Here is a 57671-nt window from a genome sequence, read left to right as displayed (position 1 = left end):
TATCTGAAGTTGCTACAGAACATAATTACTATGAAGTCTCCTCTGATGAAAGTGTCTATGGAAAAGGTGCCAAAATTACTATACCAGAAGAAAAAGTCCTAACGTATGACCATATTGCCAGAAAAATAAAAGCAATCCGTGTCTTAAGCAAACAATTGGGAGATAACTTAGAAGAAAATGAACAGACTAAGTTATTTAATGAAATGGAATTGCCTTTGTCATTTGTTCTAGCTGAAATGGAACTGACTGGCATAAAGGTGAATGATAAACGTTTAATGGAAATGAGAGAAGAATTTGCTGTTCGACTAAATGATATTGAACAACGAGTCTATGAATTGGCTGGTGAAAAGTTTAATCTAAATTCACCAAAACAATTAGGTGTGATTTTATTTGAAAAAATGGGGTATCCGGTCATAAAGAAAACAAAGACTGGCTATTCAACTGCAGTTGATGTTTTAGAGCAATTAAGAGAGCAAGCACCTATCGTAGAGCATATTTTAGATTATCGCCAAATCGCGAAAATTCAGTCTACTTATATAGAAGGATTACTCAAAGTAATTGATAAAAAAACAGGTAAGATTCATACTCGCTATATGCAGACAGTCGCACAAACTGGACGTTTAAGCTCGGTTGACCCTAACTTGCAAAATATACCGATTCGATTAGAAGAAGGCAGAAAAATTAGGCAAGCTTTCGTTCCTAGTCATGAGGGTTGGAAAATCTTTGCATCCGATTATTCTCAAATTGAATTGCGTGTATTGGGACATGTTTCAGGTGATACCTTACTAAAAGAGGCCTTTATTGAAGGTCAAGATATCCACTCAAGTACGGCTATGCGTGTTTTTGGCATTGCTTCTCCAGAAGATGTTTCGCCTGAGATGCGACGCAGAGCTAAAGCCGTTAACTTTGGAATTGTCTATGGCATAAGCGATTATGGCTTGTCACAAAACTTAGGGATCAGTCGAAAAGAAGCACAACAATTTATTGATACGTATTTTGAAAAGTATCCAGGCGTAAAAACGTATATGGAAGATATTGTGAGAGAGGCAAAAGATAAAGGTTTTGTTGAAACACTTTTCCAACGCCGTCGCTATTTACCAGAAATCAATTCTCGAAATTACAATTTGCGTTCATTTGCTGAAAGAATTGCTATTAATACACCTATTCAAGGTAGTGCAGCAGACATTTTAAAAATTGCTATGATCAAAATGGATAAAAAATTAAAAGAATTAAAGATGAAAGCAACCATGTTGTTGCAGGTTCATGATGAACTTATCTTTGAAGTTCCTGAAGATGAGATAGAACAACTAGAAGCATTAGTTATCGAAGTTATGGAAGGGGCAGTAGAATTAGCTGTTCCATTAAAAGTTGATAGCAATAGTGGGAAAAGTTGGTACGAAGCTAAATAATAAAGAAAGTGTTTTTGCTATTTTCGTTGATAGCAAGGACACTTTCCTTATGTAGAAAGGAAGTAGAATTTTGCCAGAGTTACCAGAAGTTGAAACAGTTAGAAAAGGGTTAGAAAAACTTGTGTTAGGAGCAAGTATAACGTCCGTTGATGTATACTGGGATCGGATTATTTCCGGTTCTATCGAAAGCAATGAATTTAAGCAACTTTTAGCAGGTGAGGAAATTATTGGATTTGATCGCCGTGGCAAATATATCATCTTTCATTTCAAGCAGTGGACAATGGTTTCACATCTGCGGATGGAAGGTAAATATGAAGTGGAAGAATCATCAAAGCCACTTAAAAAGCATACACACGTGGTTTTTCACTTAGCGGATGGGAGAGATTTACGATATTTGGATGTACGCAAATTTGGACGAATGACCCTAGTACCCTTAGGGAAAGAATGCAGTATGACGGGCATAAAGTTACTTGGCCCAGAGCCCACTGAAAAAGATTTTGATGAAACAACTTTTTATAATGCTCTGCAAACTAAAAAAAGAGCCATTAAACCACTTTTACTGGACCAAAAAATTGTAGCTGGTTTAGGGAATATTTATGTAGATGAGGTACTTTTTTTAGCCAAAATACATCCACTGAGAATCGCAAATAACTTGAATAAAAGTGAAGTTTCTCAATTACACAAATCAATCATCAAGGTACTTGGTGACGCAGTCAAAGCGGGCGGAACAACTATTCGGACTTATCAAAATGCGTTAGGAGAAGCAGGAACATTTCAAATGAAATTAGCTGTTTATGGAAAAAAAGGTATTCCATGTATTCGTTGCGGTACACCAATAGAAAAAATAAAAGTTGCGCAAAGAGGCACTCATTTTTGTTCTAATTGTCAAAAACTAACAGCTGATCAGTAATAAAGGAGGGTTAGGATGACTGTAATTCTAGGGTTAACAGGGGGAATCTCTACAGGTAAATCGACTGTAAGCAAAATATTTAAGGAACAAGGCTACCCAGTAGTGGATGCAGATGTTGGAGCAAGAGAAGTAGTAAAACCAGGAACAGCTGGATTAAATAAAATAAGAAAAGAATTTGGGAATAAAATTATTCAAGCAGATGGGACATTAGATCGTGCTGCATTAGGTGAAATCGTTTTTAAGGATAAGAAAAAAAGAGAGTTGCTGAACGAAATTTTGTCTCAGTATATACATCAATGGCTCATATCTAAAATGAATGATTACTTAAAGCAAAGTCCAGCAATCATTGTTATGGATATTCCACTTTTATTTGAAGTGGAATATGAAAAATATGTAGATCAAGTTATGGTGGTAGCCACATCAGAAGAGATTCAGCTAAATCGATTAATGAAGAGAGACAATCTTGGGAAAAAAGAAGCAATTCAAAGAATCGATTCCCAGCTGCCTATCTCAAAAAAAGTCATTCTTGGAGATATTATTATTGATAATAACGGAACGATCGAGAATACGAAAAAACAAGTTTTAGACTGGATAACTAAAACAAAAACCAATTAGAGCATAAAGAATAAGGCGAAAAGAACAATCATTTATGGGTTGTTTTTTTTTGCTACAATCGAAGCATTCCCTGATTTTCAAACGGTTTAATCTCTGGTTGTTGTATGGTATAATGGAGTAAATATTTTCGTGCGCGATTCATGTAGATACGAAGAACACTTAAGATAGGGATGATAAATATGCAATGTCCACGCTGTCAAAATAATAATTCTAAAGTTGTAGATAGTCGTCCAGCAGATGATGGACGCGCTATTCGTAGAAGAAGAGAATGTGAAGCTTGCAAGTTCCGTTTTACTACATTTGAACGAGTCGAAAAGACACCCCTTTTGGTCATTAAAAAAAATGGTACTCGAGAAGAATTTAACCGCGAGAAAATTTTAAGAGGTCTGATACGTTCTTGTGAGAAACGACCAGTAGCTATGGAGCAAGTTGAAAAAATAGTAGATGAAGTAGAAAATCAAATCAGAGGCCTAGGTGAAAATGAAATTTCCTCTGCTATTATCGGGGAATACATCATGGAAAAATTGGCTGATATTGATGAAATAGCCTATATCCGTTTTGCTAGCGTATACCGTCAGTTTAAAGATATGAGTGTCTTTTTAAAAGAGTTACAAGAATTTGAAAGAAAAAAAGCTGAAAAAAATAATTGAGATAGAAAGGTATGAGTCATTTTGGGGTATCCATGGAAAAACTTAAGTCCTAAAGATGGTTTTTTAGTAAAACAACAAGCTTTACTTTCGGATATCGATCAAAAAATCCTTACTTTTTTGTATCAACCTTTAATAGGAACCGCAGCATATAGTCTTTATATGACACTATGGACTGAGATTGAAGAAGAGGCGTACTGGAGTGGAGGGATTTTACATTCCGAGCTGTTGGCATTACTAAATATCGGTATTCCTGAGTTGTATCAAGCCCGGATCAAGCTGGAAGCAATTGGATTGCTCAAAACTTATCTTCAAACAGCCCCAACTAAACTACTAATATACGAATTGCAAGCTCCTCAAATGAGTGATGTTTTTTTTAAAGATGATTTATTAAGTCTTTTATTACTAGAAAAAGTTGGAGAACGAAAATTTAAAAAATTAAGAAATCGATTTGTTGTAGAAAGTATAGACAAGAAGAAATTTCAGGAAGTCACGAAGTCCTTTTTAGATGTCTTTCAATTTGATGCTGAATTATTAAAAAGAGAAAAAGAACTATTGAAAGAACCTGTTTCATATATAGGGAAAACGAGTTCTTCAAATCCAAAAATCGATTCAAAAACATTTGATTTGAATTTTTTCTATGCAGGATTGAATCAACAATATATCAATCGCTCTTCTATTACCAAAGAAATTGAAGAGGCAATATTGGTATTGCACACATTATATGGATTAGATGAATTAGCGTTACAGCAATTTGTGCTTAATGCTTCAGATATTGAGACGGGCCAAATTGATGAGAAAAAAATGAAAAAGCTAGCATATGATGATTACCATAATAAAAACCAACAAAATATTTCTTTGAAAGATGTTGTAGAAAAAGACATACAAGTTGATTCTAATCAACAAAAAATGCGTGAAAATGAATTAACGCAAAAAGGATTAACAAAAGAGGATATTGCGGTTATTGAAGTCAGTGAGCAAATAAGTCCAGTTGATTTTATGAACTCTATTAAAGATCAAAAAAACGGTTTTGTTACAAAATATGAAGAATGGACTTTAGAAGAGATTGTAAAAAAAGCTAACATACCGACTTCTGTTATTAATATTCTGATTCATTATATTTTAGTTGTAAGGAATAATCCAACTCTTGACCAAAAGTTAGCATACAAAATTGCTAATGATTGGGCGCAAGAAAAAGTAGTCGCACCTGAGGAAGCAATTCAAAAGGTGAAAAAAATGTATTTAGATAATTCTGAAAAAAGACAACAACAAGAGAATCGTAGTAAAACATATACTCAAAATAGAAGCAAAGGCAATTATAGTAAGCAACCGACGATTAGAAAAGAAACACTTCCGGATTGGGCTAAAGCAGAAAATAGCCAACCAGAAGAAACGCCAATGAGTGAAGAAGAAAAGCAATCGTTTATGGAACGTTTGAAACGAATTCAAAATTTTGGCAAAGAAGGTGACTAACAATGGAGGATATTGGAGAAAGTCTGACACGAATGATCAAGGAACGAAATTTGAATCATAAGTACGAAGAATTGATTCAAGAAGTGCTAGATGATTTAGATGTAAAGCAATTTATTGCAGAGAATCGTCAAAAACTTAATGATGAAGCAATTATCAAAAGTTATGCTAAGTTATATGAATATGTTCAAGAGAAAAAGAAATTCAATTTAAAAAAAGGAATGATGGCTCCAGGCTACCATCCTAAATTAGTTTTGAACTATCATTATATTGATGTAACTTACGTGCCTTCTGCGGAATTGATTGCTAAACAAAAAGAATTAGAAATTAAAAATCGGATTTATTCGATGGATATGCCTAAAGATGTTCGTAATGCAAAGTTAGCTGATTTTGAAATGACTGATGAACGAAGACTAGCTGTTTCTGAAGTATATAATTTCATTCATGATTATTTGACTAATCCAAAAGCATTTCATAAAGGATTGTATTTACAAGGATCATTTGGTGTTGGCAAAACCTATTTGTTAGGGGCGTTAGCACACGAACTAGCAGAAAAGGGCTTTTCTACTACCTTGATGCACTTTCCCTCTTTTGCAGTAGAAATGAAACAGTCTATTGGTAAGAATAACACAGGAGAGAAGTTAGAGTTCGTTAAGAAAGCGCCAATCTTAATGCTTGACGATATTGGTGCTGATTCAATGTCTAGTTGGATTCGTGATGATGTATTAGGAGTGATTTTGCAGTACCGGATGCAAGAACAATTGCCAACTTTCTTCTCTTCTAATTTTGACATGAAGCAACTTGAAGAAGAACATCTAAGAGTGACTCAAAGAGGCGAAGATGAACCGTTAAAAGCTAAAAGAATTATGGAGCGAGTGCGCTATTTAGCTAAAGAGGTTAACATGACTGGTTCTAATCGACGCCATCTTCAATAAAAAACAAAATAATATACATTCTCCCCTTGAAATTAGAATTAAAAAGTGCTTTAATAATAAGTATAAAAGAAATCATTGAGAAAGACACCTAAACTCGGTTGCGATTTTTTAGAGAAGAAAACATTTGCTGAGAGTTTTCTAATTTCGTTCTTGTTTTGACCCCTTTCGAGTGCCGCTGTGAACCTTTTTCATATTAGCAGTTGGTCGTTTAGCTAGCGTTAACAGCTTAGAGTGAGTTTAGTGTGTTTGCTAAATTCTGAATCTGGGTGGAACCACGTAATGAACGTCCCGTTTATAGTATTTAATATACTATAGATGGGATTTTTTTTTTTTGCTGAATAAGGATTGTATTTTAAATTAGATTATGGAGGAATGTATTGTGTCAGAAATTAAGATTACTTTTCCAGATGGAGTAGTAAAAGCTTTTCCTGCTGGTTCGTCTACAAAAGATATTGCTGAAAGCATCAGCAAAGGATTAGCTAAAAAAGCATTAGCTGGTAAATTTAACGGGGAATTAGTCGATTTAGTACGCCCGCTAGAGGTAGATGGAAAAATTGAAATCGTTACACCGGAGCATGAAGATGCCTTACAGATCATTCGTCATTCATCAGCTCATTTAATGGCAAATGCCTTACGTCGTTTATACCCAGATATAAAATTTGGTGTAGGTCCTGGAATTTCAACTGGATTCTACTATGACACAGATACTGAAACACCGATTACTGAAGAGGATATTCCAAAAATTGAAGCTGAGATGATGTCAATTGTAAAAGAGAACAATCCAATTGTCCGCAAAGAAGTTTCTAGAGAAGAAGCTTTAGAAATTTTTAAAGATGATCCTTATAAAGTCGAATTGATTACTGACCTTCCAAAATCAGAAACCATTACGGTTTATGATCAAGGAGATTTTGTAGATTTATGTCGTGGAGTCCATGTTCCTTCAACAGGTCGCATTCAAGTATTCAAATTATTATCTCTTGCTGGTGCTTACTGGAGAGGGAATTCGAATAATAAAATGATGCAACGTGTTTATGGAACGGCCTTTTTCGATAAAAAAGATTTAAAAGAGTTTATCCAAATGCGTGAAGAAGCTAAATTACGTGATCACCGTAAATTAGGAAAAGAATTAGACTTATTTATGATTTCTCCAGAAGTAGGTTCAGGTTTGCCCTTCTGGTTGCCAAAAGGAGCTACGATTCGCCGTACGATCGAAAGATACATTATCGACCGTGAAATCAGTCTGGGCTATCAGCATGTCTACACACCCATTATGGCGGATGTAAATTTATATAAAACATCGGGTCACTGGGATCACTATCAAGAAGACATGTTCCCACCTATGGATATGGGTGATGGTGAAATGCTTGTTTTGCGTCCGATGAACTGTCCTCATCACATGATGGTGTACAAAAACGATGTGCATAGCTACCGTGAATTGCCGATTCGAATTGCTGAACTAGGTCAAATGCACCGCTATGAAAAGAGTGGAGCTTTATCTGGATTGCAACGTGTTCGTGAAATGACACTTAATGATGGTCATACATTTGTACGTCCAGATCAAATTGAAGATGAATTTAAACGGACATTAGAATTAATGTTAGCTGTATATGAAGACTTTAATATCAATGATTATCGTTTCCGTCTAAGCTACCGCGATCCTAATAATACAGAAAAATATTTTGATGATGATGACATGTGGGAAAAAGCTCAAACAATGCTAAAAGCAGCAATGGATGATATGAAATTAGACTACTTTGAAGCAGAAGGAGAAGCGGCTTTTTATGGTCCTAAACTTGATGTCTTAGTAAAAACAGCTATTGGAATTGAAGAAACTCTTTCAACGATCCAACTAGACTTCTTGCTTCCAGAACGATTTGACCTGACATATGTAGGAGAAGATGGTGAAAATTCTCACCGTCCAGTTGTTATTCATCGTGGCATCATTTCGACTATGGAACGCTTTGTAGCTTACTTGATTGAAGAATACAAAGGGGCTTTTCCTACTTGGTTATCCCCAGTACAAGCTACGATTATTCCTGTCAATTTAGATATGCATACAGATTATGCCTATGAAATTAAAAAACAAATGGATAGCATAGGTATGCGTGTGGAAGTTGACGAACGGAATGAAAAAATGGGGTATAAAATACGTGCCTCTCAAACACAGAAAATACCTTATCAAATAGTTGTTGGAGACAGCGAAGTTCAAGATAACACAGTTGCGGTACGTAAGTATGGCGAAAAGACTACTGAAACGATTGCGCTAACTGATTATTTAGAAAAAATTTCAGCAGAAATCAAAAACTTCAGTAAATAAGTGATATTAATGATAAATAGCTAGTAAATGAACTATGAGATTATGATCAATCCTAGAAGATAGTATGCAATGAGATTATTTTTGAGCTGGGATTTATTTCGTTATTTTTGCAAATACCATTTAAATTTTTTCTTTTGCCTACGAGATAATTGTTGTGATCAACTTGATTTTCAATTTTTGGCAAGCATAGCTGCATTGTGTAAGAGCATCCTTCCTTTTGGAAGGATGCTCTTCTTTTTTTAGGTTAAAAAGATTCATGTGGGTAACCTTTCAAATTTGTTCGTCACTTTATAATAGGCACTTAAGTTTTCTAATGAGTCAAGCTGCTTCAAAAAAATGTTTTTTTGAGATGACTCAAATCACTACAATCTTTATATGGTAGAGTGATGTGTTAGAGAGACAATTATATTATTTGATGACGTTATTTAAAATTAATCAGTATATTTTGCAATAATTCTAATGGTGACTTATGATTGCAGTATAAGGAGTTAAGTAAATAGTTTAGTAATCTTGAGTGAAGCTAAAGCATTGTATTTATAGGTTTGATTAATAAATATGACAGTAATGAAATAGCATATTCGAGGGTTAAAAGGAGGTATATTTAGATATGGAATCTCTTAATAAAAGTCTATCGGAATATGGAGAAATTTTGAAAGGAACTAATGTACAAGAAGCATATAAAGGTTTAATACAATAAATTAAATTATTGCGTAAACACTTTAAAGAAAAATATCCAGAGTATGACGTTTCAGCAAATTTTTATCAAGGGTACATGGACTTGACCTTCTTCACCCTTACCTCTAAGTTGACAAAGCAAAAAGATTTGAAATATATAGTTGTTTTTAAACATGATAAAATGAGATTTGATGTTTGGCTTTCTGGAAAAAATAGAAATATTATGTCGGGCTACCATAATAAATTCAGCAACTATCAATTGAAAAACTATATCTTAACCGCTGATGAAAAAGGGATGTCATCTATTATTGAAGCCACATTGGTCAATGATCCTAATTTTGACAATTTACCTGAATTAACAAAACAAATTGATACTGGTGTAATAAATTTTATACAAGAAATTGAAACCCAGTTTTTGACTAGCAATCAATCCATGTACTGAGTTGTTTAGTTTAAAATAAATGTAAATTTATATAAGATCCTACTGTAGCTATGAATTTAGCAGTACAGTCAAGGTGAAATTGAGCTATGAGTATATTACGATAGAACGGCGGATAAAAATTAAAGAGAAAGAGCTTATAAAGTAAAAAGTAATGGACCTTAAACGGTCTAAAAAGAGTAAAAAGATGAAAGAGAGAATGAGAGTAGCTCTTATTGGTGGAGCTTTATTAGGGATTGTTTGCGTCATAGGAGCATATTTACGATCTGGTTTTTCAGCTTCTCCTGCTTTTGTATTTTCACTATGGTATAACCGAATTATTATTGGTCTGGTCGTTGGAGCTCCATGGGGGAAGACGGTTAGAAGTAAAGCATTACTTCGTGGAGGTCTGTTAGGCCTTTTAATTTCCTTTGCATTCTACAGTTCGACAGAATTTCAAGATTCCATCAGTTTTGTGGCTGGGATTTTATATGGTGTATTATTAGAAGGATGGCTCAGTCGAAAAGAAAATAGAAAGACTTTTTAGCTTTAATGAAAGTTAAGTATGAGGAGAGTAGGCGACTGATATATGAATAAAAATTATGATGTACTCAAGAAAGGAATACTTGTTACAATAGGTAGTTTTATTACATTGGCAGCAACTTTTATCTTGTATTTTCTTATTTTTATGGTTTTTGAAAATATGGCAAGTCAAGAGAGCCCATATAACTTTGTTTCATTCTTGAGAGTTGGATATGGGATCATATGGCTGCTTCTATGTTTGATAATATATCGTACCAAGACACTCGACTGGCTTAAAGCTAGTGTGCTTACTAGTTCACTTGCTACCTTTGTGATTGGGATTGGAGTACAGTTATTTGAAAAACCGATTATAGTCGGTTTGATCATGTTTGCAGTTGCTGCAATAAGTGTATTTTTGCTACATAAAATGAAGACGCAATGGTATCATTACTACTCTATTGTAATTTCTATAATCGCTACATTATTTTACTTATAATCTATTGCCGAAACTATTGAAAAAATAGGATGTTCGACCTCTTTTTGAATACGATATGAAAGAAATCAGTGCATAAATGAAGACTGAGTTGGATTGCAACAAATCATCGTTTAAATATAGGTTTTGCTTTGATTATACCTTTAATATTTCAATATAATAAAGTGTTTGAGAAACCAAACAAAGGCACTCCATGATGATTAATCTCATCTTAGAGTGCCCTCTCTGTTTTGAACCTTATCTATTTGTAGGTACTATTAGTTATTATAATGAAGAAATAGTTTGGCGTGACGGGGCACAGACTGTTTTTAATTAAGTGATAAATAAGTATGAAGTCTAAATTTTTTTAATGTCATATGTATACTCTCTCTCTAATATATATATAATTCATTTGACATTTCTCTTAAATCTATGTAAAATATTAATTGCCTACCAAACGGAAGGTAGGGAAGGAGTGAGATCATTCTGGAAACAAAACAAAAAATTATAGATGCAACATTCGGACTATTTGCTGAAAAAGGTATGGAGTTTTCTTTGAATGAAGTTGCTAATATCGTAGGGATAAAAAAGGCTTCTATTTATGCACATTTTCCAAGTAAAGAAGAGTTGTTATATCAATTATTTAATAAAGAGATTGATGAATACTTTACCGTCGTTGAATCTCAATCAAAGAATCTAAAAGAATTTTTTTTAGGAATTCTAAACTATTACAACAGTTCGCGTAAAAAACTTTTGTTTTGGAAAAGATTGCTTTTGTTTCCACCTGATACGATGGATAGTGAAATAAGTCAAAAAATAATAGATTTGTCGGGGCAACGCTATAAAAAAGTAAAAGAGCTTATAAGTAGTAGTTCGCTTTCGAATAATAATAAAGAAGAAGATAATGATTTGTTGACGGTTATGTTTTTGTCTGTTATTCACGGATTATTATCGAGTGAGATTATTTATTCAAAACTAAACATAGAAAGCGGTTATGAACAAGAGTGGAAAATATTAGAAAATATGTTAAAGAAGGAAGAATGACATGCTAAAGCCAAAATTTTTTTCAATCATAAAAAACAGAAAGAAAGAATTACCTAAAAATCAATTAAAAGATGATATAATTGCTGGTATTATTGTTGCGATTATAGCATTACCTTTATCAGTTGCACTAGCAATTGCTTCAGGAGTCGCACCTGAAAAAGGTCTTATAACAGCTATTATTGGTGGGTTTTTAATTTCCTTCTTAGGAGGAAGTCGAGTTCAGATTGGCGGACCAACTGGGGCGTTTGTCGTTATTGTATATGGAATTATTGCGCAGTATGGTTTAGATGGTTTGCTAATTGCGACAATTCTAGCTGGTATATTCATGATTATTATGGGCGTAGTTAAGTTGGGTAGTGTAATCAAGTACATACCTTATCCAACGACGACTGGGTTTACAAGTGGAATTGCAATTGTATTATTATCAACTCAAATTCAAGATTTTTTTGGACTTCAGATTGATGAAGTTCCCTCTGAATTTATAGAAAAATGGGAAGTTTATATTCAAAATTTTAATACAATAGATTTATCAACAACTTTAGTTGGATTAATTTCACTTTTAATTATCATATTTTGGCCGAAAATCAATAAAAAAATTCCTGGATCATTAATAGCATTAGTATTAGTTACTTTCTTTGTTAAAGTATTTAATATTCCTGTTGAAACTATTGGAAGTAGATTTGGAAATATATCCAATTCTATTCAGTTGATTGACTTTTCAGCAATCGATATATCGTTACCAATTATTAAAGAACTGATTAGACCCGCATTGACAATTGCATTCTTAGCAAGTATTGAATCATTGTTATCTGCAGTTGTATCTGATGGAATGATTGGGAAAAAACATAATTCAAATATGGAACTTGTTGCACTTGGTGTAGCTAATATTTCATCAGCGCTATTTGGTGGTATTCCAGCAACAGGAGCAATAGCACGGACTGCTGCAAATGTGAAAAATGGTGGACGAACACCGGTAGCTGGAATAGTTCATGCTTTAACCTTGTTATTGATCATGTTAGTTTTCATGCCACTAGCGAAACTAATTCCAATGGCTACATTAGCAGCAATTTTAGTTATTGTTGCATATAACATGAGCGAGTGGAGATCGTTTAAAGGGATTTTTTATTCAACTAAAAGCGATGTAGCTGTGTTGCTAGTTACTTTTGTGTTAACTTTGTTATTCGACTTAGTTGTCGCAATAGAAGTTGGAATGGTCATAGCAATGTTCTTATTTGTAAAAAGGATGTCAGAAAATAAACTGATAGAGAACGTAAGCCACGAGCTTGGAATTTTTACAGATGAAGAAGAAGACGAATCTGATGTTTTGGATGAATCATTAAGAGAACATTTAGATAGCAAAATTGCAATCTATGAAGTGAATGGTCCGCTATTTTATGGGGTCGTTAATACATTCCTAGACATGCTTAATGAGATGAAGAGTACAACAGAGGTAATGATATTAAGAATGAAGAATGTTAATAGTATGGATGCAACAGCTTTGAATGCCGTAAAACAGTTAGAGAAAAGATGTAAAGCGCAAAACATACTAATTTTATATTCTGAAACGAATACTCAACCCATGAATGTTTTAGGAAAAAGTGGGTTTGTTGAAAAAATTGGAGAAGATCGTTTCTTTGATGCAACTAAAGATGCAATCAAGGTAGCAAGCGAAATGGTGAAAGCAGATCGCAAATCTGATTTATAAAATCTTATACAAATTAACGACAATAAGCTTTTAATATTTATTCTAAAAAACTATCATAATCTTGAACCAATGCTTCCGTCAGCTTATTTAGACGGTTAAAGCATTGGTTCTTTTTTTATGAATTTTTAAATGTTCAGCTCGTTATACGTGAAGTGCAGTATAGCAATGATGAAATTGGTTAAATAGTAATAAAAATTTTACAAGGGACAGCTTTCCATTATTTTTAGTGTTAAGGGATTCTTCAGTCTAGAAAGAGCTCATCTTGGATTAAATAACAAATGGATACTATCATTACTTATTTCTAAAGTGTTTTACAAAAGTAAATTCAGCTAACGATAGTGAATTTTTGATTTATTTACTGTGTAGTGTTTTTTTACTTAAAGTTTTATAAAGCAGCTATTCGTATTGTGAACGATTTCTATAATAGTTTGGTACAATGGTATTAACAAGAAACAAAGATGGGGTGTCTTTATGACAACAGACGTATCAGAAAATAAACTAGTATCTATTGAAGAAATTAAAGAGGTGTGGTCAAAAACCTATAGCGGAGAAGGAAAACCAGACTGGTCACATATTTTTCCGTTTTATCATGAACATATCATTTTTCAAGATTCAATCCAGAGCATAGAAGGTAAAGTTAAGTTTGAAGCAATGTGTAATCGTTTGGCTAAACGCTGCAAAAGTTTAGAAATGGATATCTATCATATTATTAAAAATGATAATGTTGTAATGATGGACTGGAAGATGACAATGTCCTTCCGATTTTTTCCAGCGAAACCGATTTATGGTTCTACAAGATTAATTTTTGATAGCAAGGGTCTAATTATTGAACAAAGAGATTATTACGATCTTTGGGGTGATATTTATGATGAGATTCCTATTATCAGATCAATTTATCGTTGGTTTATGAGAGCATTTTTTGGATAAGGAGATGCAAAGTGATAAATAAATTTCCAGAACAATTGCTGTTCATCAAAAATAGTAGAACTGTTCAAAAAAAGAGTGATGAATCGATGGATGGAAAAATTTGTGTCGTATCTGGGGCAACTTCCGGTGTAGGTTATGAAGCTGTAAAAAAATTAGCTGCCGGCAAAGCGGATATTGTGATGTTGGTTAGGAACGAAAAAAAAGCTAAGGCTGTCAAAAAAGAGCTTGAAAAAAAATATTCTATTTTTGTCGATTATTTTATTGCCGATTTTTCTGATTTGAAACAAGTTGAAAAAGCTGTTAAGGCAATCTTAGATAAATATCCAAGAGTGGATGTATTGATCAATAGTGCTGGCATCCATTCAACTAAAAAAATATTAAATAAAGATGGTTATGAAATGGTTTTTTGTATCAATCATTTGGCGTCTTTTTTGATTACTAATCTGTTATTGAATAGACTGATTGAATCTTCGCCATCAAGAATTATCCAAATTAATTCTGAAGGACATCGCTTTAACGGATTGAAAACAAATGATTTAAATTGGGAAAAGCGTATTTATACTGGCTTGAGAAGTTACGGGGCTTCTAAGACGGCACAATTATTGACTGTTAGGCAGTTAGCGGAAAATCTAAAAGGTACCGGTGTTACAATCAATGCAATGCACCCGGGTGGAGTGAAAACTAACATTGGTAATAACAACGGTAGATTATACCGGTGGTTTTTACACCATGTAACTTGGCATTTTTTAAAAGATCCGGAAATATCTGGGGAGGCAATTTATTATTTAGCTTCAGCTAGTGAATTAAGCAATGTTAGTGGTACGTTTTTCAATCTAACAATCGAAGAGAAACCAGCAAAACATGCTTTAGATTCGAAAAAACAAGAAGAAATATGGAATCTGAGTTTGAAAATGACCGGTTTAATACAAAAAGGTGGGTGATAGAATGAGATATGATGCAGTTATTGTTGGTGGGGGAATCGCCGGATTGACAAGTGCAGCTTTTCTATCAAAAAACGGCTATAAAATACTGCTATGCGAAAAAGAAGATAAAGTTGGTGGTTTAGCGAGCTCATTCTATTATGACGGTTTTTTGTTTGATTCGGGTGCCAGAGGAATCATTGATTCCGGAATTGTTAAGCCTATGTTAAAGCAGCTCAATATAAATGTTGAATTTGTCAAGAGTGTTGTAACAATCGGGATTGAAAAGGAAGTGATACGAGTTGAAACAATTGACAGTCTAAATGATTATCGAGAAATGCTTGTAAAACTTTATCCTGATAGTGAAAATGATATTGATGTCATACTTCATGAGATAAAAAAAGTTATGGATTATATGGATATTCTATATGGAATTGAGAACCCTCTATTCAAAGATTTAAAGAAAGATAAGAACTATCTTTTTAAAGTATTATTTCCTTGGCTATTCAAATTTTTGGCAAAATCAGGTAAAATTAAAAATTTCAATTTACCCGTTTATGACTATCTGAGTCAGTTAACTGATAATCAATCATTGATTGATATAATAAGCCAACATTTTTTCCAAAAAACTCCTGCTTCTTTTGCATTAAGTTATTTCAGTTTGTACTTGGATTATGAGTATCCACTTAAAGGAACCCTTAATTTAGCTGAAAAGCTAAAAGAGTATATCATTAAAACAGAAGGCGTTATAAAAACAGGTACAGAAATAAAAAAAATTGACCCTTTTAATAAAACCCTTCTTGATCAGAATGACCAGTATCACGAATATAATCAGTTGATTTGGGCAGCGGATACGAATCAGCTATACAAATCGATCGATATAGAAACGATCGATGATAATAAAATCAAGAAAGGAATAGAGAAGCAGAAAAAACTGCTCAAAGGAAAAAGAGCAGGGGATTCAATTTATTCTTTGTATCTAGCTGTTGACTTGGACAATCAGTACTTCCAAAAAAAATCAAGTGGTCATTTTTTCTATACACCTGATAAAACAGGTCAATCTACCACCTTTGAGAAACTGAAAACGGTAAGTAAAGCAACTGAAAAAAAAGAAATTTTTGATTGGATGAGTGAGTATCTGGACTATACTACTTATGAAATTGCCATCCCTGCATTGCGGAATGAAAAACTTGCTCCAAAAGGAAAGACTGGATTGATGGTCAGTGTTCTAATGGATTATGATTTTATCAGTAATATTAAAGCCTTAGGTTTTTATGAAGAATTTAAGTGTTTTGCTGAAGATAAGATGATTAGTGTCCTTGATGACAGTATTTATGGAGAAATAAAGCAAAAAGTGATCCATCAATTTAGTTCTTCGCCACTCACCATTGAAAGACTAAGCGGTAATCTCGAAGGTGGAATAACCGGCTGGGCTTTTACAAATGATAGTATACCAACTATAACCAAGATGACTAAAATCAAAAAAACGTGTAACACGCCAATTCCAGATACATTGCAAGCTGGCCAGTGGACTTTCAGTCCTTCAGGTTTACCAATCAGTATCTTAACCGGAAAGATTGCAGCTGATAAAGCAATTAAGACTTTGCGGAAAGGAAAAAGACAATGAAAAATATTGTTCTATATAAAAGCAAATATGGAAATACTTTTCAGTATGCAACTTGGATCGCGGAAGAATTAGATTGGGAAATAAGAGATTTTTCAAAATTTAAAAAATCAGAAATAAAGAACTATAACACTATTATTTTTGGTAGTGGTGTATATATCGGCAGAATGAATAATATCAGAAAAGTTCTTGAGTGGTTCAAAGAAAAACCAATCATTATTTTTGCCTGTGCAGGTAATAATAATGTTGAGAAAGATATCACAGATATTAAAACCAATAATTTTAATAAAGATCAGTTAGCATTCCATACATTCTTCTATTTGCCTGGAGGCATTGATTTTTCTAAGGTGAAAGGAATTGTTAAATTAATGATCAATATATTTATAAAAATTATAGAAAAGAAGAAGAATAAAAAGGAAGATGAAGAGGCAATCCTTGAAAGTTATTATCATCCGACAAGTTATGTAGATAAAAAGCATATTCAAGCGATTGTTTCTTATACTAAAAAGATTTAAGATGGACTTAGAGATTTATCTTTTATGTCAGTTTGTTTGTCAAATTGGACTATAGATCTTTATTTGTTAAAAGCTAACAGGTCAGAAAAATCACAGTATTGTTTTAAAGGCTAAAACATAAATTTTATAGTGCTGTGGAATGTCAGAAAAATTATAAAAGGAGTAGGAAAATGAAACAAAAAACAAAAACATATATCAATGCAATTTTATTAGTTATCACATTAATTATTAATGGTATGGGTGCTTTTGGTTTAATTAATGGTCTTTCGCAAAAAGAAGTATCAGATATGTACCCAACTTTAATTACACCAGCACCCTCAACTTTTAGCATTTGGAGCGTTATTTACACATTTTTGATTATTTCGATAATTGTCATGATTATTAAAAATAAAGAATCATACTATGGACGTGCTGTTGATGAAATCAGCTTTCTCTTTTGGGTATCATGTGCTTTAAATATTGTGTGGATAATAAGTTTTTCTTATAACTTGATTGGTTTATCAACAATCTTTATTTTTAGTTTTCTAATCATCATGATTCTAATTGTAAAAAAAATCGGAAAAATCCAAACGCGAAAACGCTGGTTGCTGCCAATTACTTTTGGTTTATATTCAGGATGGCTTTTTATAGCAACGGTAGTAAATATAGCCGCTTGGCTTGTTAAAATTGAATGGGATAGATTTGGAATATCCGCTGAGACTTGGAGTGCGATTATTCTTCTAGTTGCAGTAGGATTGACTTTGATAGTCTTATTAAGCACTAAAAACGCAATATTCCCAATTCCTATCGCTTGGGCATATTTTGGAATCTATAATTATTTATTAGCGCCTGAAGGATTTCAAGGACAGTATACCTTTTTGCAAAACGTTGCTCTGATAGGAATAGTAATTTTGGTTGGGATTTCAGCAATCCAATTTTATAAAAACCGATATAGTATCATGCCAGATAATTCAGTGAGCAAAAAACAATACTCAGGTAAACCGTTGATTTGAATTAAATGAATTTTGGGAGGCTTTTTTCTCAAATGAAGTATTAAGACAGTCTCAGCTGATAAACAACACTAAAGTGAAAAGCTAGCAAAATATGATTGACAATTTTGATTCAGTGAAGTATAATAAATAAGTTGAGAAAATCAAGCAGAAGCACCCGCTTCTCGCCTAAGTTGACGAAAGTGTCTCTGGGCTAGATATAAACGATGATAACTTGCATTCGGTGTGAGTTAGAAATTATTTATAGGCGGGTTCGTAATGAACTTGCCTATTTTTCTGCTGTTCTTTCTCTCAAATCTAATGGAGGTGTATGACCATAGCAAAAGATATGATGGTAAATGACGGCATTCGTGCACGTGAATTACGCGTTATTGGTAGTGACAGCGAACAACTTGGTGTAATTACCAAAAGTGAAGCGTTAAAACTTGCAGAAGAAGCAAACTTAGACTTAGTACTAGTAGCTCCAAAAGCAAAACCACCTGTAGCACGTATTATGGATTACGGTAAATTCCGTTTTGAGCAACAGAAAAAAGAGCGCGAAGCTCGTAAAAATCAAAAAGTCATTAATCTCAAAGAAGTTAGGTTAAGTCCTACAATTGATTTGAATGATTTCAATACTAAATTACGTAATGCACGTAAGTTCCTTGAAAATGGAGACAAAGTGAAAGCTTCAATCCGATTCAAAGGTCGTGCTATTACCCATAAAAGTATTGGTAAAGATGTGTTAGATCGTCTAGCTAAAGAAACAGCTGATATTTCAACTATTGAATCAGCTGCTAAAATGGATGGTCGCAGTATGTTCTTAATTTTAGCACCAAAGAGTGAAAAGTAAGAGTATTTTGAGGAGGAAATAACAAATGCCAAAACAAAAAACACACCGTGGTTCAGCAAAACGGTTTAAAAGAACAGGTAACGGCGGATTAAAACGTCACCATGCTAAAACAAGCCATATGTTTGCAAACAAATCACAAAAACAAAAACGTAAATTACGCAAATCAACAATGGTATCTTCTAGCGATATGAAACGTATCCGTCAACAATTAGCTAAATGGTAATCAGTTACTTTTAGCATAATCAGTTCATTGTGAAATGAGCAAATGTAATTTAAATTAGTCAAAAGAGTTTTCTTGTAGAGAAAACATCTTAGAGGAGGAAATTAATATGCCACGTGTAAAAGGTGGAACGGTTACTCGTAAACGTCGTAAAAAAATATTAAAATTAGCAAAAGGATACTATGGTTCAAAACATGTTTTATTCAAAACAGCTAAGCAACAAGTAATGAAATCTTATACTTATGCTTATAGAGACCGTCGTCAAAAGAAACGTGATTTCCGTAAATTATGGATCGCTCGTATTAATGCAGCTGCTCGTCTAAATAACATGAGCTACAGCACTTTTATGCATGGTCTTAAATTAGCAGAAATTGAAGTTAACCGTAAAATGTTAGCTGATATCGCTGTAACAGATGCTGCTGCATTCACAGCATTAGCTGAACAAGCTAAAACTGCATTAAACAACAAATAAATTTTTTGAGCTTAAAAGCTGCTTCGTTTTAATACGAAGCAGCTTTTTTGTGTATAAAAAATGGTCGTATAATTTTTGGTTTGGATAAATCAATTAATTAAATGGCCCGTCCAAAAATTCTGTAGGAATAGAGTTACTTGTAGCCTTGCATTGAATTCAATGGGAATTACAAAACGTTGGCGCTTTAGCACGATTACGGATTTTTGAAGCTTGAAAAGGCTATAATACCAAAGGCTTACAGTCTATATCATGGCTCCACAAGCAAATCTGTAAATTTCAGAAAAAATTTTATCTTGAAGTATCCACACCATTTGATTTAGAACCAATAAATAAAAAAGGCTAATACTTAATAAAAAACTCACAGAAAAAGAGAATAAAATAACAAGAAACAGCTTTATAGGGCGTTTCTGTTTCTTTTAAATGAATTTTCAGTTAAAAATAATGTTAAATATTACATTATTTTAATAATTTGAGTTGAAATTGTGATAATAAGATGATAATATAATTTGAGTAAACTAATATTGAAATTAAGTAAACGATTACTTGATGAGTTTTTTAGGAATAGCGATAAAAAAATTAGGGGGAACCGATATGAAAAGGAATAAATTACTTAGTTTATTAGGTTTAACAGCAACATCTGCACTGGTTTTAGCAGCTTGCGGGAGTGACGATGGAGAAACAGCGAATTCTGGAAATCAAACATCTGGTTCAGGTGAAGAACAAGTACTTAATCTTATCGAAAGTGCTGAATTGCCAAATATGGATTCTGCAAAATCAACAGATACAGTAAGTGGTACTGTTTTGAACAATGTAAATGAAGGATTGTATCGTCAAAATCCTGAGAACAAACTTGAGTTGGGAATGGCTGCAGAAGAACCAGAAGTCAGTGAAGATGGTTTAACATTTACATTTAAAATTAGAGAAGATGCAGTTTGGTCTAATGGAGATCCTGTAACTGCTAACGATTTTGTATTTGCATGGCAACGTCTAGCAGATCCAGAAACAGCTGCTGAATATTCATACATGATTGATGGAGTAGTTAAAAATGCTTCTGCAATTTTAACTGGAGAAATGGAACCTTCTGAATTAGGTGCTACAGCTGTTGATGATAAAACGTTAGAAGTACAATTAGAAACTGCTAAACCTTACTTCAAAGATTTATTGACATTGCCGATGTTCTTACCGCAAAATGAAGCATTTGTAACTGAACAAGGTGGAGATTATGCTACAAATAGTGATACTGTGCTTTATAACGGTCCTTTCGTATTAGATGAATGGGATGGAACCGGCTTAAGTTGGGTATTAAATAAAAATGAAGAGTATTGGGATACAGAAGCTGTAGCACTAGAAACAATTAATGTTGATGTAGTTAAAGAAACGTCAACTGCAATTAACTTGTACGATACTGGAGCAGTAGACCGTATTACTTTATCAGGTGAATATGTCCAAACAAAACAAGGGGATTCTGATTTGAAAACTCAGCCTACGTCATCTGTATTTTATTTTAAATTTAATCAAGAACGTGATGGAGCAGAAACACCTTTAGCAAATGAGAATATTCGTAAAGCAATCGCAATGGCGTTTGATAAACAAGCCTTTGCAGATACTGTTCTTCAAAATGGTTCTATTCCAGCGAATGGTTTAGTTCCAGAGGCATTGGCTGCTGATCCAGCTTCAGGAGAAGATTTCCGTGCACAAAGTGGAGATTTATTAACGTATAATGTGGAAGAAGCTCAAAAATATTTTGAAGAAGGTTTGAATGAATTGGGCGTGGATTCACTTACTTTAGAAATTTTAGGTGATGATACTGAAAATGCTAAGAGATCTTTAGAATTTATGCAAGCACAATTAACTACAAATCTTCCAGGATTGGAAATCAATCTAAGAAATGTTCCATTTAAGATTCGTTTAGATGCAGATACAAATCAAGATTACGATATCGAAATGGCCGGTTGGGGAGCTGACTATGCAGATCCTATCAACTTCTTAGAATTATTCCATTCAGAAAATGGGAACAACAAATCTAGCTACGCTAATTCTGAATATGATGCTTTGGTTGAAAGTGCTCAAACAAACGTATCTGATTTAGAGGGTCGTTGGGAAGATATGTTAGAAGCTGAAAAAATCTTGATGGAAACAGGCGGGATTGCACCAATTTATCAACGTGCATACTCTGTTCTAGAAAAAGACTATGTTAAGGATTTAACATCTCACTTAACAGGTGCAGAATATTCTTATAAATGGGCTTCAATTGAAGGAAAAGAATAATTTTATAAAAAAGGAGCGAATTTTATTCGCTCCTTTTTTGTGTTTACTATGTGAAAAAACTAAGATTCCTATGAGAGTAATTCGATACTCGTTTCTCTCCCTATAAAATGATGATAAAATGATGAAGTTATGAATTATTTGTGATTAAATTTATTATGATTTATTAGGAGGAAGAACATTGGAAAAGAAAAAATATCTTCAGTTAATGGGATTATCACTTGCTTCTATTAGTCTATTAGCAGCATGTGGAGGAGAATCAGAAGAATCTGCAACTAATAAAGAGGGTAACGATAAGCAAGTATTGAACTTAGTTGAGACAGCTGAGCTTCCAACAATGAATTCCATATTAGCAACAGACTCTGTTAGTTTTAACGTAATGAACAATGTTAATGAAGGTTTATTCCGTCAAGGACCAGATGGCGAACTTGTGTTAGGAATGGCTGCCGAAGAACCGCTTGTTAGCGAAGATGGATTGACTTATACATTTAAGATCAGAGAAGATGCTATATGGTCAAATGGTGACCCTGTGACAGCAAACGACTTTGTCTTTGCATGGACAAGTTTAGCAACACCTGAAACGGCTGCAGAATACTCTTATATGATTGATGGAGTAGTTGCCAACGCAACAGCTATTTTAAAGGGTGAAATGGAACCATCTGAACTTGGAGTGACAGCTGTTGATGATAAAACGTTAGAAATCCAATTAGAAAAAGCAGTTCCTTATTTTGAAAATTTGACAACATTGTCAATGTTCTTCCCTCAAAATGAAGCTTACGTTACAGAACAGGGTGATGCTTATGCATCAAATAGTGATCACGTTCTTTATAACGGACCTTTTGTACTAGATGAATGGGACGGAACTGGCTTAAGCTGGGTATTAAACAAGAACAAAGATTATTGGGATGCAGAAACTGTTGAATTAGATGCAGCTAATATTGATGTTATCAAAGAAACGTCAACTGCTTTGAATTTATATGATACTGGATCAATTGACCGTATGATTTTATCAGGCGATTACGTACAAACTCAACAAGGTAATCCAGACTTGCAAACTCAACCAACATCTACTGTAGCATACCTTAAATTCAATCAAGAACGTGATGGAGAAGAAACAGCTTTAGCAAATGAGAATATTCGCAAAGCTATTGCCATGGCTTTTGATAAACAAGCATATGTTGATACAGTTCTTCAAAATGGTTCTATTCCAGCTAACGGACTTGTTCCACAAGCTTTAGCTGTTGATCCATCAACGGGAGAAGACTACCGTGATCAAAACGGTGATTTATCGACATTTGATCTTGAACAAGCTCAAGAATATTGGGAAAAGGGATTACAAGAATTAGGGGTAGATTCTTTATCATTAGAAATTTTAAGTGATGATACTGAAAATGCTAAAAAATCAATTGAGTTTTTACAAGGACAATTAACACAAAACTTACCGGGATTGGATATCTCATTAAGAAATGTACCATTTAAAGTACGTCTAGATGCTAACAGCAATCAAGATTATGACATTCAATTAGCATTATGGGGAGCAGATTATGCTGACCCAATCAATTTCTTAGAATTATTCCAATCAGAAAACGGGAATAATAAATCTGGCTATAGCAGCGCTGATTACGATGCACTAATTGAAAGTGCTCAAACAAATGTGACAGATTTAGAATCACGTTGGCAAGATATGCTTGATGCAGAAAAAGTATTAATGGATGAAGCTGGTATTGCACCAATTTATCAACGTGCTTATGCAGTATTAGAAAAGGACTATGTTCAAGATTTTACAACATATTTAGTTGGAGCAGAATGGTCGCTTAAATGGACATCTGTTACAAAATAATTTAAGTTGAAAATTATTATATCAATGATAAAGAAAGAGACTGGACTTTTGTTCATGGCTCTTTCTTTGTTTTTATTACTGGAAAATACTACAATATAAAAAGTTATTTTAAAAATCTATTTTTTATAAACAATGTTATAATTAAACGTATAAAATTATATTGGAGGCGTATATTATGAAAGAAACAGAACTAAAGATGTTAAAAGAATTAACAGATGCAAAGGGAATTGCAGGGAATGAAGGCCAAGTAAGAGATGTTTTTGTGAAGTATGCAAAAACAAATGCAGATAGCATTAGCTATGACGGATTAGGCAGTGTAATCGCAAAAAGTGTTGGTGATGAAAGTGGTCCTAAAGTATTATTTGCTGGACACTTAGATGAAGTTGGTTTTATGGTAACAAAAATTACAGCAGAAGGTTTTATTAAATTTCAAACGATTGGTGGCTGGTGGGCACAAGTTATGCTAGCTCAACAAGTTGAAATTACAGTAGCGAAAAACAAAGTGATTCATGGTGTTATTGGGTGTAAACCACCACATGTCTTAACTGACGAAATACGTAATAAAGCTTATGATATTCAAGAAATGTTTATTGATATAGGAGCCTCTTCTGAAGCGGAAGCAATAGAATGGGGAATCAAACCAGGTAATATGGTAACGCCCTATACCGAATTTAGACGCTTAAATGGATCGAAATTTATGCTAGCTAAAGCATGGGACAACCGTATTGGAATAGCTGTAACTTTAAAAGTATTAGAAAATTTAAAAGCTGTGGGGCATCCTAATAAAGCATTCGCAGTTGGAAATGTGCAAGAAGAAGTTGGGTTAAGAGGAGCAAAAACAGCAACTCATTTAGTAGATCCTGATATTGCCTTTGCACTTGATACTGGTACAGCTGGAGATACCCCGGGTATGACTGAAAAGGAAGCAGATTCAAAACTAGGAAAAGGACCTCAAATCATCATTTATGATGCTTCTATGGTAGCACATAAAGGGTTGCGCGATTTTGTGGTCAATATTGCAGAGGAATTAAATATTCCTTTCCAATATACAGTAATTGCGGGTGGAGGAACGGATGCAGGAAGTCAGCATGTAAGTAAAAACGGTATACCAGCATTAGCGATTACTGTAGCAACACGTTATTTACATTCTCATACTTCAGTTATTCATGAAGATGACTACTTAAATACGGTGAAATTAGTTACAGAAGTTATTAAACGATTAGATACTACAGCAGTTGAGAAAATTAAGTACAATAGTTAAGAAATTAAAAATAGAGATAAGCTGAGTTGTATAAAGAAAATTTATACAACTCAGCTTATTTTTTATAACAAGTTTTCTTTATGAAAACCAATGCATTTTCTAATCTTTTTATATATAAATTAAAATAACATTTCTTTTTATTGAAATACCAAGTAAAATAAATATAATTGATTCAATAAGAAAGGGGGGAATAGATGAAGAGGGCTAAAAAAAGAATTGCAGTAATAGGTGGAGGAATAACAGGATTAGTTACAGCTTATCGAATCAAACAGCAAATCATAGAAGAAAAGCTACCTTTTGAACTTATTTTGCTAGAGTCTTCTATAAAGTTGGGCGGTAAAATCTATACAATTAAGTCGGGAGATAATTACTTTGATTTAGGAGCTGAATCTATTGATATCCGTTATCCAGAAGCAATGGATCTTATGAAAGAATTGGGTCTAATGGATCAATTAATTTATAGCGAAGGAAATAAACCAGATATCTTTTTTTATAATAAATTATATAGTCTTGATTATCCAACTTACAAAGGAATTCCAGTAAGGAAAATGGATATTTGGAAGAATAATTTATTAACTTTTCATGGTAAGATAGCTAGCTTTAAAGATACTCTATTCCCCATCAAACCATTAGAAAAAGATGTTGAGATGAGCGTATACTTAAAAAAAAGATTTGGAGAAGAGCTAGTCGAGCATATTGTTGAACCTTTTTTTTCCAAAATTTATGCTAGTGATTTAGATGAAATGGGAATCAAATCTTCTAAAGAAGTTATTTATTCTTTAGAGCAAAAGTATGGAAGACTTTCAAAAGGACTCAAATCTCATCCTGAACTATTAGATGGTTCTGGTAATTATGTTACTTTTCAAAAAGGGTTAGCCACTTTAACGGATAAACTAACTGAAATTTTAAAACCAAATATTCAAACAAGTAAAAAAGTTTTTGAAATTAACCAGGGTATTGAAGGTACTTATGTTATAGATGTCAATCAAACAGAACAAGTGCGTGTTGGCGCAATTTGTATCGCGACACCAGTAACTGAATATTCAAGATTAATAAAAAATGAGACATTTGGGCAAATCTTTGATCAAGTAGAAACTGCATCTATCGGATATATCTTGTTTAAGTTTAAAAAAAAAGCTATAAAAAATGAGCCCAAAGGTTTTGGCGTAGTTACTCCTAGACGAAGTGATTCTTTTGTAACGTCAATTGTTTTTTTAAATAAAAAGTGGTCATTTCTTAAAGATGAAGAAGATGTGTTTATTGGGGTGAGTTTTGGTCGAAAAGGAGAAGATATCCTAGTTTCTTTGAGTAATAAAGAAATAGAAGAGTCCATACTAAAAGACTTAGAAATGATACTTGGAATTACAGAAAAACCTATAAATCGCATTGTAAAACGTTGGCCCGATGCTATACCTCAGTACACTGTGACACAAGAAGAAAAAACGAAAGAAATGATTGAATTATTGACACATGAATATCCAGGCATATATATTTCTGGAATTGGTCTAGAAGGTTTTGGAATCAATCAATGTATTAGTCAAGCTAATAAAACAAGTAAAAAAATAGTTGAATATGTAAAAGAACAAAATTGTATTTATAGTAAATAGAATAGCTTATAAAAAAATGAAAAGACACTTTTTAGTATTAAAAAGGTCTTTTTTATTTTAAACTTTGTTTTCTTGGTGTAAGGTAATATATAGAAGAGATAAAAAAAATAGAAGAGAGGAAAGAAAATGAAATTAACTATATTAGGTTTTTGGGGCGGGTACCCAACAAAAAATTCAGGTACAAGTTCTTATTTATTAGAAACGGAAGATTATCATTTATTGATCGATGTAGGAAGTGCTTCATTGATTGCTCTAGAAAATCATGTAGATCCTTTATTACTTGATGGAGTTATTTTATCTCATTATCATTATGATCATATAGCTGATTTAGGTGTTTTACAATTCACACGTCAATTAAAAAGAATGAAAAACAACCTTGAAAGAGCTCCTATGCTTCCTATTTACGGGCACCAAGGAGATAATGAAAATTTTAAAAGATTAACTATGGACATTGTAAGTGAAGGTATAGCTTATCACGAACAGGAAAAAACATATATTGGTCCATTCGAAATACAATTTATGAAAACTCTGCATCCAGTGGAATGTTATGCTATGAGAATTACTGAAACGAAAACAGGTAAAATACTAATCTATACAGCAGATTCAGGTTATTTACCCGATTTTATCCCCTTTAGTAAAGATGCGGATGTATTATTGGCTGATACAAATCTCTTTAATGGAATGGAGAATCATCGTGTTCATATGACAGCTTCTGAAGTAGGTAAGATTGCAAAAGAAGCGGATGTAAAAAAAGTTATTCTAACACATCTACCTCAAGTTGGAGACCTAGAGCTATTAAAAGCCCAAGCTATTAATGAAACACCCACAACGGAAATTATATTGGCTGAAAAAGATTTAATAATCGAAATTTAACGAGGGCTGTAAAAATGTAACAGCTAGAAACGGGGAAACAACTAATGTATTATGTAAAAAATGCTCGCGATGGTAAAGAAATAACGGATCCCGCAATTAATTTAGCAATTGAGTACCACCTATTAAATAATGTCATTTTAGATGAACCAATATTGCTTTTTTATATCAACGAGCCGTCTATCATAATTGGAAGAAATCAAAATACGATTGAAGAAATCAATACAGAATATGTAGAGAAAAAAAATATTCACATCGTTCGTCGCTTTTCAGGTGGTGGAGCTGTCTATCATGATTTTGGAGTCTTTTGTTTTTGTTTTATTACCCAAGATGATGGAAATTCATTCCGAGATTTTGGTAAATTTACAGAGCCAATTATAGATTCATTACACAAAATGGGTGTCGAAGGTGCTAAGCTTGAAGGCAGAAACGACTTGCTGATTAACGGGCAAAAATTCTCTGGTAATGCAATGTACTCAAAAAATGGCCGAATGACAGCACACGGTACAATCATGTTTGATAGTGACATCGAAGAAGTCGTAAATGCACTCAAAGTCAGGAAAGATAAAATTGAATCAAAAGGAATCAAATCAATAAGAAGCCGTGTAACAAATATCAAGCCTTATTTATCTGATGATTATCAATTCTTAAATACTAAGGAATTTAGAGATCGGTTATTATTAAATATATTTGATGTAACTAAAGCTGAAGACGTTAAAGAGTACAAACTGACAGATCATGATTGGAAGCAAATAGAAGAACTTTCTAAAAAATATTTTAGTAATTGGGATTGGAATTACGGGAAATCACCAAAATTTGAATTGGTTCGTCGTCATCGTTTTTCAATTGGTTCGGTTGAATTTAAAATGGATGTCGATAAAGGTTTTATCCAAGATATTCGTATTTTTGGAGATTTTTTTGGATTAGGAGATATCGCAGATGTCGAAGAAAAATTAGCCGGTATTAAGTATGATTCTCTATCTATAAATGAAGCTTTAAATGATATCAATATTAAAAAATATTTCGGAAATATCACCAAAGAAGAACTACTGCATTTAATATACTAAAAATAAAGGTGCCATCTTTTGTTCAAAACTATATTTCCATAAAATCAAACTCGTTTATTCCAGAAGAAATTTCTTTTGAAAAGGCAGCAATATCAGTTGAATAAAAAGAAGCTGAAGCAGTCAGATGAATTCTGACTGCTTCAGCTTCTTTTTATCTAATTTTTCGTCCTAAACCAATAGCATTTTTCATTTTTAAAAGTGTTTTATTTGCTACAGTTTGAGCTTTAATGGCACCTTCATCTAAAATTAAGTTTAATTCATCTGAGTTGATTAATTCATTGTGTCTGATCTGAATAGGTTCCAGCACAGCAACAATAGCTTCGCCTAGATCTTCCTTGAATTGGCCATAGCCACTATTTTGATAGCGAGCTACCAATTCAGCAATGCTAAAATCAGTAAATGAAGCATAAATTGTTAGCAAATTAGAAATACCAGGTTTATTTTTTGGATCATATTCAATAACTCCGCTAGAATCTGTCACAGCACTTTTAATTTTTTTACGAATGATTGAGGGCTCATCTAATATTGAAACAAAACTTTTTTTATTCTCATCAGATTTACTCATTTTCTTTAAGGGATCTTGTAAACTCATGATACGACCGCCGGATTTTGGTATTTCTACTTCTGGCATAGTAAGTAATTGATTACCATTACCGTATTTATTGTTAAAACGACTAACAAAATCGCGTGTCAGTTCCAAGTGTTGTTTTTGATCATCTCCAACAGGAACTAAATTAGATTGGTACAGAATAATATCTGCAACCATTAAAGGAGGATAAGTTAATAATCCAACCGATACTCCAGAACGATTATTTTTTGCAGATTTATCTTTAAACTGCGTCATTCGCTCTAATTCACCTATATTGGTATTGCATTGAACGATCCAAGCAGCTTCAGCGTGAGCAGAAACTTCAGATTGAATAAAGATTGTGGCTTTTGCTGGATCCAATCCAATAGCTAAGTATAATGCAGCAAGACTTTTCGTTTGCTGTCTAAGTTTTAACGGTTCTTGTTGCACGGTAATGGCATGTTCATCAACGATACAAAAATAACACCTGTATCTTTCCTGTAACTGTATAAATTGTTTCATTGCCCCAATGTAATTTCCAATAGTAGGAGTTCCACTAGGTTGAATACCTGAAAAAATTGTTTCCATTTTATCCACCCCTTATTTCTAAGTACATTAATACTAGTATAACGATATATTTAAATTGATTAAAGCGTTTGTTGACAATGAGTACTAAAAATTATCTTTCAATAAGATAATAAGCTAGTAATGTAAGCAAGCTAATAGTTAATAATGCTGAACCTACTTTTAAAAAGAAGTAATAACCCTTACCAATTACTTTTGAGAGAGGTTTAATAGAGAATTCTTCTTCAGAATGTCTACCTTTACGAATATTAAAAGCTGTTTTTCTCATACTGTAGTTAAAGAAATCAAAAAAACCTGATGAAAAGGATGCACCAAAGAGACCAATAATGAGAAATAAGGAAGCTCCATAAAATGTAAGATTTGTCGTTTGATAGAATGAGAGCTCTTTATAAACAATTAATTCAATTAATAAGCATAAAAGGAGCGACACCAAAAAGATGTGGATAGGTGTTATTTTTCGTTTCACTAATTTTCCTCCTTATAATATACAAACAATGGTACTAGAATATATTATATAGGAATAATATTAAAAATATATGAATATTTTAAAAGAGATAAGCAATTGATCTTGGTGAATTACACTTAAATTTTCATCTAATTTTAATCTATAGACGAAAAAATCAAAAAAAAATCAAAAAAGTTTTGCAATATTGGTTTTGACAAGCTATTCTAAATAGTATATTCTTTTTTGTAAGGGAATTAAAAATTAAAATTGTTGGAGGTGCTATAATCGATGAAAAGCTATGCTAAATTTTTAGGGAAACGTGTACTATACATGTTGTTGACATTATTTTTAATTGCATCGATTACTTTTTTCTTAATGAAGCTTTTACCGGGTACTCCATATAGTAACCAGGATAAACTTTCAGAAGAACAAATCTTTATTATGAACGAACAATATGGATTGAATGAACCGGTGCCGGTTCAGTATCTAGTTTATATTGGTGGATTACTTCAAGGAGATTTAGGAACATCATTCCAATTTAGCAATACTCCTGTAACAAAGCTTTTATCTACGCGTATAGGGCCTTCCTTGCAACTGGGTATTCAAGCGGTTGCGTTAGGGACAATATTGGGTATTGTGTTAGGCGTAATAGCGGCAATGTATCAAAATACATGGATCGACACGCTTGCAACTTTTTCAGCAATTTTAGGAAGATCTATTCCTAACTTTGTTATCGCTGTTCTGCTACAGCTAATATTTGGTGTATATCTGCAATGGTTCCCAATCGCTTTATGGGATGGAGGATTTAGCTCATCTGTTCTTCCTACATTGGCATTAGCTATATCTCCTTTAGCAGATTCAGCTCGATTTATTAGAACAGAAATGGTAGAAGTTTTAGGCAGCGATTACGTTGAATTGGCAAGAGCTAAAGGGTTGAGCAGATGGACAGTAGCATTTAAACATGGTGTCCGTAATGCTTTAATTCCATTAGTGACAATCATAGGACCTATGGCCGTTGGTTTAATGACTGGTTCAATGGTTGTAGAAAATATCTATGCCATTCCTGGTATAGGTGAACAATTCGTAAAATCAATCATGACAAATGATTACCCAACAATCATGGGTGTAACTATTCTTTACTCTGCTATGCTTGTATTTATTATTTTAGTTGTTGATATTTTATACGGAGTAATTGATCCACGTATTCGTGTTTCTACAGAAGGAGGGGACAAATAATGAATAAACAAGAGAATGTTCCTGTTGCAGATGAATTTAAGAATTTGTCCCCAGACATGTTTGCCCCAGCTACTGGGTCAAGTGTCGGTGATAATGAAAAAATTTCAGCACCTTCATTAAGTTTTATTGAAGACTCATGGAGAAGATTGAAAAAAAATAAAGCAGCAGTTGTTAGTCTGGTTGTTCTAATAATTATGATTCTTCTTACAATTGCCGCACCAATCGTAGCACCTCATGATCCAAATATTCAAACAGTAGAGTTTGCAAGTTTGCCTCCAAAAATTCCAGGAATTGGTATTGATGGTTTAAATGGGACTCAAAAAGTTGGAGAAACTCGTATAGACAAATATGCTGAGAAGAGTGTTCCTGAGGATCAGTACTATATCTTAGGTACAGACAGCTTAGGTCGTGACTTACTTTCACGCATTCTTTATGGTACAAGAGTATCTTTAATTATTGCTTTTGTAGCAGCCTTTTTCGATTTAACTATAGGAGTGACCTATGGTTTAGTTTCAGGTTGGCTTGGTGGAAGAGTAGATAACTTTATGCAACGTGTCTTGGAAATTTTATCTGGTGTTCCAAACTTAGTTGTAGTTATTTTAATGCTATTAGTGTTACAGCCAGGTATTACATCAATTATTATTGCTTTAGCTATTACTGGATGGATTTCAATGGCCAGGGTAGTCAGGGCTCAAACCTTAAAATTAAAAAATCAAGAATATATTTTAGCTGCTCGTACACTAGGTGAATCATCAGTTAAAATAGCATTTAAACACATCATTCCAAATTTATCCGGTATCATTATTATTCAAACTATGTTCTCAATTCCGTCAGCTATTTTCTTCGAGGCATTCTTGAGTTTTATTGGTATAGGAATTCCAGCACCAACGGCTTCATTAGGAACATTGATTAATGATGGATACAAAACATTCCGCTTCTTACCCCACTTAATGTGGTATCCAGCTGCAGTTATTTGTATCTTAATGATTTCATTTAACTTATTAGCTGATGGTTTGCGTGATGCATTTGATCCAAAAATGAAGGATTAGTGAGGTGAAACGAATGAGTAATGTATTAGAAGTTAAAGATTTAGAGATTACGTTCGACACCTATGCTGGTAAAGTAAAAGCTATCCGCGGTGTCAGTTTTGATTTAAAAAAAGGCGAAACGTTAGCAATCGTAGGCGAATCCGGTTCTGGAAAATCAGTTACAACTCGTAGCATTATGCGATTGTTGTCACAAAATGCCAATATCGAAAGTGGCGAAATTTTATTCAATGGTGAAGATCTTATTAAGAAATCTGAAAAAGAAATGCAAGGTATTCGTGGCAAAGAAATTGCAATGATTTTTCAAGATCCAATGACTTCGCTTAATCCAACAATGACGATTGGTAAACAAATTTCTGAACCAATTCGATTGCATCAAAAACTAAATAAAGAAGATGCTAGAAAAAGAGCACTAGAATTATTGAATTTAGTAGGTTTACCCGATTCAGAGAGACGTATGAAACAATACCCACATCAATTTTCTGGTGGACAAAGACAGCGTATTGTTATTGCGATTGCCCTTGCTTGTAATCCGGAAGTCTTAATTGCTGATGAACCAACAACAGCATTAGACGTAACTATTCAAGCACAAATTTTAGATCTAATGAAAGAATTGCAGCAAAAAATTGCAACTTCAATTATCTTTATTACACATGATTTAGGTGTAGTAGCAAATGTTGCAGATCGTGTTGCAGTAATGTATGCTGGTAAGATTGTTGAAATTGGAACGGTCGATGAAATTTTTTATAATCCACAACACCCGTATACATGGGGATTGATTAGTTCTATGCCAACTTTAGAAATCACAGAAACATTGTATGCCATTCCTGGAACACCTCCAGATTTATTGGATCCTCCAAAAGGTGATGCATTTGCTCCACGTAATGCATTTGCAATGAAAATTGATACTGAATTAGAGCCACCTTTCTTTAAAATTTCTGAAACACATTCTGCGTTAACATGGTTGTTGCATCCTGATGCTCCAGCAGTTGAACCGCCACCAGAAATTAAAGCACGTCATAAAATTTTTGAAGAAAGATTTGCCCCACTTCATGAATCTTTAAAGAGTACTAAGACTCAAGTTAAAGGAGGGCAAAATTAAATGGAAAATAAAGAAAAAATCTTAGAAGTTAAAGGTTTAAAACAGTATTTCAATGAAGGCACAAAGAATGAAGTTCGTGCAGTAGATGATATCACTTTTGATATTTATAAAGGTGAAACCTTTGGACTTGTTGGTGAATCTGGTTCAGGTAAATCAACAACTGGTCGTTCAATTATTCGATTATACAATCCAACAGCTGGTGAAGTTGATTTTGAGGGTACAAAAGTTCATGATATATCTGGAAAAAAAGATATGTTGAAATTTAGAAGAGATATGCAAATGATTTTTCAAGATCCATATGCATCTTTAAATCCGAAAATGAAAGTCCGTGATATTATTGCTGAAGGTATCGATATTCATAAATTAGCCAGTTCTACTGAAGATAGAAACCAACAAGTAGATGATTTGTTAAAAACTGTAGGACTAAATCCAGATCATGCTTCACGATACCCACATGAATTTTCAGGTGGACAGAGACAACGTATTGGAATCGCTAGGGCTTTAGCAGTTAAACCCAAGTTTATTATTGCTGATGAACCAATTTCTGCATTGGATGTTTCTATTCAAGCACAGGTTGTAAACTTGTTGATGGAATTGCAAAAAACGCAAAAATTAACATTTTTATTTATTGCACATGATTTATCAATGGTTAAATATATTAGTGACCGTATTGGTGTAATGAATACTGGGAAATTACTTGAATTAGCACCTGCTGAAGAAGTTTATAATACACCCTTACATCCTTACACTGAAAGCTTATTGTCTGCTGTGCCCTTACCAGATCCTGAATACGAGCGTAATCGTGTGCGTACTCCATATATTCCTCGTGAATCAAATGGAGAACCTGAAGAATTACGTGAAATTTCGCCTGGACACTATGTTTATTGCAGAGAATCTGATATTGTAGCTTTAAAAGAAAAAAAAGCTAGCTATAAAAAATAAGTTGAAAAAGCTATAAATTAGACATTAAGTCTGATTTATAGCTTTTTTGTTAATAAAAAAACAAAAAGTTTATTTTCAAACAAAGTATTATTTGTAATGAATTTTTAATTATATTAAGTATTGATATAATCATCTAGAGTAAACCGTTGTGGAATATGACTTCTAACTAGAAAAGTACAAAATAAAAGTATTTATTATAAAGAAATTAATAAGAAGTGACAAAAAGATGACAAAAAGGGTAGTATTTTTAAAATGGATGTTTTATAATAAATTCATAAGGTATTTCATAGGTTCATAACAATCCTCAATTTTTTTGAACGATCCATCTGATTAAAAAAGGAGAGAATAACATATGGTAACTTTATATACATCGCCTAGCTGTACATCTTGTCGCAAAGCTAAGGCCTGGTTAGAAGAAAATGATATTACTTATAATGAAAGAAACATTTTTTCAGAACCGCTAACAATTGGTGAAATTAAATCGATTTTAAGAATGACAGAAGATGGTACAGAAGAAATCATTTCGACACGTTCTAAAGTATTTCAAGAATTGAATGTTGAATTAGATGAGTTACCTTTAAACAAAATGTTTGATTTGATTCAAGATAATCCGGGCCTTTTACGCCGGCCAATTATGGTAGATGAAAAAAGACTACAAGTTGGCTATAATGAAGATGAAATACGTCGCTTTTTACCTCGCGAAGTACGAGCTCTTGAATTGAAACAAGCTCAACTTATTGTCGGCTATTAACAAATAAATCGAAACTGCGCATCTTAAGATGTTGTAGTTTTTTTTGGCACTTTTAACTTTACATTTAATTTATTTCCTTTAGAATGGTTATATAGATTATTCATATGTTGAGCCGCTTTTAACTGTGAAGAAAAGAAATGAGGTGTAGGACTATGGAAATGGAACATATTAACGAAAACACCATTCGAGTATTGATTGAGAATGCTGATTTAGAAGAAAGAGGCGTAACTTTTCTAGATCTTTTAGGAAATCATAAACAAATTGAAAACTTTTTTTATAGTATTTTAGAAGAAGTAGACGTAGACGAACAATTCCATGAATCTGATGCCATCACATTTCAAGTGTTACCAAATGGAAATGGGCTAGAGCTGTTTATCAGCAAAGGTGGTCCGATAAATGATCAATTAGATTTTTCTTCAGCATCTGAAAATCTTAATTCAGATGAATTCTCTCAATATATAAAAAAACAGATGGTGCAAAATTTAAATAAATCTGAAGCTGAGAATGAACTTGAGAATGATAATGAACATTCGAAAGATGAAACAGAAGGAATTGTTTTAAGATTTAATCAATTTGAAAATATGATTGAATTATCAAAAATGATGCATTTGGATAACGCTTTGTCTAGATTGTTTCTTTATAAAGAAAGATATTATTTAAATTTAGTCTTTTTTATTAATGAAATGACCGAAAGAAGTGCTGATGAAGAAATTGCACTCGCACTAGAATTCGCTGATAAAACACCAGTAACTCAAGGGATTTTAGAAGAACACGGCAAAGTAATTATGGAGAAGAGAGCTCTTGAATTGACTCGTCACTATTTTAAATAAGCTAAATAGAATTGATTATAAAATCAAAGAAAGATTTTCTTTCTTTGATTTTTTTGTCTAAAAATAGTGATCTCGCCTTCTTTGCGGATACTTGAAGTGTGAAGTATATGAGGGGAGATTATAAAGATGTTAGTGGCGGTGAATAATAAAAACCATTATCTTAATGCGATGAATGAGCAAAAAAGCAAGAGTCAAAAACATGACTATTATTGTCCAAGTTGTAAAGAACCGGTTTTTCTAAAGAAGGGGTTAATTAAACAGGCTCATTTCACACATTTTCAAAAAAAAAATTGCAACGTTTTTTCAGAAAGTGAAACCGAAGAACATATTTTAGGTAAAGGTATGCTTTACCAGTGGTTCAAACAACAAGAAATCCCCTGTCAATTGGAAGCTTATCTGCCAAATTTAAAACAACGACCTGATTTATTGATTTGGCTAGATGAAAAAACTCCAATTGCTATTGAATTTCAATGCAGTGCTCTCTCTACTCAAAGAATGATTGAACGAACGTTCGGGTATACTCAAAATGGTTACAAAGTTTACTGGATTTTAGGGGAAAAATACCATTTCAAAAATAAGTTAACTAGCTTTCAAAGGTTATTTGTTAATGAGAACGAGGCAATAGGTTGTTATTTTTTAGAATTACATGTTGCTGATGATATGCTAACTGTTCATTATCTAATTAATCAACAAGAAAATTCAGCTTATATGAATGCTTATTCTACCCAATTTGACCTAAATAAAGTGGAGACTAGTTTAAAGTACATCAGTGAACAGTTATTACTTCTTTCGAAAAAAAAGCAAAATAAATCAAAAAGGCAGTTGGTTCAAAGTCACTATTTTTTAAATAGAGGGAGAAATTATCAAGTTCCGGAAATCGTATCGTTTCAAAAATATATTTATAAGAAAGGAGATTCTTTAGTTTCTTTGCCGGTTGAAGTTTATTTGCCTGTGAAAAATCAATTATTCATTAAATCTTTGTCTTATTTTTGGAAGTATCTATTATTGGAGTGGATAATGGGGAAAAGTTCCAACGGAGTTATTTCTAAGAAGGAGATGCATCAAAAAATTTCTCAAATGATAAATAATAATGAACTTATTTTTTATGTTATGCCCCTTATATCAATTGAAAGCAAAAAAAAGTGTGCTGATTATTTCATAGCTATTTTGATACAAAGAGGCCTATTATTAGCTATTTCTAATTCGGATTGGATCATTCAAAAAGAACCTCAACGCTATAAAGATGAGAAAGAAAAGATATCTAATTTTTTATTACTAGAACATTCGCTTATGGTTTAAATCTTGAGTAAATCAACTTCATGAAATTTTCTTTATTTAAAAATAATTTGTGGTAAGATTAAATATAATAAAATTTCAAGGAGGTTTTTTAATGAGTGAACCAAAAAAATTACCAAAAAGAGATAAAGTACCTAGTGAATGGACTTGGGATTTAGGAGTCATCTTTAAATCCGACGATGATTTTAAACAATCTTACAAAGAATTAGAGAATAAAATAAAGTCGGTTGTGACTTATAAGGGTACACTAACTAATGGATCAAAAAGTTTTTTGAAAGCTATTCAAACTATTTTAGATTTATCCAATCAACTGGAAACGTTATATGTATATGCTCAATTAAAAAATGATCAAGATACGACAAACTCAATTTATCAAGGGATGTATGAACAAGCTACTAAATTAGCTACACAGGCTAATGAGGCTATCTCATGGTTCGAGCCTGAAGTGTTAGAATTGCCAGAAGAAAAATTGAATCACTATTTTAATGAAAATGAAGAGTTAACCATCTATAAACACTTTATTGAACGATTAACAGCAGCTAGGGAGCACGTTCTAAGTGCTAACGAAGAAGCTTTGTTAGCAGGAGCAGGAGAAATTTTTAATGCTTCAAGTCGAACGTTTAACATATTAAATAATGCAGATATCACATTTCCAACAATTAAAGATGAAAATGGAAATGACATTCAATTGTCTCATGGGGTTTATGGACAATTAATGGAAAGTACTCATCGAACAGTTCGCAAATCAGCTTTTAAAAATCTTTATAAAGTATATGAAGGATTGCAAAATACTTTTTCAAGTACACTATCTTCACATGTTAAATACCATAATTACAACGCAAAAGTGCACCACTATCAATCAGCACGTGAAAAAGCTCTTAGCAGTAATCATATCCCAGAAGCTGTTTACGATACATTGCTAGATGTCGTTCATGATCACTTGCCATTGTTGCATCGCTATGTTGCTTTAAGAAAAGAACTGTTAAATTTAGAAGAGCTTCATATGTATGATATGTACACCCCTATTAGCGGAGAAGCTGGTATTAAATATACTTATGAAGAAGCTGAGGCGGAGACTTTAAAAGCTTTACAACCACTTGGTGAAGAGTACTTGTCTGTTTTGAAAAAGGCTTTTAATAATCGATGGATCGATGTTATAGAAAATGAAGGCAAGAGAAGTGGTGCTTACTCTTCAGGAGCATATGAAACGAATCCTTACGTCTTGTTAAATTGGCATGATTCACTAAACCATTTGTATACGCTTGTTCACGAATTAGGACACAGTGCCCACAGCTATTATACAAGAACGAATCAGCCGTATGTGTATGGAGACTATTCTATCTTTGTAGCAGAAATAGCTTCTACCACAAATGAAAATATTTTAACGGATTATTTATTAGAAACACAAAAAGATCCAAAAGTCCGAGCATATATTTTGAATCATTATCTGGATGGGTTTAAAGGAACTATGTTTAGGCAGACTCAATTTGCTGAATTTGAACATTTTATCCATGAAGAAGCAGCAAAAGGGACACCTTTGACAAGTGACTTTTTATCAAATTATTATGGGGAACTGAATGCACGTTACTATGGGCCAAATGTTGAAAAAGATCCTGAAATTGCTATAGAATGGACTAGAATACCACATTTTTATTACAATTATTATGTTTATCAATATTCAACAGGTTTTTCGGCTGCCACAGCTTTAGCTGCTAAAATTAGTAAAGGTGAAGATGGAGCTTTAGACAGCTACTTAACGTATTTAAAATCTGGGAATAGTGATTATCCTATTGAAGTAATGAAAAAAGCCGGGGTAGACATGACCGATAAAGTTTATATAGAGGATGCTATGAAAGTATTTGAAAATAGATTAAATGAATTAGAAGAATTGATTGAATCATTAAAAAATTAATCGTATTCAACTAAAAAAAGCTAAGCTAGATGTTACGTTGAACCGTTCCTAAAAAGTTAGATGGTTAGTCTGATTTTTTGAGCGGCATCACATATCTCACATCAATAGCTTAGCTTTTTTTGTTATTATGAAAGTTAAAATCAAATTTTAAAGCACTTGTAATGAAGTCTTATTAATTGACCGAATCCCGTTTTTAGAAATTATTTGATTTCTTGCTTCAATGACCATTGGATTAGGGTTATGCAGTGCTTGTAGTAGTTCGACTGTAATACCTTCTTCAATCAGCAATCCATGCTCTTTATGACGATCACCAAAAAATAAACAAGAAGGCGTTTTAAAAGCATTCACACCGCAAGCTATCTTTTGATCAGCTTCAAAAGAAGCAATTGTAAAGTCTAATTCCTTATCTTCGAGAAACATTGGGATATCTAATTTAGCTTTCTTGGCAGATTCAAGAATAAGATCTTCTGAGAACACTTTTTTTTCTTCAATCAGTTCATATTGCAATTCAAGTAAGAAGTTGCGACCTTTTTTCTTACCTTGCATAGTCGCAGCAGTGTAGTAAAGACAAATATCGTATGATACTGAATGGATAGCATTGCGTAACTTTAAATCACTTTTTGGCAAGTTATTTGTAGAAAGATATTGAGTCACCGTACTTAAATTATGAACCGGAATAAAATTCACGTGAATTCTATTAGAAGATTTTTCAATGAAACGTAAGACCTCTTTTTCGGCTTGGAAACAAGTAGAGTCAATTGGATTAATAAACAAATAAATTTCAATTACTTCATTATGAATTGATTCATTTTTAGGATGTGTAGTTGTGCCCATTTATCTTCACCTTAGTATTAGTATTTTTAAATCTATATATGCTCTAGTGTTTTGTTAACAAGTATACTTTATCAAAAATAGTTAAAAAAATATAATAAAGGGTCTTATTTTTGAACTAAATTTTGTATAATTTGTAACAAAGTCGCCACATTTTATTTTTATCCTTTAATACTAATGATAAAAGATCAACTTGACTCCATCATGCGACTGATTTTATTTTTAGTTGGTCGTTTTTTAATTGAATGGAATTGAAGGAACTCGTTGAAAAAAACTTCTCCTTTTTCACGAGAAGTTGTTTCTATTTCTAACTCATAATCTTTATTATTACCATACGTACTTTCGTCTAGTACAATTAGGCCTTGACCAACTTTTTTCTCATGACGCTTGGTTACTAATGAGCCAAATAAAAAGAGATCTTCTAGATTGATCTTTAAGTCTGCTAATTGTTTAGCTACACGCCCATTTGATTTAATGGTCTGAGTATCTAAAAAAAATCTTCCCTGTTTTAATGATAAGTCATCAGTTGTTTCTAAAAGATTTTTTTCAAGAGGAGTTTTTAATGTTAGTTCAGCAGAATCTGAAAAGAAGCGAATACGTAAAGCAGAATGTAAATTCTTTAGTTTCCAATCTTTTGTATCGAAGTAATAATTCTCTTGAATGTAAAACGTATCTTCAGCTAAGTTTAAACGGCTTAACAGTTTTGTATATTCAATTTTTGTTAGACTATTTTTAAATTCAATTTCTACATGTTGAGTCATTTATTCCACTCTTTTCTAAATTAAATTACTTATCGTAATATATCTTTATGTTGTTAGTAATGAACTATTTAATCATCATACCATTTTATTCCTATTTTAGTATATTTCATCTTTCTAGTTAAATATGTTAAAATAAAGCCATATTGTACTTTGAAAAAGTGCGAAATCATAGATTCCTAAAAGAGGGTATATAATGATGGATCAAGATCAAAAGTGGGAAGATTTTTTAATACCTTACAATCAGGCTGTTGAAGAATTAAAAATAAAATTAAAAGGAATTCGTAAGGAATTTAGTAAAGGAAACCGGCATATTCCAATTGAGTTTGTTACTGGAAGAGTAAAACCAGTAAATAGCATTATTGGAAAAGCGGCTTTAAGAAATATTCCTTTCGATAAATTAGATACTGAGATGCAAGATATAGCTGGATTAAGAATCATGTGTCAGTTTGTGGAGGATATTCATGAAGTGGTTAGACTTTTAAGAAATCGAAATGATATAAAAATAATTGAAGAACGAGATTATATAACGAACAAGAAGGAAAGTGGTTACCGCTCGTACCATGTTGTATTTGAATACCCAGTGCAATTGATCAATGGTGAAAAAAGAATACTGGTTGAGATACAGGTGCGTACATTGGCAATGAATTTTTGGGCTACGATTGAACATTCTTTGAATTATAAATACCAAGGTGAGTTTCCAGACGCCATTAATGTTCGTTTGAAAAGAGCTGCAGAAGCTGCTTTTCAACTAGACGAAGAAATGTCTCAAATTAGAGAAGAGATACAAGAAGCCCAACAGTTGTTTTCTCATAGTAAAAGAACGACTATCAATGAAACGTCAAAAAAACACTAATTTTTTGACGTTTATTGTTTGGGGCTATTGTAATATAATAGTCAAATAAAAGGGGGGATAACTTTGAAAATAGCGGTAGTTAATAATAATGTAGAACAGTCTTTAAAATTAGCCGAACAATTTCGAATACTCTGCTTAAAAAATCGTCTTCAATTAGACAATAAAAATCCAGATGTCGTTGTAACGATAGGTGGGGACGGGACATTGTTGTCCGCTTTCCACCGATATGCCCATATGCTAGATCAAGTTCGATTTGTAGGAGTTCATACGGGACATCTGGGTTTCTATACAGACTGGCGAGATTACGAGTTAGAAGATTTAGTCTCAAGTTTACTTAAAGATGAGGGTGAAAGTGTTAGCTACCCATTACTTGATGTCAAAGTAACTTATCAAGGACAAAAGGAATCTTCTCATTTCTTATCATTAAATGAATCAACAATGAAGCGTATAGATGGAACAATGGTATGTGATGTCTTTATAAAGGATGAATTGTTTGAACGGTTTAGAGGGGACGGAATGTGTATTTCGACACCTACTGGTTCTACTGGTTACAATAAGTCTGTAGGGGGAGCCGTTATTCATCCTAGACTTGAAGCTTTACAGTTGACTGAAATCGCACCAATTAATAATCGGGTATTCCGTATTTTAGGTTCACCACTGATTGTTGCACGAGATGAATGGATCAGGATCAAACCGGTTACAACAGAAGGTTTTGTTTTAACCATTGACCAGTTGACATCTTCTGAAAAAAATATTACAGAATTAAATTACAGCATTGCGAAAGAACGCATTCACTTTGCTCGTTACAGACATACGCATTTCTGGAGTCGAGTTGAAGATGCTTTTATTGGAGCGAAAAAAAAATATGAAATTTAGTTGGGCCTATGATTTGCCAACTAGTCTACAAGTGAAATCTTTTTTAAAAACAAAAGGCATCTCACGTAGTTTACTAGCAAAAATAAAGTTTCAGGGTGGGAAAATTGAAGTCAATGAAACTGAAGTAACCGTACGGTATCTTTTGGAAAAAAATGATAACGTACAAATTACGATTCCTGACGAATCTCCCCATGAGACAACTGTCCCTATCGATATCCCAATTGATATCGTGTACGAAGATCAACATTATTTAGTTGTAAATAAGCCTTATGGAGTTGCTTCGGTACCTTCGCAAGTCCACCCTGAAAGCAGTATGGCTAATCGAGTCAAGGGGTACTATGTTCGTCAAGGCTATGTTGATCAAGTTATTCATATTGTGACTCGACTTGATCGCGATACTACTGGATTAATGTTGTTTGCTAAACATGGGTACGCGCACGCATTGATGGATGTGAAGTTAAGAGCAAAAGAAATTCAGAAAAAATACACTGCATTGATTACAGGTCGACTTGTTAAAAGTGAGCATGGATTCATTGATGCTCCTATTGCACGAACGACTGATTCCATTATTACAAGAAGGGCCCATGCCTCTGGGAAAGAAGCTTTAACAGAATATTGGGTCAAAAAATCTTTTCCAAAAGCAACTTTAGTAGATATTCAATTGCATACTGGAAGAACACATCAAATTAGGGTTCATTTTACCCATATAGGGCATCCTCTAATGGGAGATGACTTATATGGCGGTGAAAAAAACAATTGGATAGTAAGACAAGCGTTGCATTGTAGAGAACTAAGTTTTGTTCATCCTTTTACAAACGAAAGAATAAACCTTGAACTTGATTATCCAGCTGATATAGCCCAATGGCTGCAGCAACAAGTGTAGTAGAAGGTTAATACCATATGAAACGAATTTAGAAAGGGGTGTAGCCCTTGAAAGAAATACAAACAGAATTTGAAGAGCAAATAGAACAGTTGAAAAACTTTTTAAAAATGGAAGACATCAATGCTTTTAGAGAAAACTTTTTAGAGTTGCACGTTTATGAACAAAGTCAAGTTTATCTATCTTTATCAGATAATGAACGATTAAGAGCCTATAATTTTTTATCTCCTAATGAAATGGCAGACACGTTTGAAATTCTTGAGGAAGAAGAAGAATCGGTCGAAAAATATTTAGAAGAAATGAATCCTCAGTATGCTGCAGATATGCTGAGTGAAATGTACCGAGATAACGCAGTAGATATGTTGAATCAACTAGAACCGTTTACGATCAAAAAGTATCTAAGTTTAATGGCAAAAGAAGATGCTGATGGCATTAAAAAATTGTTGAATTATAAAGACGATACAGCTGGTTCGATTATGACAACTGACTATATTTCGATTCTTGCAAATCAAACAATCCAATCAGCTATGGCTATTTTAAAAAAGAAAGCATCAGAAGCTGAATCGATTTATTATGTATATGTAGTAGACTCAAATAGAAGATTAGTCGGTGTTATCTCATTAAGAGATTTACTCGTAAATGAAGACGATGAAATGATTTCGGACATCATGGGAGATCGCCGGTTAGTCTCTGTTAATGGAAATGATGACCAAAGAGACGTCGCGCACACTATGCAAGATTATGACTTTTTAGCTATTCCGGTAGTAGATAATGAAGAGCGATTGATTGGAATCATTACTGTAGATGATATTATAGATGTTATTAGTGACGAAGCAGCCAGTGATTACTCTGGTTTAGCTGGGGTCGATGTAGAAGAACGATCTGAAAACCCATTTGTTGTTGCTTCAAAAAGACTCCCTTGGTTGATTATCCTATTATTTCTTGGAATTGGAACTTCCACTTTAATTAGTAATTATGAAGAGATGATCAGCGAAGCAAGTATCTTAGCTGTATTTATATCGTTGATTACAGGAACGGCAGGAAATGCTGGAACTCAATCACTAGCTGTTGCCGTTCGCAAATTAGCAGGCAATGATGAAAATAAAAAAAACTTTGGAAAATTGATTATGAGTGAAATTGCATCCGGGCTAATCACTGGTATCGTTACCGGTGTAACGATTTTCTTAGCAGTAGGGTTTTGGCAACAAAATTTCGTTTTAGGGTCAGTAATAGGTATAGCAATGCTTGTAGCAATCACAATTGCCAATCTCGCTGGAAGTTTTATCCCAATCTTAATGGAAAGAATCGGGTTTGACCCCGCGGTCGCTAGTGGTCCTTTTATTACGACTCTTACAGATTTAACCAGTGTACTGATTTACTTTAATATTGCCTCATTATTTATGAATTATTTAGTTTAGAAAAACTATCAGTGAAACAGGGAATAAAATTTATAAAAAATGAAAGAACCATTCGCGTTGGAAAAGGATGAACATCTGTGACAAGAAGAAAGAAAAAAAGGGTAACCAAAAAACAAAAAGAAAAAAGAGTGAAATTGATTTCTGCAGGAATTATCCTCCTGCTGGTTTTCTCAATGGGATTATTCTTAGGAGAAAATAAACAGGCCGATCTTACTTTAAGTGAGAAAATAGGTTTATTCAAAGAAGAATTGCTCACTTTTTTCAATACAGAAGAAGATGTAGATCAAACAAAAAATCAAGAGACCACGATTCGTTTTTTGGATGCCAATCAAGGATCAGCAACACTGATTCAAGCAAAAGATGGCACAACTATTTTGATAGATAGCGGACGTTATGAGGATAAAGACAAAAAAATCATACAGCAACTAGATCAATATGTTGGAACGGGTGGAAAAATTGATTTACTTATTTTCACTCATAATGACTCAGATCATATTGGTTATGGGGATCTCATCATGAACTATTATGATGTCGAAGAAGTTTGGATGAATGGAACTGATGCTACAAGTAAAATTTATGAGCGTCTCTTAAATGCTGTAGATAAAAGCAATGCTAGCTATACTGAACCAAAAAATGGAGAAGATTATCAAGTAGGACCTTTTCAAATTGAAGTGCTAAGCCCTAATGAACAATCAGAAAACGATCAAAATGATGACTCGATCATCACTAAAATCACTATCAATCAAGTAAGTGGATTATACAGTGGAGATGCCTCTCAGAGCATCGAGAAAGCTATAGTTGAATCTGGAATAGATATAACAGCTGATTATATCTTAATGGGACATCATGGATCAGACACGAGTACTAGTGATGAGTGGATCGAAGCTAGTCAACCGAAATTCGCTATTTTTTCTGCAGGTGAAAATAATAGCTATGGACACCCTGGTGAAGAGGCTATAGATCGTCTGAAAAAACAATCTATTCCAATTTATGGAACAATTGAAAATGGAACAATAACTACTACTATTCATGAAGATGGAACTTACAGCATTAAAACTGAGAAGGGGGATAATCTTGTTGAAGATGATGCTTGAAGAAATAGAAGGCGAGCAGGCTCGATTTATTCCTGATGAGGGTTTACCCATTCATATAGCAAAAGATTATTTACCAGAAAACTATCAAATTGGTGAACTTTATGAGGTGACTATTGCAGGTGAGCAAGTTGTTGCTATAGCCCCTTTAAAAGAAGAAACACAGAAACGACTTGCCAAAATGAAACAAAAGCGAGTAAATTTATTAAACAAAAAAAATAAAAAAGATTGAAAATACTAATAAAATTGATTTGTCTAGAAAAAATGCTATAAGCAGCCGGAAAAAATATCCCGTTTGCTTATAGCATTTTCTTATTTTGTTTCTCATAGTAATAGTAAGATTAATAAAGATTTTTAATCATCATATGGTGTGGAATACCCGCATCCATAAAACCTTCACCTTCAATTTGATAGTCTAACTTTTCATAAAAAGCTAGAGCATGGTCTTGCGCACCAAGGAGTAGCTTTTTAAAGTGTTTAGATTTCGCATACCGTTCTATTTCAAGCATTAAGTGATTGCCTAAATTTCTCTTGCGAAAATCAATAGAAACAGCAACACGTTGAATTTTAAATGTGGTCGCATTTTTTTGATAGAGTCTTGCGGTAGCAACAGGTTCATTTTCTAAGTAACCAATAACATGAATCGTTTGATCTTCTAAATCATCTATTTCTAATTCTAGCGGAACGTGTTGTTCTTCTATGAAAACTTTTTTTCTGATTTCTACAGCATCGTTATAGTAGCTAGAGTTTAAATCGGTTGTCCAAATAAATTCCACAATATCCCTTCTTTCTATATGATTAAAATCGTAACATAACTTACGAAAGGAATCTATAATAAAAATCTGGTAGCTTTTATTATAGATTCTTTATTTATTATCATGAATGCACTATACTAAAAGAATATGAATTAAAAAGAAAGGTGGCTAATATAATGAACGAAAGAACGATTCAACTTGTTGAAAAATTAACAACGATTCCTTCACCTACAGGTAATACGTATGAAATTGTTGCTTTTATCCAAAACTATTTAAGTCAGTTAGGCTATGAAGCTAAAAAAACAAATAAAGGAAGTTTAATACTTACTGTAAAGGGAACGAATCATCAAAAACAGCGATTCGTGACAGCACATGTCGATACATTAGGCGCAATGGTAAGAGCTATAAAACCCGATGGACGTTTAAAAATAGATTTAATCGGTGGTTTTCGCTATAACGCAATTGAAGGTGAGTATTGTACAATACATACAAACCAAGGAAAGATATCTGGTACGATATTGATGCATCAAACAAGTGTACATGTCTACAAAGATGCAGGAACTGCTGAAAGAAATCAAGAAAATATGGAAGTCCGTATTGATGAGAAAGTTCATACAAAAGAAGAAACAACAGCATTAGGAATAGCTGTAGGAGATTTTATTAGTTTTGATCCTAGAACTGAAATTACAACGAACGGCTTTATTAAATCTCGACACCTAGATGACAAAGTCAGCGTGGCTATATTATTGCAATTTTTAAAAAAAGTTAGCAATGAAAAAATCAACCTACCTTATACAACACATTTTTATATTTCAACTAATGAAGAAATCGGATATGGTGGAAATTCTAATATTTCTGATAAAGTGATAGAATATCTAGCTGTTGACATGGGTGCAATGGGAGATGACCAACAAACCGATGAATATTCTGTTTCCATATGTGTGAAAGACGGTAGTGGTCCCTACCATTATGGAATGAGGAAAAGACTCACACAAATTTGTGAAGATAAGGATATTCCTTATCAATTAGATATCTACCCTTTTTATGGGAGTGATGCATCTGCTGCGATGGCAGCTGGTGCAGACGTTCGTCATGCGTTGATTGGTGCAGGCATTGAAGCAAGTCATGCTTACGAGAGAACCCATGAAGAATCGATAACAGCAACAGAGCAATTGATTGAACATTATTTACTAAGCAATATGCTAGACTAATCGGAGGACTAATTTTATGGATTATTTTAAAAAATCAAAATTAATGTTTTGGACAATTTGGTTATTAGTTAGTGCAACATTAATATTCATGAGTACAAAAATTGATTTCGTGTTTCAACCCTTAACCACATTTGTTTCGACATTATTTACACCGATTATTATAGCTGGATTTTTATATTATTTATTGAATCCCTTGATTGGACAACTAGAAAAATTTAAAATCGAGCGAAAGTATGGTATTATAATCGTTTTTTTATTATTTCTAGGGTTTCTAGTATTTCTAGCCATCTCAGTTATTCCTAGTTTGCTTGAACAATTAGGACAACTGATTACAAGTATACCGTCATTTTTGAACGCATTAGAAGACTACTCTAATGAATTACTTCAAAGGCCGATGTTTGAGAATTTTGATTTGGAAAGAAGTTTAAGCCAATTGGATCTATCAATCGAAAATATTGCAAATACAATATTTACTACACTAACTTCAAGTGTAGGTTCTTTGATAGGGGCGTTAGCAAATACGACAATTGTCATATTTACAGTTCCAATCATCCTATTCTACATGTTTAAAGACGGAAAAAATTTCCGTCCGTCAGTTGCTAAATTCTTTCCAAAAGACTATCGTGGCCAAATGATTGAACTGTTAGGCCAAATGAATGAAACAATTGCTTCCTATATTAGTGGCCAAGCGTTAGTTTGTTTATTTGTAGCAGTATTTACGTATCTGGGGTATTTAATTACAGGTATGCCTTATGGTTTATTATTAGGGAGTATTGCAGGAGTGACCAATATTATTCCTTATATCGGTCCTTATATTGGTGCGGCACCAGCAATCATCATTGCGTTAACTATTTCACCAACGCAAGCGCTATTGGTTGCGTTGGTCGTTTTGGTAGTCCAACAAATTGATGGGAATTTTATCTCACCTAATGTGATTGGGAAAACATTATCAATTCATCCTTTGACTATTATCATTTTATTGCTTGTTGCAGGAAATATAGCAGGAATTATTGGTATGATTCTAGGAGTACCCACATATGCAGTGGTTAAAACAATCGTCGTCTATTTAAAAGATATGTTTATGATTAGAAAAAAACATATGTCTACTTAAAAAATGAGAATAAAAGCGTTGTTTTCTTTATATAATTTGTGATACAATGTTCATATTGAAAGTATGAACATTGTATCACAAATCCAACGATACAAATCGCAACAAATAAATAGTTTTATAGGAGGATACAAAAAATGAAAGTAATCGTTATTGGATGTACTCATGCTGGGACTTCAGCTGTTAAAACAATTTTAAAAGAAAATCCATCTGTGGAAGTTTCTGTTTTTGAAAGAAATGATAATATTTCATTCTTATCTTGTGGAATCGCAATGTATGTTGGTGGAGTTGTGAAAGATGCCGCTGGTTTATTCTACTCTAATCCTGAAGAATTAACTCAAATGGGTGCAAGTGTTAAAATGGAACACAATGTTACAAGTATTGACACTGAAGCTAAAAAAGTAGTGGTAGAAAACATGACTACTGGAGAAGTATTTGAAGAATCATATGATAAATTAGTTAACACAACTGGTTCTTGGCCTATTGTACCCCCAATTCCTGGTATTAATACAACGAATGTTTTATTATGTAAAAACTATAATCAAGCTCAAGAAGTAATCAAACAAAATCAAACTGCTAAAAATGTTGTCATTGTTGGTGGTGGATACATTGGTATTGAACTAGTAGAAGCTTTTGAACAATCAAACAAAAAAGTAACTTTGATTGATGGATTGGATCGTATTCTTAACAAATACTTAGATCCAGAATTTACGGATATACTAGAAAGCGCTATAGAAGAACATGGCGTTAAAGTAGCATTGAACCAAGCTGTTACGTCATTTAATGCTGATGAAAATGGTTCAGTTAAATCTGTAACAACTCCAAAAGGCGAATATGAAGCAGATTTAGTTATCTTATGTGTTGGTTTCCGTCCAAATAATGAATTGCTAAAAGGTAAAGTTGACATGATGCCAAATGGCGCAATTCTTGTTGATGATTACATGAGAACAAGTGATAAAGATATTTATGCAGCTGGAGACAGTTGTGCAGTTCACTACAATCCAAATAATGGATCTGCATATATTCCTTTAGCAACAAATGCTGTTCGTATGGGTACTTTAGTAGGTAAAAATATTATTGAACCTAAAGTAAAATACAGAGGAACACAATCTACCTCAGGTCTATACTTGTATGGATACAATATTGGATCAACTGGCGTCAACGTCAATAGTGCTCCACACTTCGGTTTAGATGTTCGTGCAGTTTTCGTTAAAGACAACTATCGTCCAGAATTTATGCCTACAACTGAAGAAATTATGATGAAATTAGTTTATGAAGTAGGAACAAACCGCATCGTTGGTGGACAAATTATGTCTAAATATGATGTTACAGCTTCTGCTAATACACTTTCATTGGCTATTCAAAATAAAATGACGATTGAAGATTTAGCTTATGTTGATTTCTTCTTCCAACCTTATTTTGACCGTCCTTGGAACTACTTGAACATCTTAGCTCAAGCAGCTTGTGATCAAGAAGACCAATTAGCTAAATAAGCAACAATGTAAGTCAAGGAAAGCCGACCATGAAAAGTTTTCTTGAAACTTGATTGTCTAAGCGATTCATAATAATATGGTAAAGGGTCTGAGATATCTTTCTCAGACTCTTTTTCTAATCAAATAATCAGGAGGCAAGCTATGAGAATGAACAAAAAAATTATAGCCGGATTAATTACTCTTCTCCTTTTCTTTACTGGATTCTATACTATAGAACAAGATAAGGAAACTACTTCTATTCTTTCAAAAGACCAAATAGCTATTGAACTAGTACGAACTATTGACGGAGATACCATTGTTTTTAATGAAGATGATGATGAAAAAAGGTTGAGGTTGCTACTTATTGATACACCAGAGAGCAGTGTAACTAAAACCGGTTCTGCTCAGCCATATGGTGTAGAAGCAAAAGACTTCCTTACCAATTATTTGAAAGGGAAAAATTTATCAATAGAATATGATCCAGCTCATGAGAAAATCGATGACTATGATAGGGTATTAGCTTATCTTTATGCAGATGGAGAACTGGTGCAAGAAGTAATGGTTGAAGAAGGGTTAGCACGTATAGGATATGAAAATGGAGATGAAAGTTATTTGGATCAACTGATTGATGCTGAACAAAAAGCAAGTACAGATGAAATAAATATTTGGTCCATTGAAGACTATGTAGGAGATTACGGATTTAATAAATAGTGAATAGAGTATAAAATGTAACAATAAATATGCTATACTAATTGAGGTAATGATATATGCTGACATACCTAAGGCATATTTGACTAAGGATACAATAGGTTAAATAGAGTAAATAAAAGACTTAAATGAGGGATAAATGATGGAAGACTATTTAGAAAAAGAAGTAGAGTCACGAAAGACCTTTGCAATCATTTCCCACCCGGATGCAGGGAAAACGACGATTACTGAGCAACTGTTGTTATTTGGTGGAGCGATTCGTCAAGCAGGTACGGTAAAAGGAAAAAAATCCGGAAAATTTGCTAAATCAGATTGGATGGATATTGAGAAACAACGTGGAATTTCTGTTACTAGTTCGGTTATGCAATTTGATTATAAGGATAAAAGAATCAATATTTTAGATACACCAGGACATGAAGATTTCTCTGAAGATACTTACCGTACATTGATGGCAGTTGATAGTGCCGTAATGGTTATTGATAGCGCTAAAGGGATTGAACCTCAAACGAAAAAGCTATTTAAAGTTTGTCGTATGCGAGGTATTCCAATTTTTACGTTCATCAATAAATTAGACCGTGATGGAAGAGAGCCACTAGATTTATTAGAAGAATTAGAAGAAGTTCTAGAAATTGATTCTTATCCGATGAATTGGCCAATTGGTATGGGTAAAGGATTGTTGGGACTTTACGATAATTACAATAAAACAATTGAGATACATCGTCCTGAAATTAATGGTATAGATGGACAAAAGGTCATAAAATTGAATGAGGCTGGCGAGATTGAAGGAGACCATCCTATTAAAGCGTCAAGTCTGTATTCTCAAGCTTTAGAAGATATTGAGCTATTAAATGAAGCTGGAAATGAATTTTCAGAAGAGAAAATTGCTTCTGGTGAACTTACACCCGTATTCTTTGGGTCAGCTTTAACCAATTTTGGAGTAGAAACTTTTTTAAATACATTTATCAACTTTGCGCCAAGTCCTACAGCTCATACTGCAACGAGTGGTGAAGAAATAGAACCAACAACAAATGAATTTTCAGGCTTTATTTTTAAAATTCAAGCTAATATGAATCCTGCCCATCGAGACCGAATCGCTTTTGTACGTATATGTTCAGGAACGTTTGATCGTGGAATTGATGTTACATTGGCAAGAACAAAGAAAAAAATCAAATTATCAAATTCAACTCAATTTATGGCTGAGACTCGTGAAATTGTTCAGCATGCTGTTGCAGGGGATATCATAGGGCTTTATGATACTGGTAATTTTCAAATTGGAGATACCATTTTTGAGGGCAAATTAAATGTGGAATATGAGAAACTTCCTCAATTTACTCCAGAAATGTTTATGAAAGTGAATGCTAAAAATGTAATGAAACAAAAATCGTTTCATAAAGGCGTGCAACAGTTAGTTCAAGAAGGAGCTATCCAACTGTATAAAACTTTTCATACTGAAGATTATATTATTGGAGCAGTTGGGCAATTACAATTTGAGGTGTTTGAATACCGTATGTTAAATGAATACAAATCAGAAATTGTTATGACACCTATGGGAAATAAAATTGCCCGTTGGATCAAACCTGAAGATTTGGATGAAAATATGTCTTCAAGTCGCAATTTATTGGTACGTGATCGCTCCGGAAATCCGTTATTTTTATTTGAAAATCAATTTGCAATGCGTTGGTTCGCCGATAAATACCCAGATGTAGAATTAACATCATTACTATAAAAAACAAACAAACCACTCTAAGTTTGAACTTAGAATGGTTTGTTTGTTTGATTAGTGGAAAAATATTGTTTTGAATATATGAAAGTTACTATTAAAGTTGAATAATAATTATAACAGGCTTTTTGAAATTAATCTTCATTGGGTATAGACAACTCAACGATGTGTGGAGCGTGTAGAATTTCAACATTTTCTAAAGTTGTTTCAAGAATATTTTCTAAGACAAAACTAATTTCCGCATTCTTTATATTACGAATTTTATTTAGTAGAAGAACATCTTTGTGTGTTGCAGCACCTGAATAGATAATTGTAGTAGGACCTAAAGAAAAAACCTTTACAAAATTTGCATCAGTGTTCTCCAATTGCTCCATCACAAGATCAGAATGATTATTCGTAACATCTATTAGTTTCATAATCTTTCACCTCTTCTTATACCGGTTAGGTTACATCCATTATATAATTAAAAACGAAATAATTCAAAATATTTCAACTACCTAATCATTACTTGTCTGAATAATTTATACTTTTTATTAAAGGCTCTGGAAAAATTATTCTAAAATTAGTTTGAGTAAATTTTTCATAAACTATAGATGTAACAATCTAGCTAAAGTTAAATTTTAAGACAAAAAAACAGGAAGAAGATGATCTCGATTCATTATTAAGATCATCTTCTTCCTGTCGATAATGATCCGCAAAAACTAGGAAAACGCCATAAAATAGATGCCGGTGATGCGTTCCGTGCAATCACCGAAAAAATTTCTGGAAAATCAGAAACATCCTGGTACCGTGCAAACCTGAATAACATAAAAAACTGGAGAGCATGTACGGATAAATTGGAGCAAAAAACAGAAGATGCATTTGCAATGGTGATGCAAGATATTGTAACAACAGTGCAATATCGCCTACCAAGTATTCACGTTGTTTTCTCTAATTTGGAATATGGGTTTATCAAAGTTGAACAAGAAGACACAAATCATAGTTATTATGGCGTAGACTTCAAGGAGGTGGACTATGCTAAAATTGTTGAAGCGCAAGGTGCAATTGGGTTTACGATTATTAAAATCAGTGAGTTAGATGAAGTTTTTCGTAATGCAGTAGAACTGGAAAAAGCGGGACGGACAGTGGTGATCGATATGAAAATCAACCATGATCGACCCATACCTGTTGAAGAGTTAAAATTAGATCCAAAAATTTACACAGCAGAAGAAATCAAGGCGTTTAAAGAACGCTATGAAGCGCAAGAACTCAAACCATTTGGTTACTTTTAGAACAAGAAGGCCTACAATCAAATATACAAAAAAGAGTTAATGGCTAGCGGTATATGATATGAATCTTATTTGGTTATATAATTTTTGGTGGGGATAAATAAATTAATTCAATGATTCACTAAAAAATTCTAGAGGAATAGGGTTGCTTGTAGCCATGTATAAGGTTCAATGAGAATTACAAACTCACAGGTGGCACAATGGCTTAAAAAAGCAAACTTGTACATTCCAGAAGAAATTTTATCTTGAAACATGCACACCAATTAACTTAGAACAATTACTAATGCAATAATTCTGTTAAAAAAACAGTACTCCATCAAATTTTTTGATGGAGTACTGTTTTTTTATTTTAAAATTGAATTTAAATTAGTTGTTTAAGAATTTAAACTTTTAGTATCGGGTTCTTCACCTAAATCAGGAGTAGACTTTGCTGAGACAGTTTCTTTTGCGTCTACAATAAGATTACCTTCATCGTCTGTTTTTGCAACTAATTCTTTTACAGAAGGGTAATCAAGATAAAAATCAGCAATACGATCTTCAATTTGTTCTTGGATCACACGTCGTAAAGGACGAGCACCCAATTTTGGATCATATCCTAATTCAACTAATTTTTCTTTTGCTGATGGCTCTACTTCAATTGTAATTCCTTGATGTTCAAGCATATCATTTACATCTTTTATTAATAAATCGACAATAAATAATAAGTTTTCTTTTGTAAGAGAATTGAACTCAACGATTCCATCAAAACGGTTAATGAATTCTGGTTTGAAGTAATCTGTTAAATGATTTAATACAGATTTTTGTGTACCAGAAGTCGTCGCACCAAAACCAACATTTGCCTCTACATTACCAGTGCCAGCGTTGCTAGTCATAATGATGATAGTATCTTTAAAACTAACTGTACGGCCTTGAGCATCCGTCAATCTGCCATCGTCAAGAATTTGTAAAAACATATGCAATACATCAGGATGAGCTTTTTCGACTTCATCTAATAAAATGATGCTGTAAGGATTGTGACGAACTTTTTCGGTCAATTGACCTGCTTCATCATAGCCGATATATCCAGGTGGTGAACCGATTAGTTTAGAAACACTGTGTTTTTCCATGTATTCACTCATATCAAATCGAATATAGGCTTCTTTGTTTCCAAATAATTCTAAAGCTAGTTGTTTAGCTAATTCAGTTTTTCCAACCCCAGTAGGCCCTACGAAAAGGAAAGAACCAATCGGACGGTTTTTATTATTGAACCCAACACGGCTTCTGCGTATGGCTTTGGAAACTTTATCAATTGCTTCATCTTGTCCAATGACATGTTTTTTTAAGTCTTGCCCTAAGTTCCGTAATTGTGTTTGCTCTTTTTCTTTCAATTCTCCTACAGGGATGTTAGTCTTCATTTCGATAATTTCAATCATATCCTGCTCAGTTATTGTAGGTTCAACTGAATCAGGATTTTGTTGATCTCTCATAGTAGAGAATTTTTTTGCTTGATCACGATAAAAAGCAGCTTTTTCATAATCCTCTTGTTGTAGAGCTAACTGTTTTTGTTGAGCAGCTTCTGCAATTTTATCCTCAAGTTGTTTTGGATCAACAATTTGTATCGTCAAGTTCTTTTTGGAACCCGATTCATCTAATAAATCAATAGCTTTGTCGGGTAAAAAACGATCTTGGATGTAACGATTAGATAAGCTGACAGCGCTCTTGATAGCTTCATCTGTATAATGAACATGGTGGTAATCTTCATATTTTTTTTGTAGACCTTGGAGAATGGTAATAGTCTCTTCAACGGTCGGTTCGTTAACACGTACGGGCTGCATGCGTCGCTCTAGAGCAGCATCTTTTTCAATCGTACGGTATTCTTTCAATGTTGTTGCTCCAACCATTTGCATCTCACCGCGTGCAAGAGCTGGTTTAAGCATATTTCCAGCATCCATACTTCCTTCGGCACTTCCAGCTCCAACAATTTCATGGACTTCATCAATAAATAAAATAATTTGTGGATTTTTCTTTAATTCATCCATTAATTGTTTCATACGTTCTTCAAATTGGCCTCGGATACCTGTTCCTTGAACTAAAGAAGCAACGTCTAGTCGAATGACTTCTTTGCTTAATAATTTTTGAGGGACATCTCCATCAACAATTTTTTGTGCTAAGCCTTCTACGACTGCCGTTTTACCAACACCAGGTTCACCAGTTAAGACTGGATTATTTTTAGTGCGGCGATTTAAAATTTCAATTACGCGTTCGATTTCTTTATCGCGTCCAATGACGGGGTCAATGGCACCCGTTCGAGCTAATTCTGTTAGATTCGTCCCATATTCGCCTAGGAGTCCTGGTTTTTTATTTATAGGTGGCTGACCTCCAGAACCTCTTTGAGTTGGAGGGGTGTTAGGACTATTTTGTTGCGAGTTGTTGTTTGGATTATTTTGCATAGAGCGGAAAAACTGATCTAAATTTCCAAATCCAAAAGGATCTTGCGGTGAACGATCATTTCTGATTTCACCATGATTTTGAGCATCTTTTATAAGTTGATAACAATTTTGACAAACATCCAATTGACCTTTTTGACCATTCATATTGGTAAATAAATGGATAGTTGCTTCGCGTTGATTGCAGTTTTGACATAACATTTAAACACAACCTTTCATTTAATAGGTTAATAAATCAAATAAAGTCAAATAAATGATTGACCATTACTGACCTTGTTGATTATCATTATACACTGACCTTTTTTGACTTTCAAGTAATTAGCATTATAATTTTTGATTTTTTGAATTTTTTGAATTAAACTAAATAGAATAAAATAGGTTAAAACAAATAGTAAAGGACGTCTTAATAGTGAGCAGAGAAGAATTGCAAATACAGTTGAAACAATTGCTTCAAGGAGATACGAATGCCATAACTATTGAAAAAAAAGATTTTATGATTTTTAGAGAAATTTGGATTAATCATGAGGAGAAGGAATCGATTATTGGAGAGGCTCTTCATAATGGAAATGTTATTTATCGGTATAGCTCTAACTTGAAAAGTGGAAGAGAAATATTAGGAAAATAATAGTTGTTAAAATAAGAAAAAAATGGTAATCTTATAAGTTGTAAGGGCTATATCGAATGTTTTTGCTGGAAAAAATGGTTTTAACAGCTGAAACTAGATAGTGTTCTCAAAAATAATATATATTAAAGGGGATTTTTTATTATGGAAAAACGCGAATTTCATGTAGTAGCTGAAACAGGTATTCATGCACGTCCAGCAACGTTACTAGTACAAACAGCAAGCAAATTTAGTTCAGATATCAACCTAGAATATAAAGGTAAATCTGTAAACTTGAAATCAATCATGGGCGTTATGTCATTAGGCGTTGGACAAGGTGCTGACGTAACTATTTCTGCTGATGGTTCAGATGAATCTGAAGCTCTTGCAGGAATCGAAGAAACAATGAAGAAAGAAGGCTTAGCTGAATA

At 33.2% G+C, this 57671-nt stretch carries 55 protein-coding genes (2 of these 55 running past the window's edge); 48 read left to right on the top strand and 7 right to left on the bottom strand.

What is annotated here, in order from left to right:
• The 26 genes from polA to BP17_RS09230 all read left to right on the top strand — a co-directional run.
• On the top strand, nucleotides 1-1409 hold the 3' portion of the coding sequence (gene polA / locus BP17_RS09355; RefSeq protein ID WP_035053801.1) for a DNA polymerase I. The gene continues 1252 nt to the left of window position 1, outside the view; 1409 of the gene's 2661 nt are visible here — the last part of the coding sequence; its start codon lies off the left edge, out of view; it ends in the stop codon at nucleotides 1407-1409.
• Between the two features lie 70 nt (nucleotides 1410-1479).
• A complete protein-coding gene (gene mutM, locus BP17_RS09350) occupies nucleotides 1480-2319 on the top strand; it encodes a DNA-formamidopyrimidine glycosylase (protein WP_035053798.1) in 840 nt (279 codons plus the stop codon).
• 15 nt (nucleotides 2320-2334) lie between these two features.
• Nucleotides 2335-2934: a dephospho-CoA kinase gene (gene coaE / locus BP17_RS09345; protein WP_035053795.1), complete on the top strand. Its 600-nt coding sequence runs from the start codon at nucleotides 2335-2337 to the stop codon at nucleotides 2932-2934.
• 179 nt (nucleotides 2935-3113) lie between these two features.
• On the top strand, nucleotides 3114-3584 hold the full coding sequence (nrdR, locus tag BP17_RS09340; protein WP_035053792.1) for a transcriptional regulator NrdR: 471 nt from the start codon (nucleotides 3114-3116) through the stop codon (nucleotides 3582-3584).
• 21 nt (nucleotides 3585-3605) lie between these two features.
• Entirely contained in the window at nucleotides 3606-5054 is a 1449-nt protein-coding gene (locus tag BP17_RS09335; RefSeq protein ID WP_035053789.1) for a replication initiation and membrane attachment family protein, read from the top strand.
• 2 nt (nucleotides 5055-5056) lie between these two features.
• Nucleotides 5057-5986: a primosomal protein DnaI gene (gene dnaI / locus BP17_RS09330; protein ID WP_035053785.1), complete on the top strand. Its 930-nt coding sequence runs from the start codon at nucleotides 5057-5059 to the stop codon at nucleotides 5984-5986.
• A 379-nt stretch (nucleotides 5987-6365) separates the two neighbouring features.
• The gene (gene thrS / locus BP17_RS09325; RefSeq protein ID WP_035053782.1) at nucleotides 6366-8303 is read left to right on the top strand and encodes a threonine--tRNA ligase; all 1938 of its coding nucleotides are present in this window, start codon (nucleotides 6366-6368) and stop codon (nucleotides 8301-8303) included.
• A gap of 706 nt (nucleotides 8304-9009) precedes the next feature.
• On the top strand, nucleotides 9010-9420 hold the full coding sequence (locus BP17_RS09320) for a DUF7000 family protein (protein ID WP_051910514.1): 411 nt from the start codon (nucleotides 9010-9012) through the stop codon (nucleotides 9418-9420).
• 184 nt (nucleotides 9421-9604) lie between these two features.
• Nucleotides 9605-9943 (top strand): hypothetical protein, encoded by a 339-nt coding sequence (locus BP17_RS09315; RefSeq protein WP_035053778.1) that lies wholly within the window; start codon nucleotides 9605-9607, stop codon nucleotides 9941-9943.
• Between the two features lie 42 nt (nucleotides 9944-9985).
• Nucleotides 9986-10414 carry a hypothetical protein gene (locus BP17_RS09310; protein ID WP_035053775.1) on the top strand — a complete coding sequence of 143 codons (429 nt, stop codon included), beginning with the start codon at nucleotides 9986-9988 and terminating at the stop codon, nucleotides 10412-10414.
• Between the two features lie 456 nt (nucleotides 10415-10870).
• Complete coding sequence (locus BP17_RS09305; RefSeq protein WP_332248699.1) at nucleotides 10871-11434, top strand: TetR/AcrR family transcriptional regulator; 564 nt, start codon at nucleotides 10871-10873, stop codon at nucleotides 11432-11434.
• 1 nt (nucleotide 11435) lies between these two features.
• Nucleotides 11436-13139 (top strand): SulP family inorganic anion transporter, encoded by a 1704-nt coding sequence (locus BP17_RS09300; RefSeq protein ID WP_035053771.1) that lies wholly within the window; start codon nucleotides 11436-11438, stop codon nucleotides 13137-13139.
• 471 nt (nucleotides 13140-13610) lie between these two features.
• Nucleotides 13611-14066: a DUF2358 domain-containing protein gene (locus BP17_RS09295; RefSeq protein WP_035053769.1), complete on the top strand. Its 456-nt coding sequence runs from the start codon at nucleotides 13611-13613 to the stop codon at nucleotides 14064-14066.
• A gap of 11 nt (nucleotides 14067-14077) precedes the next feature.
• Nucleotides 14078-15007, top strand: a complete 930-nt coding sequence (locus BP17_RS09290; protein ID WP_035053768.1) for an SDR family NAD(P)-dependent oxidoreductase — start codon at nucleotides 14078-14080, stop codon at nucleotides 15005-15007.
• Nucleotides 15008-15011: 4 nt separating this feature from the next.
• Entirely contained in the window at nucleotides 15012-16613 is a 1602-nt protein-coding gene (locus BP17_RS09285) for a phytoene desaturase family protein (RefSeq protein ID WP_035053766.1), read from the top strand.
• Nucleotides 16610-17125, top strand: coding sequence for a flavodoxin domain-containing protein (locus BP17_RS09280; RefSeq protein ID WP_035053765.1), 516 nt, complete (start codon nucleotides 16610-16612; stop codon nucleotides 17123-17125). The genes BP17_RS09285 and BP17_RS09280 overlap by 4 nt, the downstream gene beginning before the upstream one ends.
• A 170-nt stretch (nucleotides 17126-17295) precedes the next feature.
• On the top strand, nucleotides 17296-18117 hold the full coding sequence (locus BP17_RS09275; protein WP_051910512.1) for a TspO/MBR family protein: 822 nt from the start codon (nucleotides 17296-17298) through the stop codon (nucleotides 18115-18117).
• A gap of 307 nt (nucleotides 18118-18424) precedes the next feature.
• On the top strand, nucleotides 18425-18946 hold the full coding sequence (gene infC / locus BP17_RS09270) for a translation initiation factor IF-3 (RefSeq protein WP_035053763.1): 522 nt from the start codon (nucleotides 18425-18427) through the stop codon (nucleotides 18944-18946).
• A 25-nt stretch (nucleotides 18947-18971) separates the two neighbouring features.
• Nucleotides 18972-19169: a 50S ribosomal protein L35 gene (gene rpmI / locus BP17_RS09265; protein WP_034548081.1), complete on the top strand. Its 198-nt coding sequence runs from the start codon at nucleotides 18972-18974 to the stop codon at nucleotides 19167-19169.
• Nucleotides 19170-19275: 106 nt separating this feature from the next.
• Nucleotides 19276-19638, top strand: a complete 363-nt coding sequence (rplT, locus tag BP17_RS09260) for a 50S ribosomal protein L20 (protein WP_035053759.1) — start codon at nucleotides 19276-19278, stop codon at nucleotides 19636-19638.
• Nucleotides 19639-20229: 591 nt separating this feature from the next.
• Nucleotides 20230-21906, top strand: coding sequence for a peptide ABC transporter substrate-binding protein (locus tag BP17_RS09255; RefSeq protein WP_035053756.1), 1677 nt, complete (start codon nucleotides 20230-20232; stop codon nucleotides 21904-21906).
• Nucleotides 21907-22084: 178 nt separating this feature from the next.
• Nucleotides 22085-23743 (top strand): peptide ABC transporter substrate-binding protein, encoded by a 1659-nt coding sequence (locus tag BP17_RS09250; RefSeq protein WP_035053754.1) that lies wholly within the window; start codon nucleotides 22085-22087, stop codon nucleotides 23741-23743.
• Nucleotides 23744-23918: 175 nt separating this feature from the next.
• Nucleotides 23919-25004: a M42 family metallopeptidase gene (locus BP17_RS09245; protein WP_035053753.1), complete on the top strand. Its 1086-nt coding sequence runs from the start codon at nucleotides 23919-23921 to the stop codon at nucleotides 25002-25004.
• 194 nt (nucleotides 25005-25198) lie between these two features.
• Entirely contained in the window at nucleotides 25199-26611 is a 1413-nt protein-coding gene (gene hemG, locus BP17_RS09240) for a protoporphyrinogen oxidase (protein WP_035053750.1), read from the top strand.
• 126 nt (nucleotides 26612-26737) lie between these two features.
• Nucleotides 26738-27484, top strand: coding sequence for an MBL fold metallo-hydrolase (locus BP17_RS09235; RefSeq protein ID WP_035053747.1), 747 nt, complete (start codon nucleotides 26738-26740; stop codon nucleotides 27482-27484).
• A gap of 44 nt (nucleotides 27485-27528) precedes the next feature.
• Entirely contained in the window at nucleotides 27529-28548 is a 1020-nt protein-coding gene (locus BP17_RS09230) for a lipoate--protein ligase (RefSeq protein ID WP_035053746.1), read from the top strand.
• 151 nt (nucleotides 28549-28699) lie between these two features.
• Here the strand turns inward: BP17_RS09230 and trpS are convergent, their stop codons facing one another.
• Together trpS and BP17_RS09220 are read right to left on the bottom strand one after the other, a co-directional pair.
• Complete coding sequence (gene trpS / locus BP17_RS09225) at nucleotides 28700-29704, bottom strand: tryptophan--tRNA ligase (protein ID WP_035053745.1); 1005 nt, start codon at nucleotides 29702-29704, stop codon at nucleotides 28700-28702.
• A 91-nt stretch (nucleotides 29705-29795) separates the two neighbouring features.
• Nucleotides 29796-30167 carry a DUF3899 domain-containing protein gene (locus BP17_RS09220; protein ID WP_035053744.1) on the bottom strand — a complete coding sequence of 124 codons (372 nt, stop codon included), beginning with the start codon at nucleotides 30165-30167 and terminating at the stop codon, nucleotides 29796-29798.
• 267 nt (nucleotides 30168-30434) lie between these two features.
• On the opposite strand from BP17_RS09220, the gene opp3b reads away from it, so the two are divergent.
• The 8 genes from opp3b to pepF all read left to right on the top strand — a co-directional run bounded on the left by opp3b (nucleotide 30435) and on the right by pepF (nucleotide 39261).
• The gene (gene opp3b / locus BP17_RS09215) at nucleotides 30435-31382 is read left to right on the top strand and encodes an oligopeptide ABC transporter permease (protein ID WP_035053742.1); all 948 of its coding nucleotides are present in this window, start codon (nucleotides 30435-30437) and stop codon (nucleotides 31380-31382) included.
• Nucleotides 31382-32431 carry an oligopeptide ABC transporter permease gene (gene opp3C / locus BP17_RS09210; protein WP_035053740.1) on the top strand — a complete coding sequence of 350 codons (1050 nt, stop codon included), beginning with the start codon at nucleotides 31382-31384 and terminating at the stop codon, nucleotides 32429-32431. Before opp3b ends, opp3C begins: the two co-directional genes overlap by 1 nt.
• Before the next feature lie 13 nt (nucleotides 32432-32444).
• Nucleotides 32445-33530 (top strand): ABC transporter ATP-binding protein, encoded by a 1086-nt coding sequence (locus tag BP17_RS09205; protein ID WP_035053738.1) that lies wholly within the window; start codon nucleotides 32445-32447, stop codon nucleotides 33528-33530.
• Nucleotides 33531-34472, top strand: a complete 942-nt coding sequence (locus tag BP17_RS09200) for an ABC transporter ATP-binding protein (RefSeq protein WP_035053736.1) — start codon at nucleotides 33531-33533, stop codon at nucleotides 34470-34472.
• A 352-nt stretch (nucleotides 34473-34824) separates the two neighbouring features.
• Nucleotides 34825-35223, top strand: coding sequence for a transcriptional regulator SpxA (gene spxA / locus BP17_RS09195; protein WP_035053734.1), 399 nt, complete (start codon nucleotides 34825-34827; stop codon nucleotides 35221-35223).
• 152 nt (nucleotides 35224-35375) lie between these two features.
• Nucleotides 35376-36053, top strand: coding sequence for an adaptor protein MecA (locus tag BP17_RS09190; RefSeq protein WP_035053732.1), 678 nt, complete (start codon nucleotides 35376-35378; stop codon nucleotides 36051-36053).
• A gap of 126 nt (nucleotides 36054-36179) precedes the next feature.
• Nucleotides 36180-37352: a competence protein CoiA gene (locus BP17_RS09185; RefSeq protein WP_035053730.1), complete on the top strand. Its 1173-nt coding sequence runs from the start codon at nucleotides 36180-36182 to the stop codon at nucleotides 37350-37352.
• 91 nt (nucleotides 37353-37443) lie between these two features.
• Nucleotides 37444-39261 carry an oligoendopeptidase F gene (pepF, locus tag BP17_RS09180; RefSeq protein ID WP_035053728.1) on the top strand — a complete coding sequence of 606 codons (1818 nt, stop codon included), beginning with the start codon at nucleotides 37444-37446 and terminating at the stop codon, nucleotides 39259-39261.
• 147 nt (nucleotides 39262-39408) lie between these two features.
• Here pepF and BP17_RS09175 read toward each other — a convergent pair whose 3' ends face one another.
• The gene (locus tag BP17_RS09175; RefSeq protein WP_035053726.1) at nucleotides 39409-40095 is read right to left on the bottom strand and encodes a DsbA family protein; all 687 of its coding nucleotides are present in this window, start codon (nucleotides 40093-40095) and stop codon (nucleotides 39409-39411) included.
• Nucleotides 40096-40280: 185 nt separating this feature from the next.
• Nucleotides 40281-40853: a CYTH domain-containing protein gene (locus tag BP17_RS09170; protein WP_035053724.1), complete on the bottom strand. Its 573-nt coding sequence runs from the start codon at nucleotides 40851-40853 to the stop codon at nucleotides 40281-40283.
• 193 nt (nucleotides 40854-41046) lie between these two features.
• On the opposite strand from BP17_RS09170, the gene BP17_RS09165 reads away from it, so the two are divergent.
• From BP17_RS09165 to BP17_RS09140, 6 genes are all read left to right on the top strand, one after another.
• The gene (locus BP17_RS09165) at nucleotides 41047-41706 is read left to right on the top strand and encodes a GTP pyrophosphokinase (protein WP_084676337.1); all 660 of its coding nucleotides are present in this window, start codon (nucleotides 41047-41049) and stop codon (nucleotides 41704-41706) included.
• Between the two features lie 63 nt (nucleotides 41707-41769).
• A complete protein-coding gene (locus BP17_RS09160; RefSeq protein ID WP_035053722.1) occupies nucleotides 41770-42582 on the top strand; it encodes an NAD kinase in 813 nt (270 codons plus the stop codon).
• The gene (locus BP17_RS09155; protein ID WP_035055381.1) at nucleotides 42572-43465 is read left to right on the top strand and encodes an RluA family pseudouridine synthase; all 894 of its coding nucleotides are present in this window, start codon (nucleotides 42572-42574) and stop codon (nucleotides 43463-43465) included. The genes BP17_RS09160 and BP17_RS09155 overlap by 11 nt, the downstream gene beginning before the upstream one ends.
• Nucleotides 43466-43512: 47 nt before the next feature.
• Nucleotides 43513-44880: a magnesium transporter gene (mgtE, locus tag BP17_RS09150; protein WP_035053720.1), complete on the top strand. Its 1368-nt coding sequence runs from the start codon at nucleotides 43513-43515 to the stop codon at nucleotides 44878-44880.
• A gap of 77 nt (nucleotides 44881-44957) precedes the next feature.
• The gene (locus BP17_RS09145) at nucleotides 44958-45974 is read left to right on the top strand and encodes a ComEC/Rec2 family competence protein (RefSeq protein WP_035053714.1); all 1017 of its coding nucleotides are present in this window, start codon (nucleotides 44958-44960) and stop codon (nucleotides 45972-45974) included.
• Entirely contained in the window at nucleotides 45964-46203 is a 240-nt protein-coding gene (locus BP17_RS09140) for a hypothetical protein (RefSeq protein ID WP_232219612.1), read from the top strand. The genes BP17_RS09145 and BP17_RS09140 overlap by 11 nt, the downstream gene beginning before the upstream one ends.
• A gap of 109 nt (nucleotides 46204-46312) precedes the next feature.
• Here BP17_RS09140 and BP17_RS09135 read toward each other — a convergent pair whose 3' ends face one another.
• Complete coding sequence (locus BP17_RS09135; protein ID WP_035053710.1) at nucleotides 46313-46747, bottom strand: GNAT family N-acetyltransferase; 435 nt, start codon at nucleotides 46745-46747, stop codon at nucleotides 46313-46315.
• A gap of 155 nt (nucleotides 46748-46902) precedes the next feature.
• Here BP17_RS09135 and BP17_RS09130 point away from each other — a divergent pair, with 155 nt between their 5' ends.
• The 5 genes from BP17_RS09130 to BP17_RS09110 all read left to right on the top strand — a co-directional run bounded on the left by BP17_RS09130 (nucleotide 46903) and on the right by BP17_RS09110 (nucleotide 52951).
• Nucleotides 46903-47937, top strand: a complete 1035-nt coding sequence (locus BP17_RS09130) for a M42 family metallopeptidase (RefSeq protein WP_035053707.1) — start codon at nucleotides 46903-46905, stop codon at nucleotides 47935-47937.
• A gap of 16 nt (nucleotides 47938-47953) precedes the next feature.
• Entirely contained in the window at nucleotides 47954-49048 is a 1095-nt protein-coding gene (locus BP17_RS09125; protein WP_035053704.1) for an AI-2E family transporter, read from the top strand.
• Nucleotides 49049-49182: 134 nt separating this feature from the next.
• Entirely contained in the window at nucleotides 49183-50538 is a 1356-nt protein-coding gene (locus BP17_RS09120; RefSeq protein WP_035053702.1) for an FAD-dependent oxidoreductase, read from the top strand.
• Nucleotides 50539-50679: 141 nt separating this feature from the next.
• Complete coding sequence (locus BP17_RS09115) at nucleotides 50680-51228, top strand: thermonuclease family protein (protein WP_035053699.1); 549 nt, start codon at nucleotides 50680-50682, stop codon at nucleotides 51226-51228.
• A gap of 139 nt (nucleotides 51229-51367) precedes the next feature.
• Nucleotides 51368-52951, top strand: a complete 1584-nt coding sequence (locus BP17_RS09110) for a peptide chain release factor 3 (protein WP_156956057.1) — start codon at nucleotides 51368-51370, stop codon at nucleotides 52949-52951.
• Between the two features lie 128 nt (nucleotides 52952-53079).
• Here BP17_RS09110 and BP17_RS09105 read toward each other — a convergent pair whose 3' ends face one another.
• The gene (locus BP17_RS09105) at nucleotides 53080-53361 is read right to left on the bottom strand and encodes a DUF1827 family protein (RefSeq protein ID WP_035053690.1); all 282 of its coding nucleotides are present in this window, start codon (nucleotides 53359-53361) and stop codon (nucleotides 53080-53082) included.
• A 420-nt stretch (nucleotides 53362-53781) separates the two neighbouring features.
• Between BP17_RS09105 and BP17_RS09100 the strand changes: the two genes are divergently transcribed.
• Entirely contained in the window at nucleotides 53782-54216 is a 435-nt protein-coding gene (locus tag BP17_RS09100; protein WP_051910511.1) for a thiamine pyrophosphate-dependent enzyme, read from the top strand.
• A 371-nt stretch (nucleotides 54217-54587) separates the two neighbouring features.
• Here the strand turns inward: BP17_RS09100 and BP17_RS09095 are convergent, their stop codons facing one another.
• A complete protein-coding gene (locus tag BP17_RS09095; RefSeq protein WP_035053687.1) occupies nucleotides 54588-56840 on the bottom strand; it encodes an ATP-dependent Clp protease ATP-binding subunit in 2253 nt (750 codons plus the stop codon).
• A gap of 208 nt (nucleotides 56841-57048) precedes the next feature.
• Here BP17_RS09095 and BP17_RS09090 point away from each other — a divergent pair, with 208 nt between their 5' ends.
• Nucleotides 57049-57264 (top strand): hypothetical protein, encoded by a 216-nt coding sequence (locus tag BP17_RS09090; protein ID WP_035053685.1) that lies wholly within the window; start codon nucleotides 57049-57051, stop codon nucleotides 57262-57264.
• Between the two features lie 141 nt (nucleotides 57265-57405).
• Nucleotides 57406-57671, top strand: the 5' portion of a protein-coding gene (locus BP17_RS09085) for a phosphocarrier protein HPr (RefSeq protein ID WP_035053681.1). The gene runs 1 nt beyond the window's last position; only the first 266 of its 267 coding nucleotides appear in the window; it begins with the start codon at nucleotides 57406-57408; only part of the stop codon is in view: it crosses the right edge, with 2 bases visible at nucleotides 57670-57671.

The sequence above is a fragment of the Carnobacterium pleistocenium FTR1 genome, assembly GCF_000744285.1.
Taxonomy (GTDB): domain Bacteria; phylum Bacillota; class Bacilli; order Lactobacillales; family Carnobacteriaceae; genus Carnobacterium_B; species Carnobacterium_B pleistocenium.
Note: the sequence above shows the minus strand (reverse complement) of the source record. Positions and strands in the feature narration are given on the sequence as shown.

Bases quoted from the DNA above. Each gene is read 5' to 3' on its own strand.
- BP17_RS09205 (WP_035053738.1), top strand. From the start codon at position 32,445: ATGAGTAATGTATTAGAAGTTAAAGATTTAGAGATTACGTTCGACACC.
- BP17_RS09175 (WP_035053726.1), bottom strand. From the start codon at position 40,095: ATGGGCACAACTACACATCCTAAAAATGAATCAATTCATAATGAAGTA.
- dnaI (WP_035053785.1), top strand. From the start codon at position 5,057: ATGGAGGATATTGGAGAAAGTCTGACACGAATGATCAAGGAACGAAAT.
- nrdR (WP_035053792.1), top strand. From the start codon at position 3,114: ATGCAATGTCCACGCTGTCAAAATAATAATTCTAAAGTTGTAGATAGT.
- BP17_RS09190 (WP_035053732.1), top strand. From the start codon at position 35,376: ATGGAAATGGAACATATTAACGAAAACACCATTCGAGTATTGATTGAG.
- pepF (WP_035053728.1), top strand. From the start codon at position 37,444: ATGAGTGAACCAAAAAAATTACCAAAAAGAGATAAAGTACCTAGTGAA.
- BP17_RS09245 (WP_035053753.1), top strand. From the start codon at position 23,919: ATGAAAGAAACAGAACTAAAGATGTTAAAAGAATTAACAGATGCAAAG.
- BP17_RS09315 (WP_035053778.1), top strand. From the start codon at position 9,605: ATGAAAGAGAGAATGAGAGTAGCTCTTATTGGTGGAGCTTTATTAGGG.
- rplT (WP_035053759.1), top strand. From the start codon at position 19,276: ATGCCACGTGTAAAAGGTGGAACGGTTACTCGTAAACGTCGTAAAAAA.
- BP17_RS09295 (WP_035053769.1), top strand. From the start codon at position 13,611: ATGACAACAGACGTATCAGAAAATAAACTAGTATCTATTGAAGAAATT.
- BP17_RS09235 (WP_035053747.1), top strand. From the start codon at position 26,738: ATGAAATTAACTATATTAGGTTTTTGGGGCGGGTACCCAACAAAAAAT.
- BP17_RS09140 (WP_232219612.1), top strand. From the start codon at position 45,964: ATGATGCTTGAAGAAATAGAAGGCGAGCAGGCTCGATTTATTCCTGAT.
- infC (WP_035053763.1), top strand. From the start codon at position 18,425: ATGACCATAGCAAAAGATATGATGGTAAATGACGGCATTCGTGCACGT.
- trpS (WP_035053745.1), bottom strand. From the start codon at position 29,704: ATGGAAACAATTTTTTCAGGTATTCAACCTAGTGGAACTCCTACTATT.
- BP17_RS09110 (WP_156956057.1), top strand. From the start codon at position 51,368: ATGGAAGACTATTTAGAAAAAGAAGTAGAGTCACGAAAGACCTTTGCA.
- BP17_RS09185 (WP_035053730.1), top strand. From the start codon at position 36,180: ATGTTAGTGGCGGTGAATAATAAAAACCATTATCTTAATGCGATGAAT.
- BP17_RS09125 (WP_035053704.1), top strand. From the start codon at position 47,954: ATGGATTATTTTAAAAAATCAAAATTAATGTTTTGGACAATTTGGTTA.
- BP17_RS09285 (WP_035053766.1), top strand. From the start codon at position 15,012: ATGAGATATGATGCAGTTATTGTTGGTGGGGGAATCGCCGGATTGACA.
- rpmI (WP_034548081.1), top strand. From the start codon at position 18,972: ATGCCAAAACAAAAAACACACCGTGGTTCAGCAAAACGGTTTAAAAGA.
- opp3b (WP_035053742.1), top strand. From the start codon at position 30,435: ATGAAAAGCTATGCTAAATTTTTAGGGAAACGTGTACTATACATGTTG.
- opp3C (WP_035053740.1), top strand. From the start codon at position 31,382: ATGAATAAACAAGAGAATGTTCCTGTTGCAGATGAATTTAAGAATTTG.
- BP17_RS09310 (WP_035053775.1), top strand. From the start codon at position 9,986: ATGAATAAAAATTATGATGTACTCAAGAAAGGAATACTTGTTACAATA.
- BP17_RS09300 (WP_035053771.1), top strand. From the start codon at position 11,436: ATGCTAAAGCCAAAATTTTTTTCAATCATAAAAAACAGAAAGAAAGAA.
- BP17_RS09255 (WP_035053756.1), top strand. From the start codon at position 20,230: ATGAAAAGGAATAAATTACTTAGTTTATTAGGTTTAACAGCAACATCT.
- BP17_RS09280 (WP_035053765.1), top strand. From the start codon at position 16,610: ATGAAAAATATTGTTCTATATAAAAGCAAATATGGAAATACTTTTCAG.
- BP17_RS09230 (WP_035053746.1), top strand. From the start codon at position 27,529: ATGTATTATGTAAAAAATGCTCGCGATGGTAAAGAAATAACGGATCCC.
- BP17_RS09095 (WP_035053687.1), bottom strand. From the start codon at position 56,840: ATGTTATGTCAAAACTGCAATCAACGCGAAGCAACTATCCATTTATTT.
- BP17_RS09155 (WP_035055381.1), top strand. From the start codon at position 42,572: ATGAAATTTAGTTGGGCCTATGATTTGCCAACTAGTCTACAAGTGAAA.
- BP17_RS09105 (WP_035053690.1), bottom strand. From the start codon at position 53,361: ATGAAACTAATAGATGTTACGAATAATCATTCTGATCTTGTGATGGAG.
- BP17_RS09130 (WP_035053707.1), top strand. From the start codon at position 46,903: ATGAACGAAAGAACGATTCAACTTGTTGAAAAATTAACAACGATTCCT.
- BP17_RS09115 (WP_035053699.1), top strand. From the start codon at position 50,680: ATGAGAATGAACAAAAAAATTATAGCCGGATTAATTACTCTTCTCCTT.
- BP17_RS09200 (WP_035053736.1), top strand. From the start codon at position 33,531: ATGGAAAATAAAGAAAAAATCTTAGAAGTTAAAGGTTTAAAACAGTAT.
- BP17_RS09120 (WP_035053702.1), top strand. From the start codon at position 49,183: ATGAAAGTAATCGTTATTGGATGTACTCATGCTGGGACTTCAGCTGTT.
- BP17_RS09165 (WP_084676337.1), top strand. From the start codon at position 41,047: ATGATGGATCAAGATCAAAAGTGGGAAGATTTTTTAATACCTTACAAT.
- coaE (WP_035053795.1), top strand. From the start codon at position 2,335: ATGACTGTAATTCTAGGGTTAACAGGGGGAATCTCTACAGGTAAATCG.
- hemG (WP_035053750.1), top strand. From the start codon at position 25,199: ATGAAGAGGGCTAAAAAAAGAATTGCAGTAATAGGTGGAGGAATAACA.
- BP17_RS09275 (WP_051910512.1), top strand. From the start codon at position 17,296: ATGAAACAAAAAACAAAAACATATATCAATGCAATTTTATTAGTTATC.
- spxA (WP_035053734.1), top strand. From the start codon at position 34,825: ATGGTAACTTTATATACATCGCCTAGCTGTACATCTTGTCGCAAAGCT.
- BP17_RS09170 (WP_035053724.1), bottom strand. From the start codon at position 40,853: ATGACTCAACATGTAGAAATTGAATTTAAAAATAGTCTAACAAAAATT.